Here is a 57671-nt window from a genome sequence, read left to right on the forward strand (position 1 = left end):
AATCAATCCGGTGATCCCCGCTTTTTTGTTTTGATTATTCTTTTCTGGTTTTATTTTGTCATCCATTTATTAGTGCCTCCCTTTTTATTATGATCTCTCTTCGATATGTTTCATTTTATTGATGAAATGTGTCAGCTATATATCTAAAGTCATGAAAAAGAAAAAGGACGCTGTTCCCTTATTACAGGAAAGCGTCCTTTTTTGTATTTATACATGTATCACTGATTTATATTTCTAACTTCTAGAAATTTTCTTAACTGCAGTTGATGGAAGTACCTCTTTTCAAAAATAAGCATAAACATTTACATCAATGTATTCATCCTTCATTGCAGGCTTCATTAATGGTGAAGGGCGTTTTCCATGATATTGCGACTTCGCCACGGGGTATCATTCTTATAGTTATCATATTCATGTGTATGTTCCTGTGATTTTAAAAAGAGATCATCCAATAATTCAACATGTCTTAGTAATTTATAATAAAAATTGTTGTTTTAGTAATATAAAACTTCTATTTTATGACACTTTATACATTTCTCATAATACGAATTGCCTTCAAAATGGTGATGACAGTTTTGCTGGATTTCTTTTAAGCGGTTTTCCAAAAAAGCAAGATAGGCTTTAGACTGTTTCATTTCCTCTTCAATTTCTTGGACCTTTGACAACATGCCCACCTCCTAAAACGTTACTGATAAATAGTGCCCCCAGACTTCTTAAATTCTTCCGCTTTTTCTTTCATCCCTTTTTCAATATCTTCCTTCGTAAAAAGCTCATTTTCCTCAGCATAATTACGAATATCTTGAGAAATTCTCATACTGCAGAATTTTGGTCCGCACATCGAACAGAAGTGGGCTGTTTTAGCACCTTCTGCTGGTAACGTTTCATCATGATATTCTAAAGCCCGTTCCGGATCTAAAGATAAATTAAACTGATCTCTCCACCGGAATTCAAAGCGCGCTTTTGATAGAGCATCATCTCTTTTATGAGCGCCTGGATGGCCTTTTGCTAAATCAGCAGCATGGGCAGCTATTTTATAGGTAATAACCCCTTCCCGAACGTCATCTCTATTTGGGAGGCCTAAATGTTCTTTTGGTGTAACGTAGCAGAGCATCGCTGTCCCGTACCAGCCAATCATGGCAGCTCCAATCGCAGAAGTAATGTGATCATAACCAGGTGCTATGTCTGTTGTCAGCGGTCCAAGTGTATAAAACGGGGCTTCTTCACATGTTTCCAGCTGTTTGTCCATGTTTTCTTTAATGAGGTGCATCGGTACGTGCCCTGGGCCTTCCACCATTACCTGTACATCATGCTCCCACGCTATTTTTGTCAGCTCACCTAATGTATCCAGCTCCGCAAATTGTGCTTCATCATTTGCATCGGCAATTGACCCCGGGCGCAAGCCATCTCCTAAAGAAAAAGCAATGTCATACGTTTTCATTATTTCACAGATTTCCTCAAAGTGAGTATATAGAAAGCTTTCTTTATGGTGATATAAACACCACTGCGCCATAATCGAGCCGCCCCGGGAGACAATTCCTGTCAGGCGTTTTGCTGTTAATGGTACATAACGCAGAAGGACACCTGCATGAATGGTGAAATAATCCACGCCTTGTTCTGCTTGTTCAATCAATGTGTCACGATAAACCTCCCAAGTGAGATCTTCGGCAACTCCATTTACTTTTTCTAATGCTTGATAAATAGGAACGGTGCCAACAGGAACAGCGGAGTTTCGAATAATCCACTCCCGCGTTTTATGAATATTTTTACCTGTTGATAAATCCATAATATTATCAGCACCCCAGCGTGTTGCCCATGTCATTTTCTCCACCTCTTCTTCAATCGAAGAGGAAACAGCAGAATTTCCAATATTCGCATTAATCTTAACATGGAAATTCCGGCCTATAATCATTGGTTCTGTCTCTGGGTGATTTATATTGGCAGGTATAATCGCACGGCCCTTTGCTACTTCATCGCGTACAAAGGCAGGATCCATATTTTCTCTTATAGCGATAAATTCCATTTCAGGCGTAATGATTCCTTGTTTTGCATAATGGAGCTGTGTTACATTACCTCCTTGTTTTGCACGTATCGGTTTTCGTTTTAAATTAGGAAACACTTGATGATTAGTACGGGGATCATTTTCATCATTATATCCATTATCTTCAGGCTTCATGTTTCTACCTTCATATTCTTCCACATCCGCTCGTTCATGAATCCATTTACTGCGGATGGCAGGAAGACCTTTTGAAATATCAACCGAATATTCAGCGTCCGTATAAGGCCCGCTCGTATCATAGACACGTAGTGGCGGATTATCTTCTTCTCCGAAGCTGCCGGTTGTAGGACTTAGTTCAATTTCACGCATAGGAACCTGAATATCGGATCTTGATCCTTCGACATAAATTTTTTTGCTGCCTGAGAAGCTAGACATGATAGAAATGTTTTTTTCATTTAATGAGGATGTGGACATAAAAAAATCTCTCCTTTTCAATCTGATAATCATTGATAAAGGACGAGACCTAGAACATAGCCTGGCGCTGAAAAAGTGAAGTACATAAAAAAGCCGGATCCATAAAAAGATGGACCCGGCTTTGTATGTAGAAGTAAATTCATCAGTGATGATTTTCTAACTTCCCTACGCTGGTATGATCCAGATCAGGTCCAAAGGGTCAAGAAACTTTCACGCGTTTCTTTCTCAGCCCAGCTTATTGGACTCCCCTAGTTAATTGATTTATTCTATTTGATTTCAGTATAAATAAATATACGGGATAAGTAAACACTTATCTTGAAAAATAAAACTTTTTTACTTTTGGACTTCATTATATATAGGTATCTAATACCGATTAGGCTTGATATAACCTTTCATAAAAATATGGCGGACACTCTTTCTAGATCCTTGCATAAGCTAAAATAAATACTTTAGGGGAGAAGGTGGAAAAATGGGGTATTATCCTCCTCCTTACCACGGACCGCCGCGTCCTCCATATTATCATCCCCCGAAAAAGCATAAGAAAAAACACCGAAAGCAGCCGTTCTGGTGGAAAAAATGGAAGCTTGCTTGTTCGCAGATTCTCATTCCTTTAATATGTTTTCAATTATTTCGAACGTTGATTTTTCCGACCAGTTTTGATGTTGTGTTATTAATTATCCTTGTCAGTTTAACTGTTTATTGCTGTTTTACTTGTTAGCAGGACTACAAATCAATCTTTCGAAAAACTTAATTTACTACGCTTAAACGAAAGCTTCATATTTCGCATAAAAGCATAACGTTTAGACCCGTCCTTTAGCAAAGTTAAACTTTCCTAAAGTGTAAACAAAAAAGCTCCACTTTGGTCCGTTTTGCCTAGTGGAGCTCCTTTTTATTCTTCTTTATCTTCGGATAAATCAGGCCAAGTATCGAGATCTTGTTTTATTTTTTCTAACATCCAAATTCGTTCTTCTAATTGGAAAGTTAAGGTATGTTCATCTGCGAGAGTACGGTGGCTTGCTCTTAATAAAAATGGGTACATGCTCGTTTCATCTAGCAGCTGACTTTTTAGAAGCGCCTCATCCCCAGCTTTGAATGGGAAATGGTGATCGTACGTTTTTATCCACGGATAAGCCTGAATAGGTTCCCACATTCTTTCTTTCATACAGGAGCGGTAAAGCCATGCGATGTCATGTAAAGGATGCCCATCTGCTGTGTGTTCGAGATTAATAAACCTGTAATTTCTTTTTTCATCTATGACGAGATGATCAGGCGAGGGTCTGCCATGACAACGTACCATTCGAAGCCTCTCATTTTCTGCAGCTGTCCTTTCCCATTTATCGTACCAGTACAAGGAATCTTTATGCAGATTATATAAAAACGGAAAATGTATAAGAAACGCTAGTTCAAATGGAGAATAATAGCGCTTTTTTTCTATACTATCCGCCATAGCTTCTAGTTTAAGCAGCTTTTGGTCCCGTTCTTTTTTAAAAAGTTCTCCTTGTTCTTTCCAAACATTTTCTGGAATGGTTTCTTTGTATTCAGTGGAACGATGAAAAATCGCCAAAGCCTTAAAAAATTCTGTTTCATGCTGCAGTCCTCGGCATTCTGACCCCCATGGCGTCAAGTAATACATCATTTCATTTTCATTGCTGCACCATTCACCATAGTTGGTTCGAAGTACTGGCACCACTGTTTTCATTTGTTGTTTTTCAAAGAAACGGAGCGTCTGTAGAAAACGCTCCGCCTGTTGATTGTTTAATTGGGTTTCTTTCAACGCAAATGTGCCTTCTTCCGCTTCTACTTTTGCTATTTTATCAAATGTTTGCACACGAATTGGATGGATAGGATAACGTTGAAGAATATATTCGATATTACCCTTCATTTTTATTACTTCCTGCAGCGGATGCCGGAATATATAAAATTTGCCCTTCTTCTAAATGCTCATTGTCCAGGCGATTGTAACGGACAAGATGGCTGATTGTAATATCATAGCGTTCAGCAATGGTATCTAGTGATTCGTTTTCTTGTATGATGCACATTTTCACTCGTGAAAATTCTTCTTCTCCTTTCGTCATGACTTTTGTTAAATACAAGGCATTGTCATCGCGGTCCGACATCGATGGACTTGTTGATTCTTCCTCGCTGCTGTCTTCCTGTTCTGTTTGTACTGTATCCACTTCTTCTATATCCTCAGCGCTTGGCTCTATTGTTTGAACGTTCTCTGATTCCGTTTCATCACGACTGTGAAAAGAGGTAACAATAGGGGAGCTGCTTTCCTGTTGTTCTTTTGCTTCCACAGATTGGTTATCTATTTGATCCTCTTCTTGTTCATTATCTTCTTGTTCATTATCTGATATTTCGTTGTTCCTATCCTCTATAATTTCTTCTTCTGTTTCTGTTGAAAATTCTTCGTTCTCTTTTTCTTCATCTGATTTTAAACCTTCTCCCTCGTTAAACGCCTCTTCTTCTGTTTCTTCTGTCACATTTTCATGAGACGTTTGAAAATAAGAAGAAAAAGTGCGGTCATATGGACGTGGAAAATCTGGTGGTGCAGCTTCTTCTGGCTGATATTTTGCCTCTATATCCCACCGAGGCATAGGCTCTGGCGCGGTGAGCGGTTCACTTTGTTCTTCTTCACGTGCTGTTTCTTCATTTTTCATACCCGTAATACTTACATCAGCTGTTAGTTGAATACAATCAGGTTCTGGTAAATCATAATCAAATCCATCTATTTGCACATAAATATCATCAAGGTTATGAATCCGATTTAATGGTATGGTTACATCCACCGGAAAAAAGTGTTTAATTTCACCAATACCATCATCTCTTTGGTCATCTTCTTCTACATATTGAGGAGAAGGATTATCATCTGTTGGTTCCTCATTTCTCTCTTCTTCAAGTGGACGATATTCCCCTTTTAAATGAAGTCCCCCTTTAATTGCAACATAATCCATTTTTTCTTCAATCCGAATATCCGGTTCAAGTCCCAGCGACAGCAATTCCTTCATTTTCTGTCCTTTATCGAGCCACACTGATTCTTCTAAATTAAAAGTAAGTGCTGATGAACGTTCAGCTCCCATGAATGGCCCTCCTTTATATATGTTTTAAGTACTTCCTAGATTGCATATCTTCAGATGATAGTTCGTGAACAAAGAATCGCTCAACGGACAATGGAACACTTTATTCATTGTTGTCCTTTTCTGTGCTAATACTATTTCAATGTATGCATCACCAGCCGCATCTATGATGCGAAAATTATTTTACTAATCGTTGCCAGTTTTTCATCGTATTGATAAGATATATGAGTGCCTCAATAATGGATAAGGAGGGAACTCTATGGCTAGCAAGAACAACTCATCCTCGTCTTCAGCAGGAAAACAAACCCTCCCGGTGAATCCTCCATTTTTTTATGGATGGATTATTGTACTTATTGGCGGCTTAGGAGCGTTTTTCTCCGGTCCGGGGCAGACCTTTACATTTTCTGTTTTCATAGATGCCTATATTAAAGATTTTTCGGCCTCAAGAACTGTCATATCAAGCATATATTCAGCAGCAACATTATGTGCTGGCTTTACCTTATTTTTAATTGGAAGATTAATTGATAAAAAAGGGCAGCGTTTTATAGCTGCCGCTGTTGGAACCATGCTGGGGATAGCTTGCTTTTGGAATAGTATGCTGCTTGGTCCGATTATGATGTTTATTGGGTTTTATATGCTTCGTCTATTCGGGCAAGGTTCCATGACATTAGTACCGAATACTCTCGTGCCTCAATGGTTTGATAAACAACGCGGACGGGCGCTCAGCTTTATGACGCTTGGCATCCTTATTAGTGCTGCTGCTCTTCCTCCTGTTAATTTGTATTTAATTGAAACATGGGGCTGGCGCTTTGCATGGCAATTTTGGGGAGTACTATTACTGATTCTATTTGTGCCGCTCGCTATTATTTTCATACGTAATAAACCAGAGGATGTAGGACTGCTTCCAGATAATGCTGGTAAAGGGGTGGAGCAAGCAGAAGCAGCCGCGGCTTCTGCCAAAAAAAGAAAAGCCTCTTCATGGTCAATAAAAGAGGCCGTTCGATCTAGACAGTTTTGGTTTGCTCTGCTTTGCGCAGCCGTTCCAGCATTAATCAACACGGGAATTATGATACATCTGTTTTCTATTCTTGGAGAAAAAGGAATAGACCGGACGGTTATCGCCTTTTTATTAAGTCTTATGCCGATAGCAGGATTTATTTTCACACTTGCAGCAGGGTTCATTGTGGAAAAACTGCCTGTGCATCACTTATATGCCGTTAGCTTTCTGTTAAACGCAGGCACCCTTGTTCTTTTAATTTATGCTCAACAGATTTGGTTGATTGTTATTTACATTATTCTTTGGGGTATTTTCGACGGCACGACAAAAATATGCAACAATATTATTTGGCCGAATTATTTCGGATTGGAAAATTTAGGGAAGCTCAAAAGTATGGCCACTACCACCGTTGTTATTGGATCAGCACTTGGACCGCTGCCGTTTGGAATGGCATTTGATCACTTTGGAAGATACAATGAAATCTTGTGGATTATGATGATTCTCCCTCTTGCAGCTAGTGTGCTGGCCCTATTGTCACCGCCGCCGGTTAAAAAGGAATAAAAACAAAAAGCCTGAATGGAACTGTCCCAACCTCATGGGGCAGTTTTTTGTGTAAAAAAGGAAAGAATTATCGTTTAACGTGACAAGAAAAGGATTCACACATCTAAACATTAATAACGGGGAGACCGGTTCTGGCTGTCCTGTTTTTCCTCGTTTTAAAAAGATGATATCCGTGATTGCAGGCAAGTAACAGCTTGATGAGGTTAGACTAACGTTTACAGGACTCCAATTCCAAAATGTACTTCCTCATTCACCGCAATGTAAATCTCCACTGTCTATGTTCATTCAATTGTGAAACCAGTTATGAAGAAGCCATTAGAAATCCTATATTTCAGTTTTGGTTTAAGCAGCAAACGCAAAAAAACTGCCAGAATTCTATTCTGACAGCTTCATTATGGCCTGGCAGCGTCCTACTTTCACAAAGGGTTGCCCCTTCATTATCATCGGCGCTGAAGAGCTTAACTTCCGTGTTCGGCATGGGAACGGGTGGAACCTCTTCGCTATCGTCACCAGACTTTGGATGGAATCGTTTGATCATCGTCTTAGGAGACAACATCTCAACGATCCTTTTCTTGATAGGGAATTGCTCCCTCAAAACTGCATAACGAAATACATGAGCCGCTCTACGAGGCGCTTACCTTTGTTTTGGATAAGCCCTCGACCGATTAGTATCTGTCAGCTCCACGTGTCACCACGCTTCCACCTCAGACCTATCAACCTTGTCATCTGCAAGGGGTCTTACTAGCTTGGCGCTATGGGAAATCTCATCTTGAGGGGGGCTTCATGCTTAGATGCTTTCAGCACTTATCCCGTCCACACGTAGCTACCCAGCCATGCTCCTGGCGGAACAACTGGTACACCAGCGGTGTGTCCATCCCGGTCCTCTCGTACTAAGGACAGCTCCTCTCAAATTTCCTGCGCCCGCGACGGATAGGGACCGAACTGTCTCACGACGTTCTGAACCCAGCTCGCGTGCCGCTTTAATGGGCGAACAGCCCAACCCTTGGGACCTACTTCAGCCCCAGGATGCGACGAGCCGACATCGAGGTGCCAAACCTCCCCGTCGATGTGGACTCTTGGGGGAGATAAGCCTGTTATCCCCAGGGTAGCTTTTATCCGTTGAGCGACGGCCCTTCCATACGGTACCGCCGGATCACTAAGCCCGACTTTCGTCCCTGCTCGACTTGTAGGTCTCGCAGTCAAGCTCCCTTTTGCCTTTGCACTCTGCGAATGATTTCCAACCATTCTGAGGGAACCTTTGGGCGCCTCCGTTACTGTTTGGGAGGCGACCGCCCCAGTCAAACTGCCTACCTGACACTGTCCCTGGACCGGGTTACGGTCCGAGGTTAGAATTTCCGTACAGCGAGGGTAGTATCCCACCGACGCCTTCACCGAACCTGGCGGTCCGGTTTCCAAGGCTCCTACCTATCCTGTACAAGCTGTACCAAAATCCAATATCAAGCTGCAGTAAAGCTCCATGGGGTCTTTCCGTCCTGTCGCGGGTAACCTGCATCTTCACAGGTATTATAATTTCACCGGGTCTCTCGTTGAGACAGTGCCCAAGTCGTTGCACCTTTCGTGCGGGTCGGAACTTACCCGACAAGGAATTTCGCTACCTTAGGACCGTTATAGTTACGGCCGCCGTTTACTGGGGCTTCAATTCGGAGCTTCTCCCAAAAGGGATAACCCCTCCTCTTAACCTTCCAGCACCGGGCAGGTGTCAGCCCCTATACTTCGCCTTGCGGCTTCGCAGAGACCTGTGTTTTTGATAAACAGTCGCTTGGGCCTATTCACTGCGGCTCTCCAAGGCTATTCACCCTAGAGAGCACCCCTTCTCCCGAAGTTACGGGGTCATTTTGCCGAGTTCCTTAACGAGAGTTCTCCCGAGCGTCTTAGAATTCTCATCCCACCTACCTGTGTCGGTTTGCGGTACGGGCACCTCTTCCCTTGCTAGAGGCTTTTCTTGGCAGTGTAGGATCAGGAACTTCGGTACTATTATTTCCCTCGCCATCACCGCTTCGCCTAATGATGAACGGATTTGCCTGTTCATCGGCCTTACGGTTTGGACGCGCTATTCCAGCAGCGCGCTTACCCTACCTTCCTGCGTCCCCCCGTCACTCAAACGGGAAGGAGGTGGTACAGGAATTTCAACCTGTTTTCCATCGCCTACGCCTTTCGGCCTCGGCTTAGGGCCCGACTAACCCTGAGCGGACGAACCTTCCTCAGGAAACCTTGGGTTTTCGACGGAAGGGATTCTCACCCTTCTTTTCGTTACTCATACCGGCATTCTCACTTCAAAGCGCTCCACCGGTCCTCACGATCCGGCTTCTCCGCCCTTTGAACGCTCCCCTACCACGCACACCCGATGGTGTGCATCCACAGCTTCGGTGATACGTTTAGCCCCGGTACATTTTCGGCGCAGAGTCACTCGACTAGTGAGCTATTACGCACTCTTTCAATGATGGCTGCTTCTAAGCCAACATCCTAGTTGTCTAAGCAACTCCACATCCTTTTCCACTTAACGTATACTTAGGGACCTTAGCTGGTGGTCTGGGCTGTTTCCCTCTCGACTACGGATCTTAGCACTCGCAGTCTGACTCCCGGATAACAAGTCGCTGGCATTCGGAGTTTGACTGAATTCGGTAATCCTGTAGGGACCCCTAGTCCAATCAGTGCTCTACCTCCAGGACTCTTTTATCCGAGGCTAGCCCTAAAGCTATTTCGGGGAGAACCAGCTATCTCCGAGTTCGATTGGCATTTCACCACTACCCACACCTCATCCCCGCAATTTTCAACTTGCGTGGGTTCGGGCCTCCAGCAGGTGTTACCCTGCCTTCACCCTGGACATGGGTAGATCACACGGTTTCGGGTCTGCGACCGCATACTGTACGCCCTGTTCAGACTCGCTTTCGCTTCGGCTCCGCGTCTTCCGCTTAACCTTGCATACGATCGCAACTCGCCGGTTCATTATACAAAAGGCACGCCGTCACCCATAAACGGGCTTCGACTACTTGTAGGCACACGGTTTCAGGATCTCTTTCACTCCCCTTCCGGGGTGCTTTTCACCTTTCCCTCACGGTACTGGTTCGCTATCGGTCACTAGGGAGTATTTAGCCTTGGGAGATGGTCCTCCCGGATTCCGGCGGGGTTTCCCGTGCCCCGCCGTACTCAGGATCCACTCCGGAGGAAACAGCGTTTCGACTACCGGGCTCTTACCGTGTCTCGCGGGCCGTTCCAGGCCGCTTCGCCTACGCTGTTTCTTGGTAACTCCGATGGAGTGTCCTACAACCCCAGGGTGCAAGCACCCTGGTTTGGGCTGATTCCGTTTCGCTCGCCGCTACTCAGGAAATCGCATTTGCTTTCTCTTCCTCCGGGTACTAAGATGTTTCAGTTCCCCGGGTCTGCCTTCTCACACCCTATAGATTCAGGTGCGGATACCATCCCATTATGGATGGTGGGTTTCCCCATTCGGATATCCCCGGATCAAAGCTTACTTACAGCTCCACGGGGCGTTTCGCCGTTCGTCGCGTCCTTCTTCGGCTCCTAGTGCCAAGGCATTCACCGTGCGCCCTTTCTAGCTTAACCTTACAAAGGTAGTTGTATCATTCTAAAACACGCCTCGAAAGTCTCACAATCATGGTCATGTACTGACCACCTTGATGAAACTCCGGTGTATTCTTTGGCTCTTGCATTCGTTATCCAGTTTTCAAGGAACAACGGACAGGATGTCCTGCCTTCGGCGTTGTCACAGGACGTGACGTACTTAGCCGAAGATCATTCATTGAGAGTTCTCCTCTCAAAATTGAATGAAAGTCACAGCGTCCGCTCCCTGGATCATGAGATCCAGCGGAGCTCGACTCGGAAAATACTCCGTAGAAAGGAGGTGATCCATCCCCACCTTCCGGTAGGGATACCTTGTTACGACTTCACCCCAATCACCTGCCCCACCTTCGGCGGCTGGCTCCCATAGGGTTACCTCACCGACTTCGGGTGTTGCAAGCTCTCGTGGTGTGACGGGCGGTGTGTACAAGGCCCGGGAACGTATTCACCGCGGCATGCTGATCCGCGATTACTAGCGATTCCGGCTTCATGCAGGCGAGTTGCAGCCTGCAATCCGAACTGAGAATGGCTTTTTGAGATTCGCTTCACCTCGCGGCTTCGCGTCCCTCTGTACCATCCATTGTAGCACGTGTGTAGCCCAGGTCATAAGGGGCATGATGATTTGACGTCATCCCCACCTTCCTCCGGTTTGTCACCGGCAGTCACCCTAGAGTGCCCAACTGAATGCTGGCAACTAAGGTTAAGGGTTGCGCTCGTTGCGGGACTTAACCCAACATCTCACGACACGAGCTGACGACAACCATGCACCACCTGTCATTCTGTCCCCCGAAGGGGAACCTTCCATCTCTGGAAGTGGCAGAAGATGTCAAGACCTGGTAAGGTTCTTCGCGTTGCGTCGAATTAAACCACATGCTCCACCGCTTGTGCGGGCCCCCGTCAATTCCTTTGAGTTTCAACCTTGCGGTCGTACTCCCCAGGCGGAGTGCTTAATGCGTTTGCTGCGGCACTAAGGGCGTCGAAACCCCTAACACCTAGCACTCAACGTTTACGGCGTGGACTACCAGGGTATCTAATCCTGTTCGCTCCCCACGCTTTCGCGCCTCAGCGTCAGTTACAGGCCAGAGAGCCGCCTTCGCCACTGGTGTTCCTCCACATCTCTACGCATTTCACCGCTACACGTGGAATTCCGCTCTCCTCTCCTGTACTCAAGTTCCCCAGTTTCCAATGACCCTCCACGGTTGAGCCGTGGGCTTTCACATCAGACTTAGGAAACCGCCTGCGCGCCCTTTACGCCCAATAATTCCGGACAACGCTTGCCCCCTACGTATTACCGCGGCTGCTGGCACGTAGTTAGCCGGGGCTTTCTGATCGGGTACCGTCAAGGTACCGGCCTATTCGACCGGTACTTGTTCTTCCCAGATAACAGAGCTTTACGATCCGAAAACCTTCTTCACTCACGCGGCGTTGCACCGTCAGGCTTTCGCCCATTGCGGATGATTCCCTACTGCTGCCTCCCGTAGGAGTCTGGGCCGTGTCTCAGTCCCAGTGTGGCCGATCACCCTCTCAGGTCGGCTACGCATCGTTGCCTTGGTAAGCTCTTACCTCACCAACTAGCTAATGCGCCGCGGGCCCATCTTGCAGTGTAAGGAACAAGTCCCTACTTTTACAATCAAATCATGCGATTTGGCTGATCATCCGGTATTAGCCCCGGTTTCCCGGGGTTATCCCAGTCTGCAAGGCAGGTTGCCCACGTGTTACTCACCCGTCCGCCGCTCGTTCCACATGCGTCACCCCGAAGGGATCTGCCTGCTTCCCGCGCTCGACTTGCATGTATTAGGCACGCCGCCAGCGTTCGTCCTGAGCCAGGATCAAACTCTCCAATAAATTGGTTCGTCTGATACAAGCTGTATCTTACATAACAATTAAAGAAATTAACAGACGCTTGACTTTCATTCAATTTCCAAAGGACAACTTCGCCGCCTCGTTTAAAGCGACAATAATAATCATACCAAGCAGATTAAATAAAGTCAATAGATTTTTTAATCTTTTTTTAAAAGAAAAATTGATGCTTCCTTAACCGAAAAGAAGAAATCGTTTCTCTGTTTAAGGTGTATTATTCATTCTATACATTTCTATTAGTCTATGCAACCCCTAAAAGCGAAGAAATATTTCATATTCAATAATCGGTTAGTTATGTCATAAGTACGCCCCAATACTTTTCATTAGTCTTTGAGCCCTTAAATCAGACGGCCAAAACCTTTTCTGAATTCCTCCTCCACTGTGATCGCAGCTCCACACGCTTCGCAATGATTTTAAACGATTGCTTCAAGAGGCAGAAATGGAGTCTAGTATGGAGCACATTGACAACAGACCGATAGAATCCTTTTAAAGTACTATTAATTGCGAGACCCATTATTTACGTAAGTGCAAAACATTTAATGAGGCTAAAACAGACTATCGATGATTATATACACTTCAAAATGGCAAATAGCAACAAAAACAATTAAACGGCCTTACCCCTATGGAATACAGGGACAAAGCCATTTAGACTAACGTTCAAATTTATTTTATTTTCGAAAAAGCATTTTCTGCTGCTTCTACTGTCTTTGAAATGTCCTCTTCTGTATGAGCAGTAGAAAGGAACATACCTTCAAATTGAGAAGGCGGCAATGAAATTCCTTGCTGCATCATTTCTCTAAAGTATTTTCCAAATAAATCGAGATCCGAGGATTTAGCTGTATCAAAATCTACTACTTTTTCATTTGTAAAGAAAAAACCAATCATAGAACCTGCTCTGTTTATATGATAAGGGATGTCATGTTTAGAAGCCGCTTCACCTAGCCCGTCTGCGAGCTGTTTTCCTAAATTATCAAAAGTGTCGTAGTGTTCTGGAGTCATTTGATTTAGTGTTTCAAATCCAGCTGTCATAGCGAGTGGATTTCCTGATAAAGTACCCGCTTGATAAATCGGACCGCTCGGAGCAATTTGTTCCATGATTTCTCTTCTGCCGCCGTAAGCGCCGACTGGAAGCCCTCCGCCGATTACTTTTCCAAGACACGTTAAATCAGGGATTACTCCGAATACTCCTTGAGCACAATTATACCCCGTACGAAAACCAGTCATCACTTCATCAAAAATAAGCAGACTGCCGTTTTGTTCTGTTATTTGACGAACGTTTTGGAGAAAACCTTCTTCCGGTGTTACCACACCCATATTACCTGCAACAGGTTCCATAATAACAGCTGCAATTTCTTCTCCGTACTTCTCAAAAGCAAGTTTCAAACTATCAAGGTCATTATACGGCACCGTTAATGTATTTTGCGCAATCGATCCTGGCACACCCGGGCTGTCCGGGAGTCCCAATGTTGCTACACCTGAGCCTGCTTTAATAAGTAAAGAATCACCGTGACCATGGTAGCAGCCTTCCATTTTTATAATTTTGTCCCTTCCGGTAAATCCACGTGCTAAACGGAGCGCACTCATGGTTGCCTCGGTTCCGGAGTTTACCATACGAATCACTTCTACAGACGGAACACGATCAATGACAAGCTCAGCCAATTTCGTTTCCATCTCATGGGAAGTGCCAAAACTGGTTCCTTTTTCAGTTACTTTTTTTAATTGTTCCACAACATGATCATCCGCATGTCCACGAATAAGGGGACCCCAGGAAAGAACATAATCAATATATTCATTTTCATCTAAATCTTTTATTTTAGATCCTTTACCTTCCGTCATGTAGACAGGGGCGTGATCTACAGATTTATACGCTCTTACCGGACTGTTTACACCGCCAGGCATTAATGGCTCAGCTTTATTATAAGCAGCCTGGGATTTTTCGAACGATCTCATCAAAAGCACTCCTTTTTAAAACAAACATTAATCACTTTATGTCCATTTATAGAATATCAAATGTGCAGCGTGTTTGTCCTGTAGTTAATCTAAACTCTCCTTCAGAAAACTGAGGAGTTATTATCTATTAATGGTCTTCGACTATCCATTTGGCAGCATCTAAGGCAAAGTAAGTGACGATTAAGTCTGCGCCAGCTCGCTTCATACTAGTTAGTTTTTCCATAACTACTTCCTTCTCATCAATCCAGCCATTTTGAGCTGCAGCTTTTATCATGGCATATTCACCAGAAACGTTGTAAGCAACAACGGGAAGACCAGTTTCATTTTTCACTTCTCGAACGATATCAAGGTAGGACAAAGCTGGTTTTACGATTAAAAAGTCTGCTCCTTCGCTTACGTCCGATTTTGCTTCTCTCAGTGCTTCTAAACGGTTCGGAGGGTCCATTTGATAGGTTTTTCGGTCGCCGAAAGAAGGAGAACTGTGCGCTGCGTCCCGGAATGGACCATAAAAGGCGGACGCATATTTTACCGCATAGGACATAACAGGAATGTCGCTGAACCCTGCCTCATCTAGTCCTTTCCGAATAGCAGCGGTAAATCCATCCATCATATTAGAAGGAGCAATAACATCTGCTCCAGCTTTTGCTTGTGATACAGCTGTTTTCGTTAATAGTTCAAGCGATGAATCATTTAATATAATACCATTGTCAATAACGCCGCAATGTCCATGGTCGGTATACTGACAAAGACACGTATCGGCAATCACCGTGAGGCTGGGATTTTCTTCTTTAATCTGCCGAATCGCTCTTTGAACGATACCGTTCTCTGTGTAAGCTTCTGTACCGCAATCATCTTTATGAGCAGGTACACCGAAAACAATAACGGAAAGAATACCGCGGGCTTCCAACTTATCCATTTCTTCTTTTAAATAATCTAAAGAGACTTGGTGGACCCCCGGCATGGACGGTACTTCATTTTTTACATTTTCTCCTTCTACCACAAAAATCGGATAAATCAAATCTTCTTTACGGAGAACGCTTTCTCTTACCATCGCACGAAGACCAGAAGACCGGCGCAGCCGTCGGTGTCTGTTAAACTCGATTTCGTTCATATTTGTTTCCTCCTCATTGTAAAGCAGCTTCTATGTCATATGGTTCTCTGTTCTATAAATCAGCTGTCGCATCAAGCACAGCAGCTCTCTTTTAAATACAAATCAGCATTTATCCATTGATAACAGAGCATGCAGCATTCCTTTTATTGTATAAGGTTCAGCTGTTCTTATTCTCATAAAACCTTGATTACTCGCTTCCTTTTCAGTGACAGGACCGATACAGATGACCGGGATGCTTTTCCACAAAGAATCTTCGAGCCCGCTAAGAAAATCGCAGAAGGTTTTCACCGCTGAAGGGCTGGTAAACGTCAAGACATCTAAACGTTTTTCTTGAATCAATTGGCGTAATATTTGTTTATTTTCATATACAGGCGCACTCGTATATAACGGCATCTCTGTAACAAGAGCACCTGCTTCTCTTAAGACAGAAGGGATAACATTTCTAGCTCGAGAACTTTTTGGCCATAAAATATGATCTCCAACATTCGTTTTATTTCTGAGCTGTTCAGCTAACTCTTCAGCATAAAAATGATCCGGGATCAAGTCAATTTGCCAGCCAGCTTCCTCAAGAGCTTTTGCTGTTTTTTGCCCCACTGCTGCAATATGTGCGTTATGTATTAAGGCTGCTTCGCTTTCTTTAAGGGCTTCTTGAAAAAAACGTACAGCATTAGCGCTAGTAAAAACAATCCAATCAAAAGAGAGCTCTTCCAATTTTCTCAGCTGCTTGTTCCATTGCTCTTGTTCGCGCAAGGTATGAATTAAGGGAAGAACTCTAGCCGTCCCCCCCTTTTCTTCGATTAACCGTGCGAAACCTGATGCTTGCCGGGCAGGTCTTGTTACTAAGATGGTGTACCCGGTAAGCTGCCGACTCATTGGTTATCCAGCTCTCTTTTCACTTTATCTAAAATTTCTTTCGCTCCTTGTTCTAAAAGAAGATGAGCCGCATCCCGGCCGACTTGTTCAGGGTCAGCTCCGCGTCTTGTTTCCTTTAAAATCACTTTTCCATCAGGCGAACCGACAAGAGCAGTTAATTCTACCTCACCATCTTCCTCTAATGTAGCATAACCGCCGATTGGCACCTGGCAGCCGCCTTCTACTGCTTGCAAAAAGGCCCGTTCCGCTGTCACTCTTTTTCTTACCGCTTCATCGTTTAAATGAGCAAGCAAATCTAATACTTCTTTATCATCATTTCTGCACTCAAGCCCTAAAGCACCTTGACCGACTGCAGGAATGCACACGTCTGGTTCAAGATACTCTGTTACGAGGTCTCCGCCCCAGCCCATTCTCTCTAAACCGGCCGAAGCCAAAATGATCGCATCAAAATTTTCTTCACGCAGTTTACGGAGCCTTGTTTCAATATTACCACGTATCCATTGCACATTAAGATCCGGCCGGTGGGCAAGGAGCTGGGCAGAACGGCGCAAACTGCTCGTTCCAACAACAGAGCCTTCCGGAAGGTCTTCTAAACGTATATGGTCATTTGCAATGAAAGCGTCCCGCGGATCGACACGGTTTGTTATCGCCCCAATTGTAAAACCGTCCTGCAGCTCACCAGGCATATCTTTCATACTGTGTACGGCAATATCAATTTCTTTATCTTCCATGGCCTGTTCAATTTCTTTAACAAACAAGCCTTTTCCTCCCACTTTAGAAAGAGTGACATCAAGAATTTTATCACCCTTAGTGACAATCTTTTTTATTTCGTAATTGTAGGGAAGATCTAACTTTTTCAATTCGCTGATAACCCATTCTGTCTGCTTCATCGCCAAGTTGCTTTTTCTTGTTCCTAATACAATGGTGCGCATCGTTTACCTCCAAAACGTTTATACGGTATTAAAAATACCAGAAGTGAAAATCTGTTAGTTCCCCTGACAAAAAGTAATTAATTAACACTAATAAAAACCCTGCCAGGTTTAACAATGTCATATTGTAACCTCTGCGTTGTCTGACGGCCCATAGATATAGGTAAATACTGTATACGATCAATACAGACGCCGAACCGAGTACTTTTGCGTCCAGCCAGGGCAGCTCATGAAGCTGAATGGATGCCCACACTAATCCTAAAATTAACCCGAGCAGCATACATGGAACCCCAAACAATGTCATAAAAAAAGACAGTCTTTCCATTTTAGGCAAATTCTCAAGCCTTAATAACTTTTTACCCCATTGTTTCCTTTTTAATAACTGATGCTGAAGGGTATACATTGCTGCAAAAACAAAAGCCATCGTAAAGGCGGCATATGACAATAGAATCAGTGTAATGTGAACGACTAATAATTCTGATATCAGCAAGTCATTCAACTCAGTTGGCACGTCTCCATCCGGCGTGAACAGACTGAAAGCCATCATCACAAATCCGACTACGTTAGTGAAAAATACGAGAAAATCCATACGGAAAAATCGGTTAATGACTAACGATAAGGTGATTAGCAGCCAGGCATAAAAAAACAGCCCTTCAAATGGAGTAATCACGGGCAGTCTGTCATATTCCAGCGCCCGGATGAAGAAAAAGATCGTTTGCAGCACCCAGACAATAGAAAGCAACCAGAAGGCGATACGGTTCACCTTCCGGTTGTTCTGCATAAAGTCAATAAAATATCCTAATACGCTAAGGCTGTATAACACAATGGTTACAACATAGATAACACCGGCTGCAGCAACCATATGTTAAAACTCCTCTCTTAGGAGCGGACTTTTACGTCTTTTCCATAGGCGTAAGGGAGGAATGAATGTTTTTTTTGTCTCGTCCATTCGGACTCTGCTTCCTCTACTTTTGCCTGTTGTTCTTCCGCTTCCTTCGCCAATTCCACTTCTTCTTCTAGTGCAAATATTTCTGTAAACAAAGCAAGCGTTTCATCTGCGTCCGGCTCAGCGGCAATTTCTTTTGCTCTTGTAATCGGATCACGAAGCATTTGATTAATGATGCTTTTTGTGTGTTTGCGCAGTACCTTTTTCTCCCGCTCACTCAAATCAGGAAGCTTGCGTTCAATGCTTTGCATCGTTTCCGATTGAATATTTAACGCTTTTGTCCGCAGGGCAGAAATAACAGGAACAACTCCAAGCGTATGCACCCATTCTTTGAACCGGCCCAATTCCGCCTGAATCATTTCTTCTATCTTTTCTGCTTCTTGTTTGCGCTCTTCTAAATTAGCAGCAACAATCCCTTGTAAATCATCAATATCATACAAGAAAATGTTGTCCAGACTGTCGATCGCCGGATCAAGATCTCTTGGAACTGCTATATCGACCATAAAGAGCGGCCGTCCTTTTCGTTTTTTCAACACTTTCTCTACCATGTTCTTGTTAATAACATAGTCCCCTGAACCTGTGGAAGAGATAATGATATCAGCTTTTGCGATGCTTGTCTGAAGATGATCCATACTTTCTGCTTTGCCAAGGAACTTTTCAGCAAGTTCAGCCGCTTTTGCATACGTACGGTTTAACACAGTTATCTCTGCTGCGCCGTTTGAATGAAGATGCTTTGCCGTCAGCTCACTCATCTTCCCAGCGCCAAGGACCATGACATGCTTGTCCTTAAAATCTCCAAGAATTTTCTTCCCAAGCTCTACCGCTGCATAACTGACGGATACAGCATTATCATTAATTTCTGTTTCATGGTGAGCTTTTTTCGCAAAAGTGACCGCCTGTTTAAATAATTCATTAAAGACAGTTCCTGTAGAGTCTTCCTGCTGGGCTAAAAGAAAGCTGTCTTTCACCTGGCCAAGAATTTGTGTTTCCCCTAACACCATTGAATCAAGACCAGTTACAACCCGAAACAAATGCTGTACCGCAGCATCATTTTCACGAATGTTTAAATAAGAGCTGAAATCATCGACTGGCAAATCAAACCATTGTGATAAAAACTTTTTTATAAAATGGCGGCCGGTATGCAGCTGATCAGCAACGGCATAAATTTCTGTACGATTACAAGTAGAAACAATTGTGCATTCTAAAATGCTTTTCATACCGCGAAGCTGGTGAAGCGCATCCGGAAGGGTATCGTCCTGAAACGCCAATTGTTCTCTTATTTCCACAGGGGTTGTTTTATAATCTAGTCCAGCTGCTAATATGTGCATGATGTGTCACCCCCTACTAAAATTCCTTTTAAAAAGCGGATGCGCTCTTCACAGCTGCCCGAAGCTGGCGGAACGCCGCTTGTGAACCCCAAATACTTCATTGTCATTCTATCTTTTAAAAGTTTACTTAATATAGTTATACCATTTTTTATTATAACATGCACATCAACTGCTTCCAAAAATAAATGTGAACAGTCGCTGACATCTATGATAAGATAAGTAATCGAAAAAAACGTTTGCTGATGGAGGCCCCTTCATGAAAAAACAAAGTATATTTTACGGCATCCTTCTTGCTGGCATAGGACTTCTTATGATAATTCATATATGGAATTTTTCCGTGCCGGCCCAATGGCTGAAATGGCCGACAATCCTCTTGATTGCCGGGTTGGCATTCACAGCTGAGGCGTTAAGTTCTCGTGCCTCGCTTTCTTTTTTACCTGGAATCTTATTATTACTGCTTGGTGCTCATTTACACCTTGTCAGCCTATCATCCTATTGGCCTGACCATCCTGGCATGTATGGAGCGATTATAGGCATTGCTATTTTAATGGATTATTTAAAAACAAGGTCTTCTGGATGGTTTAGCGGTTTATTATTATTAGCAGTAAGCGGGGTGTACTTTTTTGAAGAGGAACTTCACCGTTTCCTTGACAGTACTCTTTTGGCCCCTGCTTTGCGATTTGCTCCGTTCGTTTTATTAGGAGTCGGCCTTTATTTGGCTCTGTTAAAAAAAAGATAATTATTTCGATGTCTTACCTTCACATTAGGTAAGGTGCAGTATTTCTTTCCATGCTTCGTCTTTGCCTTGCCCTGTTTCAGAGGAAAATAAAATAATTTTATCCTCTTTTTCCATTTGCAGCGTTTCTTTTACTTGTTTAAGATGTTTTGGGCGTTTATTTTTTGATACCTTATCAGCTTTTGTAGCGATAACAATAACCGGAAGCTCAAAATACTTCAAATACTCATACATTTGGATATCCTCTGCGCTTGGCTTATGCCTTATGTCTACTATCTGTACGATACCGCACAGTTCTTCTCGTTCGGAAAGGTATGTTTCAATCATCTTTCCCCAAGATGCTCGTTCCGCTTTTGAGACTTTTGCATAGCCATACCCTGGAACATCAACAAAAATGAGATCATCGTTAATATTATAGAAATTGAGTGTCCGTGTTTTTCCTGGTTTGGAAGACGTATGTGCTAAGTTTTTTCTCGTTAAGAGCGTATTAATAAAAGTAGATTTTCCTACATTAGACCGACCTGCCAGTGCAATTTCCGGCAGGCGGTTATTTGGATATTGTTCTGATTTTACGGCGCTGATAATCAGCTCCGCTTTATTGACCTTCATGTTCCTCCCCCAATGCATGTTTTAGTACCTCATCGAGATGTGAGACAGTGATATACATAAGGTCCTCCCTTACACTTTCTGGAATATCTTCTAAGTCTTTTTCGTTTTCTTTTGGAATAATGACTTTTTTAAGCCCCGCTCTATGAGCACTCATGCTTTTTTCTTTTAAGCCGCCGATTGGAAGAACCCTTCCGCGAAGTGTAATCTCTCCAGTCATACCTACTTCTTTTTTTACTTTTCGTCCAGTAAGCGCGGATATGAGAGCTGTAGCCATTGTTATCCCAGCAGACGGACCATCCTTTGGGGTAGCCCCTTCTGGAACATGAATGTGAATATCATATTTTTCATAGAAGTCCGGTTCAATTTTTAAATCATCCACCCGGGAGCGAATGTAACTAAATGCTGCCTGAGCAGACTCTTTCATAACATCACCGAGTTTACCTGTTAGCGTTAACTCGCCTTTCCCTTTTGCAAGCGATACTTCAATCGATAATGTATTTCCGCCGCCTGTTGTATAAGCAAGACCAGTCGCAGCGCCGATTTGATCAACATCTTCTGCCTGCCCGTACCTGAATTTAGGCTTACCTAGCATTTCTTCTATCGTGTTAGGAGTGACAATGACTCTTTTTCTTTCCCCTGAAACAATTTTTTTTGCAGCTTTCCGGCAGACCGTTGCTATTTCTCGTTCTAAACTCCGCACACCGGCTTCTCTTGTGTAATAACGGATAAGCTTAAGAAGTGCATCATCTTTTACTTGAATTTTCCCTTTAGTCAAACCGTGTTCTTTAATTTGTTTTGGGAGCAGGTACCCTTTTGCAATACCTTGCTTTTCAATTTCTGTATAACCAGCAATTGAAATAATTTCCATGCGGTCTAACAGTGGTTCTGGAATAGCAGAAACATTATTTGCCGTCGTAATAAACATTACTTTAGAAAGATCATAAGTTTCTTCAATATAATGATCACTGAAAGCATTATTTTGTTCAGGATCTAAAACTTCAAGCATCGCAGACGATGGATCCCCGCGGAAATCACTTGCCATTTTATCAATTTCATCTAGTAAAAATACTGGATTAATTGAGCCCGCTTTTTTCATTGCTTGAATAATTCGTCCTGGCATCGCTCCTACATACGTGCGACGATGGCCGCGAATTTCTGCCTCATCTCTTACCCCGCCTAGTGAAATCCGCACAAACTTTCTTTCTAAAGCTCGGGCAACTGAACGGGCAAGGGATGTTTTTCCTACCCCTGGCGGACCTGATAAGCACAAAATCGGTCCTTTCAGAGATTGTGTCAGCTCTTGTACGGCTAAATATTCAAGTACTCTCTCTTTTACTTTATCTAATCCGTAATGGTCTTCATCTAAAATTTCTTGTGCATTATTAATGTCAAGACGATCAGTTGTTTCTTCTGTCCATGGCAGCTGCGTAAGCCACTCAATATAATTTCGAATGACAGAGCTTTCTGCTGAAGTGGAAGGCATTTTTTCATAGCGGTCTAATTCTTTGTATGCTTTTTCTTCCACATTTTCAGGCATCGTTGCTTCTTCTATTTTTTCCCGTAATTCTTCGACTTCACCCGTTTTTCCTTCTTTATCTCCGAGCTCTTTTTGAATAGCTTTCATCTGCTCACGAAGATAATATTCTTTTTGGGTTTTTTCCATTGATTTTTTTACGCGCTGTCCAATTTTTTGTTCGAGACCGAGCACTTCTTTTTCATTATTTAAAATTTCTAAAATGCGCATGAGACGATCTCGTACATTGACGGTCTCAAGCAGTGTTTGCTTTTCTGAGACTTTCAGCGGCAGGTGGGAAGAAACAATATCAGCAAGACGTCCTGGTTGAGCTATGTCTTGTACGGATTGCAGCGTTTCATTTGAAACTTTTTTTGATATGTTTACATATTGCTCAAATTGTTCAATGACATTTCTCATTAACGCTTGTTCTTCAGAATCATTACCGTTTTCTTCTTCATTTAAGACAGCCATTTCTATTTCAAAGTAATCTTTTTGGTCTAAGAAACGTTTGATTTTAGCTCGTTCAAGTCCTTCAACTAGCACACGTATTGTACCATTCGGGAGTTTAAGCATTTGCTTTACTTTTGCTAACGTTCCAATATGATACATATCTTCTTCATCTGGTTCATCTACGGATAAATCGATTTGGCTGGTTAGGAAAATTTCACTGTCATCTACCATTGACTGTTCAAGCGCCTGTACTGATTTCTCCCGGCCCACATCAAGATGCAGCACCATCGTAGGAAAAACAAGTAAGCCTCGCAAAGGAAGCAACGGTATGTTTCGAGTATTTTGTTCACTCACCAGACAACACCCCCAATAATCTGTTTTTAGTATACCTGCTGCAACAGGATAGTCATACATATCGTTCCTTCTATGTATCCATTTTCTTGTGAAAAAAAGCCCGCTTTTATATAGCATTTCGTGAAGCGGGCTTTACCTTTATATTTTTTTAACACCCGAGAGACAAGAACTTAGTAATAATTCTATCCTATTGATCATCTGTTTGTCTAATGACTGGCTTGCAGCAGACAAGCGCAAACTGTCTGATATAGAAAAGCTCGGCTTGCCGCCGAGTAGTTATGGCGGAAGTCGTAGTTTTACTTATACTTTGTTCCTTTAACTTAAACTTTCCTAAAGTATAAAATAAAGATAGATCAATTCTAAGATAATCCAGCTGGTGATACTGGTGCCTCGTGAAGTGGAAGCACAGAATCTTTCCACTCTTCTTTTTCATCGGCAGTTAGTGCTTCTTTTAACAGTTCTTCCATTCTTTTTAATGGGTGAACCGTAACGCCTTCATACTTATGAAAAATTTTTTGGTCATTTTCTTTCGGGATAAAAATGCGGGTTGCACCTGCTTTAACAGCAGCCTCTACTTTTGCAGCTACTCCACCTACTGGTTTAATATCGCCATGTATTCCAAGCTCTCCGGTCACTGCTACTTTTTCATTAACGTTAAACCGTTTGATAGCCGAATATATTGCAAGAGCCATCGCAGCTCCAGCAGACGGGCCATCTATTGGTATGCCGCCAGGAAAGTTTACGTGAATGTCATAATCTTTCACCGGTAAATGAAGAGATTGAAGGACCGTTACAACATTTTCGACAGAGCTTTTAGCAAGGCTTTTTCTTTTCATGGAATAAGAAGGACTGCCGTGGTTTTCTTCTTCAACTATTCCCGTAACGGTTACCTCTCCTTTTCCTTTCACTTTCTTAGCTGTTGCCTCAATTTCAAGCAGTATACCGTTTCCAGCACCAGTAACAGCTAAACCGTTTACAACACCAACTTCTGGCTCTTCTCTCACTTGTTTTTCTAGACGCGGGCTCAGACGGCTGGCCGCAACGACCCATTCTATCACTTCTTTATTTATTTCTTTTTTATTTTCTTCTGCTGCTACACCTGCTGCTATTTGTACGGTATTTACTGCTTCTCTTCCGTTGTGAGCATACTCCGATACAAGATTTGCCGCTTCTTCGGTAAGCACTATTTTACTCTTTTTGGCAGCGTGTTTGGCAATTGTTTTAATTTCCTCCACATCAAGGCCGCGAAAATAAATTTCCATACAGCGGGAACGTAAGGCTGCCGGAAGCTCTTCAGGTCTTCTTGTCGTAGCTCCGACAAGACGAAAATCTGCTGGCAGGCCGTTTTGAAAAATATCATGAATGTGAACTGGTATTTGTCTATTCTCTTCACTATAGTATGCGCTGTCAAGAAATACTTTTCTATCTTCAAGTACTTTCAGTAATTTATTTAATTGAATCGAATGAAGTTCCCCAATTTCATCGATAAAAAGCATACCCCCGTGCGCTTTTGTAACAGCACCTTGTTTTGGCTGAGGAATGCCTGCCTGTCCCATTGCTCCTGCCCCTTGGTAAATTGGGTCATGAACGGATCCTATCAGCGGATCTGCAATTCCTCTGTCATCAAAACGAGAAGTTGCTCCATCCATCTCCACAAAAGCTGCTTCCTTTTTGAAAGGAGAAAGGGGATTACGCTTAGCACTTTCTAATACTAAACGCGCAGCTGCCGTTTTTCCTATACCAGGCGGACCGTATATAAGAACATGTTGTGGATTTTCACCGCAAAGAGCAGCTTTTAATGCCTTAACTCCTTCTTTTTGGCCGATGACTTCTTTTAATTCCGAAGGGCGCACTTTTTCAGAAAGCGGCTCTGATAAAGATACGGAGCGCAAACGCCTTAGCTGCTCCATCTCTTTTTTTGACTCTCTGTCAACCGTTACTTTTTGTGATCGTTGGTTTTTTAATAAATTCCAAAAATACATTCCAATGATAACACCGAAAACAAGCTGTATGAGCAGCGCAATCGTTGTAAAATTCATTGGATATTCCCCCTTTCCATCCGTCTATGTGATCTTTAGTATGGTTGATCTGCTTTAAAAACATACGACTTCTAAACGAGAGATTTCGCCGAGTTTTTTATTCCCGGTAACTATGGATTTTACTCAGCTTCCCAATCTGCAAAAAAAAAAGTCCAAGACCCCCGAGCAGGGTCATGGACTTTAACGTGTTTTTACTCATTCTTTCGATTGTTTTTCTGCAGTACCTTTAATCCGCTTTGCATATCAGAAGCAAGAATATAGTTGCGGTCTACAAAGACTCCCCATACATCAGCCCATTCGGATTGATATTGCCCAATTTGTTCAGGATTAGATGGATCCGTTATATCCACCGCATACACGCCGCCTGCATAGTGGGACAAATACAAAGTATTGCCGCGTACTTTCGGATCGTGCACCGTATTTGCGAATGTTACACCGTCTTCAATATTATCAACAAGATCCGTTTTAAATTCACTCAATAGTTTTGGATCCGTCTCATCTTTTATATCAAATATACGAGTATAGCCGTAAGATTCTTCGTAGCCTTCTTTTGTAGGGTTGTACACTTCTCTTGTTTCGATAAGAATGTTCCCGCCTTTGGCTGTCGCACTTGAGTGCGCCGAACCTTGCTGATCAGAAGCATATTCTGTCCGGCTTAAAAACTCTGGATTTTCTGGATCTGATATATCAAGAATGATTGTACCTAAATCCCAAAAAGAAAGGTAGGCAAGTGTTCCTTGTTCATTTGTCATAGTACTGTGGTTAAAAACCGGACGCGTTTTGCCGTCTGGTGCTTCCCAATGGTAGCCGTTAAAGTCTTCAGATACATCCTCTAATTCTCTAGGATCGAATTCATAGATAGTTTCTGGATTAGCAGGATCAGAAACATCTACCATTTGAAAATCCTTCGATTCTCCATGGGTGAAGTAATCTGTATATGGATTAGCGGCTAAAACGAGCGGTCTTCCATTTTGCACTGTTAAATACAACTCATGTGTCCCTATCGTTCGTTTATCTACTTCCCAAAAACCTAATCTTTCCGGCTCATGAGGATTTGTAACATCATAAAGCAAGAATCCTCCTTGACTGTCTTCATTACCAGGGTCCACCTGCTGGACACTCACAACAGCTAAATCCCCATTAAAATGTTTTGTATTGACTGTTTTTACGATGACTTTCTCCTGCCAGGTCCCAGGAATTTCATCGGCAAATGAAGATACTTTTTCAGGATTAGAAGGATCTTTTAAATCATACACATGTACTCCTCCATTTGCGTTATTGCCAGTCAAATGGGTACCTGCATATGCAAAACCTTTGTAGGCATATACATCAGCCATCGTCGTTTTATAACCATCTTCATGATCCTCAAGTTCCACTGCCGCCACTTCTTTAAGATGCTTTACATTTTTTGTCCCCTCTAATACAGGCCCATCAAATTCATAGTCCAGCTCCTCATAATTAACCCCTTTTTCTACGCTGTCCCCCAGTTTGTCGTGAGCTTGTCCAACACCAGCAGGCAGAAGCAGAGATGCAATGACGGCACCAGTCAGCAAATAACGAAACCAGCTCCTTTTCATGCTTTCACCCCTTCCATATAATTATAATTATGTTATCAAATAATTCTGAAAAAATCATTAGTCTTTCGAATAGTTTTTTAAAGCGAATATAAAGAAAAGTAAGATAGACACAGTGAAATACAAAATGCGTAAAAAGTTGCTATATTACAATAAATATTAGAAAAACTCGACTTACCGCCAAATCCAAATGGCGGAAGTCGTAGTTATGCTTATACTTTGATACTTTAACAAAGTAAAACTCACCTAAAGTATAAAATGAAACCTTTATCTCCACCGTATTCTATTAAAACTTACTACCCAAACCGTAAGTATTATTTTTTATTGAACGAACTGCGTTTAACACCTTGTTCCTTAAAGAAAAACTTAGCTTGCCGCCCATGAATAAACTAGGTAAAGAACTTCTGCTAAAAACGCACAGGACGTGCTAACGCCGCCAATGCCGTCGGATTTGATGTTTTTGGCGTCAAGTGTGCAGCGTAGAAGTCACCACGCCACATGGAGCGGCAGCGGCGAGATTAATACGTCTTGTACGTTGGAAGCTTTAGTCTTTACTTACACTTTAATGAATTTATTTTCATTCGCTCGGTAGTGTATCGTGAGGTGCGCTGGTTTTAATGTACAAAAAAACGCCCCGGCTAATGGTTAGCCAGGACGGTATACAGCATGGAAGCTATGCACTTTCACTTTCTTTTGTATCTGCTTGATCTAATGAAATTTCTTTTCCATCTTTTGTTTTCAGAACAGGTGACGTTCCATCTGTCACACTTTCTGCTGTAATCGTACAAGTAGTGATGTTATCCTTTGAAGGAAGATCATACATCACATCAAGCATAATTCCTTCAATAATGGAACGGAGGCCGCGCGCTCCGGTTTTACGTTCGATTGCTTTTTGAGAAATTTCTTTTAAAGCGTCTTCTGTAAATTCTAGTTCTACCTCATCAATTTCAAGCAGCTTTTGATATTGCTTCACGAGAGCGTTTTTAGGCTGAGTTAAAATCTCTACTAATGCTTTTTCATCCAGCTGAGAAAGGCTTGAAATAACAGGCAGACGTCCGATAAATTCTGGGATCAAACCATAACGCAGAAGATCCTCCGGCAGTATTTTGCTCATGTATTCATCTTTATCCAAATCAGATTTTTCGGTATCCGATCCAAATCCAATGACTTTTTTACCGAGACGCTGTTTAACAATTTGATCGATGCCGTCAAACGCCCCTCCGCAAATAAACAAGACATTACTAGTATCGATTTGGATGAATTCTTGATGAGGATGCTTGCGTCCGCCTTGTGGAGGAACGCTTGCTGTTGTTCCTTCTAAAATCTTTAAGAGAGCTTGCTGCACCCCTTCGCCGGAAACATCGCGAGTGATGGATGGGTTCTCAGATTTTCTGGCTACTTTATCAATTTCATCAATGTAGATAATTCCTTTTTCTGCTTTTTCTACATCATAGTCAGCAGCCTGTATGAGTTTAAGAAGAATATTTTCAACGTCTTCCCCTACATACCCGGCTTCAGTTAATGAAGTAGCATCTGCAATCGCAAAAGGTACATTTAGAATCCGAGCAAGTGTCTGAGCCAAAAGGGTTTTCCCGCTTCCTGTAGGCCCAATCAAGCAGATATTACTTTTTGCGAGTTCTACATCTTCTGGTTTAGTGGCTGAATTAACACGCTTATAATGATTATATACAGCAACGGCTAGAGACTTTTTTGCCCGCTCCTGGCCGATAACATAATCATCTAGAATTTCGTTAATTTCATAAGGCTTCGGAATTTCCTCAAATTCTACCTCTTCTTCTGTACCTAGTTCTTCTTCAACAATTTCCGTACAAAGTTCAATACACTCATCACATATATAAACTCCAGGACCAGCCACTAGTTTCCGTACTTGATCCTGTGTTTTTCCACAAAAAGAACATTTCAGTTGTCCTTTTTCTTCATTAAACTTAAACATGGTCTTCACCCCTTACTTATATATTGTACACGAACGAATGATATTCAGTACACCAAAACAACTTTTCTTTTATCTTTGAATCAGAAACGCCGTGCACATCTTATTAGACTTCTGATAATCAGGTTATGGTTTGCATTGTATCATACAAAAACACCCGACATGAAATAATACGATAAACTGCAAGGAATATCCTGCATCTAAAGGTAACCAAACTTTAAATATTAGCCTTCCCTTCCTTTTAAAAACAATCCTTTAGCGTATGAACTAATTTTAAAGCTATGTATACAGCTGGAAATTTGCCCTTAGGATCCTTGGACTATGTTCTGCTACCTACTATACCCTTTTTTCTTCCTATATAAAAGAGAAAAACATTTTATTAACAAAGTTAATTCTCACCTGATGTTTTGCTGATATGAATATGCTGATTATAAATTTGGGCCTGCCGCTTTGTATACTGCTCCTGTGGCAGCATCCTTAATATACTTGTATGTAGAGAGCCGGTAACCGATTAGATTATATAGTTCCCAAGCCGTGTAAAAACAAGCCCTAAAAGTCATTTCGGCTTTTAGGGCTTGTTTACATTGACATTATTCTTCGCTTTCCTCAGCTTCTTTTTTTGGTACGGTTTTACTTTCTTCTACAAGCATATCAATCGCTTTTTGAATGCGAAGGTCACCCTTTAGTGCATCCGTACCGCCTTGCATAGCCAGAAGACTGCGAATTTCTTCCTTATCACGCTGATACGTTTCAGCCATTTTTTCTAGTTCTTTTTCCGCATCTTCATCGGTTGCTTCTATGTTTTCAGCATCAGCAATTGCTTCTAATGTAAGATTCATCTTCACACGCTTTTCTGCTTCAGGTTTAAATTGTTCTTTCATGCCTTCTTCGTCAGTACCAGCTACTTGATAGTACATATCAAGAGACATACCTTGTGCTTGCAAACGCTGATCAAATTCTTGCATCATGCGGTCCATTTCTGTTGAGATCATAGCATCTGGAATGTCAATAGAAGCATTTTCAGAAGCTTTTTCTACTACAGTGTCTCGTTCATGATGCTCTTTTGCATGTTCTTTGTCATGCTTAAGCTTTTCTTCTTGTTTTTTCTTAAGATCATCAACTGTTTCTACATCTTCATCGACATCTTTTGCAAATTCATCATCCAATTCAGGAAGTTCCTTACGTTTGATGTCATGAACTTTTACTTTAAACGTAGCTTCTTTGCCAGCTAAGTCTTCAGAATGATATTCTTCCGGGAATGTTACCGTAACATCTTTTTCTTCGCCCGCTTTTGTACCCACAAGCTGCTCTTCAAAACCTGGAATAAATTGACCAGAACCGATTTCGAGTGAATAGTTTTCAGCTTGTCCGCCTTCAAAAGCTTCTCCGTCAACGAACCCTTCAAAGTCTAAAACGACAGTGTCGCCGTCTTGTACTTCTCCGTCTTCTACAACGACAAGCTCTGCTTGCTTTTCTTGAAGTTGTTTTAATTCTTCTTCTACCTCTTCATCGCTTACTGATGTATCGTATTCTTCTACTTCAAGTCCTTTATATTCGCCAAGCTGTACTTCAGGCTTCACGGTAACGGTCGCTTTAAATACAAAGTTTTCCCCTTTGTTTACTTGTTCGACATCAATTTCCGGGCGGTCTACCGGATCAATTCCCGCTTCTTCTACTGCTTGGGCATAAGCCTCAGGAAGAATAATATCAATAGCGTCTTGATAGAGTGCTTCTACTCCAAAGCGTTGTTCAAATATTTTACGTGGTACTTTACCTTTACGAAAACCAGGTACATTTACCTGCTTTCTTACTTTTTGAAATGCTTGGTCCAACGCGTTGTCGAATTTATCAGATTCTACATCGACAGTTAATACGCCCTGGTTGCCTTCTTGCTTTTCCCAATTGGCGCTCATTTATCTTTTCCCTCCAAGTATCATAGGTAATATCCGTTTTTACAACCATTACATTATAACATATCGCATACTCATTTCAATGGAAAATGGGTACAGAAAATGCTGTAAGGGTCTCTTCGACCTAAATGTCAGATAGTTTTGATTTTAATTTTTCATATTCTTCCCGCACTTGAAAAAAACTGTTCTCCGCTATTCCATATTGAATGGATAGAGACGAGACGTCCATTTTTTCACCCGATTGATCTGCAGCTTCAAAATGCAGAACAGCTGCTAGAGATTCAATCTGTACAGACGGGGGAAACGGGTAAAAATACAACAGTATTTCCCGCAGTAAGTGATGGGCATTTTTCAATAAAACTGGATCTTTATGTCCCAATGTTTCTTCAAGTAATTGGGAAGATTTTATGTACGACGTACTTTCTTCAATCGGACGAAGAGCAGCAGGAGAGAACTCTCCTTTACGATCTAACTTTTCTACCCACACGTTTTTATTAACGTTCCAATCTTTCAATAAGAATAACAAAAAGCTTTGCATAAGAGGAGAGTAGTGTTGATCAGCAAGCAGCTTTTCTACAATTGGCATCGCTTCTCCCGGTCCCAGGCTTCTCATTTCTCCGAGCGCAGCCAGTTTTTGCTCTGATGTTCCATTTCGCAAACGATTTTCCCATTCCTCTAAAACATAAGGAGGAATGTCATTTCCGCCATCTTCTTGTTTGTTATCAACTTGCTCTATCTCTGTTTTAGCCATATGCCGTGAAAGCTCTAGCAGCTCAAAAAGCTGTTCTGCCATACGGGCAGGAAATTGATCTTCTGCTTGTACAGCCTCTAATATGGTAACTACTTTATCATATTCTCCTAGCTGGGCAAGAATGGAGACATAAACTTGAAGTACTTCAAAATAATCTCCTGAGGCTTTTTGCATCATTTTTTCCGCCCACTTTTTTCCTTCTAATAGCTGGCCAGTATCTGCATATGCTAGCAGCAGCCCATATGAAGCATCTTCATGGTCGGGATTATGCATTAAAGCTTCTATAAACTGTTGAAGCGCTTTCTGTTTATCTCCTTCTTTTAACTTCTTTAACCCTTCGTTTACCAGTCTGTCTGCTGATCCAGGAAAAGGGACGATATTGTTATTGGCGCCTTCCCTCTTCATCCCATGTCCTCCTTATTCCAGTACGACAAACTGCTTTTGTTAGAAAAACCCGGCTTAGCGCCGTGTAAAGATAGCCGCCTATAGAAAAGCGTCTAGCTAGCCTGAAAGGTCGGTGATAAATACTTAGCTATCCTTGTCCTTCCCTTTCTAAATGACTCTTTGATCTGAACACATCCCTTGGCAATTGGCGGCATCTAATACTCCTGGACGTTGAACCGTAGTTTTACTTATACAGTTTACTAATTAAATGTATATTTTTCTAACAGTGTAAATAAGAAGACGACCCATTACAGGCCGTCTTCCTGTTTTATACATTCATCTTCTCTTCGTACTGGCCAATCTTGTCTTCATACTGGAGCGTAAGGCTGATCTCATCCCAACCTTTTAATAGCATTTCTTTCCAGTATGGATCAATTTCGAAGCTTGCTTCAAAACCGTTCTCGTCTGTAATATTTTGGTTTTGAAGATCGACGGTTACTTCATATACTTCATCTTTCCCATTTTCCATCAATTTATAAACCTGTTCTTCGTCCAATCTAATAGGAAGAATGCCATTTTTAAAGCAGTTATTATAAAAGATATCTGCAAAGCTCGGAGCAATTATTACACGAAACCCATAATCCTGAAGCGCCCATGGAGCATGTTCCCTAGAAGAGCCGCATCCAAAATTATGATCTGCTATTAAAATAGAGGCATCTTTTGCATGAGACTGATTTAATTCAAAATCAGGGTTATCCTTGCCATTTGCAAGAAAACGCCAGTCAAAAAAAAGAAACTGTCCAAAGCCTGTACGCTCTACTCGTTTTAAAAACTGTTTTGGTATAATCTGGTCTGTATCTACATTCACACGAGGTACAACGCCTGTATTACCAGTGTGTTTGATTATTGGTTCCATACTCATCACCTTCTTTATATTGATCAGGGCAATAGCTTCAACCCCGCCACTTGATTCCCCTGGTGAAAGAACACTGCTGAAAGCGCGAACCTCCAGCACAAGTTGGACCATCAGGGCAAAGCAAGGGCATTTCCGCTTTTTTATTTAACAGCCGGCTCATTTAAGTTTCGGATATCAACGAATTTACCGTTTACTGCTGCAGCAGCTGCCATAGCAGGGCTGACAAGGTGGGTTCTCGCACCTTTTCCTTGACGGCCTTCGAAGTTTCGGTTAGAAGTAGACGCACAGCGTTCACCTTCAGGAACAAAGTCAGGGTTCATGCTTAAGCACATGCTGCAGCCTGATTCGCGCCAATCAAAGCCCGCTTCGGTAAATATCTTATCAAGTCCTTCTTTTTCTGCTTGCAGCTTTACTTTTTGGGATCCCGGTACAACCATCGCCCGAATGCCGTCTGCTACTTTACGTCCTTCTGCTACTTTTGCAGCTGCACGCAAGTCACTGATCCGCGCATTGGTACAGGAACCGATGAACACATGTTGAATAGAAATATCTGTGATTTTTGTTCCTGGTTCTAAATCCATATATTCTAATGATTGTTCGATTGCTTTTCGATCAGCACTAGAGTTTGCATCGGTTGGAGAAGGAACCACACCTTTGACTCCTACACCTTGTGAAGGATTAGTGCCCCAAGTAACCATCGGTTCAATCTCACTGCTGTCAATCTCTACAACAGCGTCGTATTTAGCACCTTCATCTGTAGCAAGCTCCTGCCATTCTTTCACTTTTTGAGTGAATGCTTCTCCTGAAGGAACTTTTTCACGTCCTTCTAGATAATCAAACGTTACTTGGTCCGGGCTGATAAGACCTGCTCTTGCACCAGCTTCGATCGACATATTACAGATAGTCATTCTTTCTTCCATTGTAAGTCCGCTAATGGCCTCACCTGTATATTCGAGTACGTGACCTGTACCAAAATCAACACCATATTTAGCGATAATAGCAAGAATAATATCTTTAGCAGTTACTCCTGGTGCCAAGCGACCATTTACGCGAACTTCCATTGTTTTTGGTTTAGACTGCCACAATGTTTGGGTAGCTAGTGCATGTTCTACTTCACTTGTACCAATACCAAATGCAAGCGCACCAAACGCTCCGTGTGTAGAAGTGTGACTGTCTCCGCAGACTATTGTTTTACCTGGTTGTGTTAAACCAAGTTCAGGGCCGATAATGTGTACAATCCCATTATCCGGACTGTCCAAATCTGCTACTTCAATGCCAAACTCTTTACAATTGGCAGATAAAGTTTCCATTTGTTTTTTGGCAATTGCATCGGTAATAGATGCACGATTTTCTGTAGGGACGTTATGGTCCATCGTTGCGAAAGTTAAATCCGGGCGGCGAACTTTTCTCCCGCTGAGACGAAGACCTTCAAACGCCTGTGGAGAAGTAACTTCGTGAACCATTTGCAAATCAACATACAATAAGTCAGGTTTACCAGGTTCTGAAAGAACGGTATGATTCTCCCAAATTTTTTCGATAATTGTTTTTGGTTGTGTCATCTTTCTTCCCTCGCTTTACGTTAAACTGTTCTTATTTCAAAGCTTCTAAGACTTTTTCTAACATGTCATCTGTTGAAAGGATTGTTTCTCCTTCTTTGGCAATGTCACCTGTACGGTGGCCATCTGTTAATACAGTAGAAACAGCACGGTCGATTGCTGCTGCTTCTTCATGCATTCCAAAGGAATATTTTAGCATCATTGCACTCGAAGCTATAGCAGCTAATGGATTGGCTTTTCCTTCTCCAGCAATATCTGGAGCTGAACCGTGGACGGGCTCATATAACCCAGGAACTTCACTTCCAATACTCGCAGATGGAAGCATACCTAAAGAACCAGTCAGCATAGAAGCTTCATCACTTAAAATATCACCAAACATGTTTTCGGTAACAATAACATCAAACTGCTTTGGATCACGGATCAACTGCATGGCCGCATTGTCCACGAGCACATGATCAAGTTCTACTTCCGGATAGTCTTCGCTTATTTCTTCAGCTGTTTCTCTCCATAATCTGCTTGATTCCAGTACGTTTGCTTTGTCTACTGAGGTCAATTTTTTACGACGGACCTTTGCTAATTCAAACGCTTGTCTGACGATTCTTTCAATTTCTGACTTTTTGTACTGCAAAGTATCAACCGCGGCTTCTTCTCCGTCAACTTCACGGCGCTCCTGCGGTTCACCGAAATAAAGACCTCCTGTCAGTTCACGTACAATCATAAGGTCTACGTTGTCTACTACTTCTTTTCGTAGAGTAGAAGAATCTGTTAAACTTTTATGTCCGGTAACAGGACGAAGGTTTGCAAACAAATTTAATGCTTTTCTAATACCGAGCAAACCTTTTTCCGGGCGTTCACTGCCTGGAAGGTTATCCCACTTCGGACCGCCTACTGCACCGAGCAAAACGCCATCACTTTTTAAACATGTATCAATTGTAGCCTGGGGAAGCGGTGTGCCGTTTTTATCGATAGATGTTCCCCCAATGTCTGCAAATTGATATTCAAATTGATGTCCGTACAATTCCCCTGTTTTATCAAGTACAGCAGTGGCAGCATTTACAACTTCTAGACCGATTCCATCGCCAGGAAGTACTGTAATTGTTTTATTCATTTATTTCCTCTCCCTTGTGCAATCCCGTGAGTGATTTTAATGCAAAATAACTATACATGAATTTTTTCTGTTTTTGGGCGCGGCCATTTTTTACGATTCAGCACCCGATTGACGGAATTAATGTAAGCTCTTGCCGAAGCCTCTAATACATCGTTTGCAGTACCGCGGCCAGATGCTTCTTCGCCTTCATACTCAATTTGTACATAAACTTCTGCTAAAGCATCCCGCCCACCTGTAATCGATTGAATTCTATAGTCTTTTAGCTTCACTTCTCCGCCTATAATACGTTCAATCGTGTTATAAACTGCTTCTACACTACCGGAACCTGTTGCTGCTTCTTGGATGGTTTCTCCTTCAGGGTTCTGCATAGTTACTGCTGCCGTAGGAATGTTATTAGTGCCGTAATTCACTTGAAGTGCTTGTACTTCGTAGTATTTAACTGCTTCCCCTGCTTTTTCTTCTGTCATTAAAGCGAAAATGTCTTCATCGGTAATTTCTTTCTTTTTATCCGCAAGACTTTTGAAAGCTTTAAACACTTTGTTTAATTCCTCTTCTGTTGCGTTGTAACCAAGTGATTCAATTTTTTCTTTAAAAGCATGACGTCCAGAAAGTTTGCCAAGAACCATACGATTCGCGCTTACTCCTACTAAATCTGGCGTAATAATTTCATAAGTTGATGATTCTTTTAATACACCATCTTGGTGAATACCAGACTCATGAGCGAACGCGTTGTCCCCGACAACTGCTTTATTATTTGGAACTACCATTCCTGTTAACTTGCTGACAAGACTGCTGGTTCGTTTAATTTCATTTAATGTCAAACCGGTTTCCGCTTTATAAAAATCATTTCGTATCTTTAACGCGACAGCAATTTCTTCAAGTGAAGCATTTCCAGCCCGCTCGCCAATACCGTTTATCGTACACTCTACTTGGCCAGCTCCCGCTTCAACGGCTGCTAAAGAGTTTGAGACGGCCATTCCTAGATCGTCGTGGCAGTGGGTGGAGAGAATTGCTTTGTCAATGTTTGGCACCGTTTCACGCAAATACGTGAACATATGACGGATTTCTTCTTGAGTAATATAACCGACAGTGTCTGGCAGATTAATTACTTCTGCCCCTGCATCAATAACTTTTTCGATTATTCTGGCTAAAAAGTCAATATCTGAGCGGCAAGCATCTTCTGCTGACCATTGTACACGAGGGAACCGCTGCTTAGCATATTTCACAGAATCTACAGCATTTTCAATGACTTGGTCTGGTGTCATGCGAAGTTTATGAGTCATGTGGATCGGGGAAGTAGCGATAAACACGTGCAGTCTTGGCTCCTCCCCGCCTTTTAACGCTTCCCACGCCGCATCGATTTCTTTTTTTACTGAGCGGGAAAGCCCAGTTACAGAGCTCCCTTTCACTGTATCGGCGATTGCTTTTACCGATTGGAAATCTCCTTCTGAAGCAGCCGGGAAACCGGCCTCGATGATATCAACACCGAGACGGTCCAGCTGAGCAGCAATTTGAAGCTTTTCTTCAAAATTCAAATTCACACCAGGAGATTGTTCTCCGTCACGAAGCGTCGTGTCAAAAACGTTAATTTTTCGCACTACCCACCACTCCTTTTGATTTGCCTTTAACAAACGGCATCATTTCACGCAATTCACGGCCAACTTCTTCAATCAAATGATTATTTTCACGGTCATTTGTAGCGTTAAATTCTGGACGGTTTGCTTGGTTTTCAAGAATCCAGCCTTTTGCAAAACGGCCTGTTTGAATATCAGTAAGAATATCACGCATGGCGTCTTTTGTATCCTCTGTAATTACACGAGGACCAGCTTGGAAGTCACCCCATTGTGCTGTATCAGAAATGGAGTAGCGCATACCTTCAAGGCCGCCTTCATACATTAAGTCAACAATCAGCTTTAATTCGTGCAAGCACTCAAAGTAAGCAACTTCTGGCTGATATCCTGCTTCAACTAATGTTTCAAAGCCAGCTTTAACGAGTGCAGAAGTACCGCCGCAAAGTACAGCTTGCTCACCAAACAAATCTGTTTCTGTTTCTTCTTGGAAAGTTGTTTCCATAATTCCTGCACGGCCAGCTCCAATCTGTTTTGCATATGCAAGAGCAACATCTTTTGTTTGACCGCTTGCGTCTTGGTAAACTGCGATAAGTGCAGGTACACCAGCACCATCTTCAAAGGTGCGTCGAACGATATGCCCCGGCCCTTTTGGAGCTACCATGAATACATCCACATCGGATGGAGGAACGATTTGATTAAAATGAATGTTAAAGCCGTGAGCGAATACTAACGCTTTCCCTTCGGTTAATTCAGGTTCAATCTCATTTTTATAAATGGTCGGCTGATACTCATCCGGGAGCAAGATCATAATAACGTCTGCTTTTGCTGATGCTTCTCTAACAGTTAAAACTTCAAAGCCGTCTTCTTCTGCTTTTGTCCAAGATTTACCTTTACGCAGACCAATTACTACGTTCACACCGCTTTCTCTTAGGTTTTGAGCGTGTGCGTGTCCTTGAGACCCATAGCCTACAACCGCTACTGTTTTTTCTTGTAAAACTCCTTCGTTTACGTCTCCGTTATAAAATACTTTTGCCATGATTCATCTCTCTCCTTTAATGTAATTAATTTTTTAATTGATAATAGAATATTTGGGGCTTTCAAAAACACTTTTCTTTGTTCCCCGTTTAAAGGCGGTAATACCTGTACGGGCTAGTTCTTTTATCCCGTATGGTTTCAGAAGGTCAATCAATGCTTCAACCTTTTGCTGATCACCAGTGACCTGCAGAGTCACACTTTCTCTGCCGACATCAACAATTGAGGCTCGGAAAGGTTCTGCGAGTGCAGATATTTCTCCGCGATGCTGCGGAGCAGCCACCACTTTAATAAGAGCAAGCTCTCTTGCAACAATCGCATCATCGGTAATATCCCGCACTTTTAATACATCTACTTGCTTATTTAACTGTTTAATAACTTGATCTAAGCCGCGCTGATCATCGACGTTAACTACAAATGTCATACGTGAAACAGATGGGTTTTCAGTCATTCCAACCGTAATACTCTCAATATTAAAGTGCCTGCGGGCAAACAGGCCGGTTATTCTGTTCATAACCCCGGATGTGTTGTTTACTGTCGCTATTATTGTTCGCTTCACGGCTTAACTCCCTCCATTTCATGATGACCTTTACCAGGAGCAATCATCGGATAAACATTTTCATCTTTATGAACACGACAGTCCATCAAAACAGGACCTTCGTAGTTTAATGCTTCTTTTAATGCTCCTTGCATTTCATTTGGATCTTCAATCTTCCAACCCTTAATATTGTAAGCTTCAGCCATTTTCACGAAATCCGGCTGAATCGGGAAGAGAGAGTTGGAATAGCGTTCTTCATAGAACAATTGCTGCCATTGCCGCACCATGCCAAGAGAGGCGTTATTGACAAGAATAATTTTCACAGGAAGATTTAATTCTTGCAAAATCGACATTTCTTGTGCTGTCATTTGAAATCCTGCATCTCCAAGAACAGCTACGACCTGTTTATCCGGCTCAGCAAATTGTGCCCCAATGGCAGATGGAAATCCAAATCCCATTGTGCCGAGACCTCCGGAAGTAACCCAGCAGTTCGGTTTGTCAAATTTATAGTATTGAGCTGCCCACATCTGATGCTGCCCTACATCGGTGGTAACTACGGCTTCTCCCTTGGTTTCTTCGTAAATCATTTCGATAAGCCGCTGCGGCTTTAAAGAATTTCCTTCTTCCTTATACCAAAGCGGATTTTCTTGTTTCCATTCATTAAGCTGTTCTTTCCATTGTGTACAATCACATGGCGTTCCCTTTGCTTCGAAAAGCATACGGAGGGCTTCTTTTGCATCCCCTACGACCGGAATTGATGTTTCGATATTTTTTCCAATCTCTGCCGGGTCAATATCAATATGAGCTATTTTAGCCCTAGGCGCAAAGTGTTTGAGGTTTCCTGTTACACGGTCATCAAATCTTGCTCCTATGCTTATTAAAAGATCTGTTTCATGCAGAGCCATGTTTGATGTGTAGGTTCCATGCATTCCAGCCATTCCTAAAGAGAGCTCATGGTTTCCAGGGAACGCTCCCAGTCCCAGCAAAGTGCTTGAAACCGGGATTTTCTGCTGCTCCACATAGTCAAGCAATTCTTTGGCAGCGCCTGAATGAAGTACACCTGCTCCGGCTAATATTACAGGCTTATCAGCTTTAGTGACAGCTTCAACTAATTTTTTAATTTGATGTTTATTCGGTGTTACTGTCGGTTGATAACCTGGGAGGTCTACATCTTGGTCATAGTTAAAAAAGCCGCTTGCCGTGGAAACATCCTTTGGCAAATCAATCAAAACTGGCCCCGGTCGTCCTGTCGTTGCAATATGAAAAGCTTCTTTTATGATCCTAGGAAGCTCTTCTACATCACGAACTTGGAAGTTATGTTTTGTAATCGGCATCGTAACACCAACTACATCCGCTTCCTGAAAGGCATCGGTGCCAATCACTGAAGTTGCAACCTGGCCAGTAATGACGACCATTGGCAAGGAATCTATCATAGCATCAGCAATACCTGTTACTACATTGGTTGCCCCAGGCCCAGAAGTTACTACACAAACTCCTGGTTTGCCAGATACTCTGGCATATCCTTCCGCTGCATGAATGGCGCCTTGTTCATGGCGCGCTAGGATATGGCGGATTCCGGTTCGATAAATTTCATCGTAGGTAGGAAGAATGGCTCCCCCTGGATAACCAAAGATGACATCCACTTTTTCCCTTGCCAATGCTTGTATGAGCATACTTGATCCTGTCATTTCTTGATTTTCCGTTTTCAATTCGCGTCCATCCGCCTTTTTTAACTTTGGACTCATCTCTGCTTCCTCCTTATTACCGGTTAAGGCTTTTCTATTTCTTTAATGTTAGAAAAAGTCGGCTTCGCCAGTACGTCCTGTACGTTGAATGCCGTAGTATTACTTATACTGTTAACCACTTCATTATTTAAATGCTTAACAGTGTAAAAAAAAAAATCTTCCCACCCATTTCGATCAGGGATCACCTGACCGAAGGGGTGAAAAGATTTGCTTTTCACGGTACCACCCTTCTTCACGGCTAAACAGCCGCCTCGACAACAGAGTTCTTTCTCTGTCTGTTTTGATAACGGGTGGGGATTGTACATCTGCACCCGGCTTCTGCTAATAGAAGGTTCGTTCACAAAAGCACTCAGAGGTGAGTTCACTTCCGGTAGTATCACCGCATCTCAGCTTTCACGGCTCTCTGTTGATACCTAAAACCGAAAATTACTTTTCCTCTTCTTCGTGTTTCTTATCATAACAAATAATTTAAAATATTTCACGTTTTTTTATGAATTTTCACCCTACTTCAACCTCCGAGGCTGAGGGGTAAACTTTCACACCGTCCTCTACAACTTTCTGTCGAAAAGCATCAAGCAGACGTTGTGTTTCTTGTCCTGGCTTCCCATCACCAATGAGACGGCCATCTACTTTCACAACTGCAATGACCTCTGCCGCTGTTCCTGTTAAGAAGACTTCATCCGCTGTATAAACATCATGGCGAGTAAACGGTTCTTCTTTTAATGCATATCCCAATTCTTCAGCAAGTTCAATAATAGCCTGACGGGTAATACCCTCTAAAGCTCCAATATATCCAGGAGGTGTATAGAGAACTCCCTCACGAAGGATAAAAATATTGTCAGCTGATCCTTCAGCTACATATCCTTCGTTATTCAGCATAAGGGCCTCACTAACACCCGCAAGACTAGCTTCTAGCTTTACTAATATATTATTAAGATAATTTAATGATTTCACTTTTGGACTCAATACATCCGGTCTGTTTCGTCTTGTAGCTACCGTTACAATTTCGAGCCCATGTTCATATAGCTCCTTAGGATAAATGGCTAGTTCCTCTGCTATCACGATCAGCTGGGGTGCGTTACAGGAAGCAGGGTCAAGTCCGAGATTGCCTACTCCGCGAGAAACAACTAAACGAATATATGCATCGTTTAATTCGTTTTTTCTTAGCGTTTCAATTATGATCTCGGTTATTTTGTCCATGGTATAAGGTATTTCAAGCATGATGGACTTGGCTGAATTGTAAAGACGTACAAGATGCTCTTCTAACTTATAAACATTTCCGTTATAGACACGAATGCCTTCAAATACACCATCCCCATATAAAAAACCATGGTCGTATACGGAAATTTTTGCATCTTCTTTCTTTACAAATTCCCCATTTAAATATATCCATTGCTCACCCACTTCTAATCACCCCTGATGTACTCGGTAAAATAAATTACTATTTTAGATGCCCCATTATCAACTGTATTTTGTCAGGGAGGCAAATGTGTTTTTGTTAGCGACAAAAAAACGTATTTGACGATTATAATACGCCGTTTGTCTTTTCTGGTCAACCACTTTTTAAAAATTATTAGACGATTCAAATTAATAAATATTTAATGTATGCGTTTACACACAAATACAATCGGGTATAGAGGAGTTTAAAACTTTTTAAAAATACTTCGGTGAAGAGCTCCGTTCACAGGTAATATTTGTGTAAGCTGGTTGAAAAAAGTTCATTGATAATGGAAAGGATTACTATTAAAGGAGGATGTTCATATGTGTGGAAGGTATACGCTGGTCGTTAACTTACATAAAATACAAAATCATTTCCAGGTGAATCATGCGGCAATAAAGGAGTATGAGCCAAACTATAATATAGCACCTTCTCAAAACATTTTAGCCATCGTTAATGATGGACAATCTAATCGTCTCGGTCCATTAAAATGGGGATTGATCCCGTTTTGGGCCAAAAATAAAAAAATTGGATATAAAATGATTAACGCAAGAAAAGAAACGCTGCATGAGAAAAGCAGTTTTAAGCACGCACTTAAAAAGCGGCGCTGCATCATACCAGCGGATGGTTTTTACGAATGGAAAACAGAGAACGGAAAGAAACAGCCCTATCGTATTTATTTAAAAAACGAAGAAGTATTTGGATTTGCTGGTTTATGGGAAAAATGGAAAAATAAGAATGGGGGGAATGTTTTTTCGTGCACCATTATCACTGCGAAAGCAAATGATTTTATGAGAGATATTCATGAACGAATGCCAGTCATTCTTACTAAAAACAATGAAAAAGAATGGCTCAATCCTGATAAACAAGATCCATTTGATGCAGCTCAGCTGTTAACTCCCGTCGACTCCTCCTTTATGGCAACATATAAAGTATCAGCCGAAGTAAACAATCCTAAGAACAATCATGAAGGATTAATCCGTCCTTTATAATTTGCTAAACGGTGCTTCATATTATCTAGTGTTGGTAAAAAGAAAATTCGAATGGCGTTTTAGCATCTGAATAAATTAGGGTATTAGAAAAACTTGGCTTTTCGGCGAGTCCTTATGGCGGAGCAACAGTTTTACTTATACTTTAATCCTTTAATAAAAGTAAAAAATAAAAAAGGACATCCCTAAGATGAAATACTCAAAGAGACATCCTTTGCTTATGTAAGATATGGCGTCCCAGGAGAGATTCGAACTCCCGACCAACGGCTTAGCTTACCACTTTAGCTTTCACTACCAACATGCGTTGTTTGTGGTCTGGACTATATCTTCACCATTTCAGGTGCGACACGTATAGTCTCTACGGAACCTCACGATAATCAGCTTGCTGCCTGAATATTCTTTGGGGCTTTTACCATCAAGAAGCTTTTTTTCAAAAGTCGGCTTGATCCTTCAAAACCCCTAAATCTCCATTTTGAGATCGTAAGTTTCCTCGGTATTGCCATCAGCATAATCTGTTAAGGTTTTACCGATACAGTGTCGTCCACTCTACAAGTTGTTTTTTCCTTATAGAGGCTCCTATTGTTGAAGGCCGTTGCTCTATCCTACTGAGCTACTGGGACATATTTAATTTTATACTGTTTTTCAGCGACACATATTATAATATTACATTATTACTCTTAAGTCAACCACTTATTTTAAATAAAATTATGTTACCCACATCACCATATCCAGCTAGGAAAATCCTAGCCAGCAAGGTCTTCTCTAATAGGCTGCGAAGGTTTTGCGAAGCTCATTTATTTCCTCACCGCTTGACCGGTCAAAAAACTGTATTTCTGCTCCTCCATTTTTATCAAAAGCAGCCATCGCATATGTTTGTTCCGGACGAATTCTAGGAAGTAATAAGCTGCCTGGATTTACAAATATGACGCCGTTTTCTTCAAACGCTGCAGCTATGTGGCTGTGTCCAAAACAAGCAAGCCGAGCAGCTTTTTCTTCTGCTCGATAAGAAAGAGGGACGTGTGTCATTTTCACATTGTACAGATGACCATGTGTAACATAGACGCGGACGCCATTGATATCTTCGGCTCGGTCTTCAGGAAATTCGCCGGGAATGTCACAATTCCCTTCGACGACATACGTATTCTGCAGCAGCGGAGAAGACTGTTGTAATTCCGAATCTCCACAGTGAATGACAGCGTCCACTTCTTCTTGGTGCCTTGCAATAACTTCTTCTAATTCTTTTTCGCTTCCATGGCTGTCACTAATAATCAAGCATTTCATTATAGAAAGACTCTCCTTATCCTTTAACTAAAAATATGGCTCCATTCATTTTGAAGCTGCTGCAGAGCATGAAAACGGTGGCTGATTTTATTTTTTTCCTCAGGAGAAAGTTCAGCCATCGTTGCTTGTTTTTCTGGGACATAAAAAATAGGGTCATATCCAAAACCTGCTTGGCCTGTTTTTGAAAAAGCTATCCGGCCTTCACACGTGCCCCGGAATATATGAGTTTTTTCAGGCATTGCCACTGCAATCACACATACAAACCTTGCTGACCTTTTTTCTTCTGGGATGCCTGTAAGCTCTTCTAACACCTTTTCGATGTTTTTATCATCATCTTTATCAGGACCTGCGTAACGGGCTGAGTATATTCCAGGTCGGCCTTGTAAGGCATCTATTTCAAGACCAGAATCATCTGCAATAGCTGCTGTATCCAGCTCTTTATAAACCGCTTCTGCTTTTAAGGCAGCATTTTCTTCAAACGTTGTGCCGGTTTCAGCAATATCTTGAAAAGGGATGTCTAACAGAGACTTTATTTTGATTTCAGGCCCTAATATATTCCGAAATTCTTTAACTTTTCCCTGGTTCTTTGAAGCAACAATCATTGTCTGCATTATTTAGCTTCCTTTTCTTCCGTGTTTCTTCCTATTTTTTCCGCTGTATCTCCTAGCACAGCTTTCTGAATGAGAAAAAGCTCCTTCATCCCTTTTTCTCCGATATCTAACAGGTGATTCAGCTGTTCTCTAGAATAGGATGCTTCTTCTCCAGTGCCTTGCAGCTCTACAAATTTTCCATTTCCTGTCATCACAATATTCATATCAACTTCTGCCGAAGCATCTTCTGTATAGCATAAGTCTAGCAATTCTCTTTGCTCAGGGTCAACTCCGACCGACACGGCTGCAAGAAAATCAGTAATCGGCAGCGTTTTTATTTTCTCGTCATTCTTATATTGCTGCAGTGCCATTGTCATAGCAACAAATGCTCCAGTTATAGAGGCTGTCCGCGTCCCTCCATCTGCTTGAATAACGTCACAGTCTACCCAGATCGTCCGCTCTCCAATTTTCGTTAAATCTACGACAGATCGCAGTGAACGGCCAATAAGACGTTGTATTTCCATTGTTCGTCCGCTAAGCTTTCCTTTCGCCGCTTCTCTAATATTGCGTTGTTCTGTTGCCCTTGGAAGCATGGAATACTCAGCAGCTATCCAGCCCTTTTTACTGCCGCGCATAAAAGGCGGCACTCTGTCTTCTATGCTGGCTGTACAAATTACTTTTGTTTCTCCAACAGTAATAAGTACTGATCCTTCGGGATGCTTTAAAAATTCCGTATCAATTGTTACCGGGCGTAATTCATCCAATTCTCTTCCATCTGCTCGTGTCATTTATATATCCTCCTAATAGAAAAACTTGGCTTGCCGCCGAATCCTATGGAAATTACTTGATCCTTTAGCAAAGTTAAATTTTTCTAAAGTATAAAAAGAAGGCAGCGGAGCCGCCTTATGGAAACGCTATTGATTATAGCAAATTTTTCTCATCTCTGCTAAGAATGATTTGCGTTTACCGATGCAGGCCGGCTTACGGGTTCATTCAGCGTTTCGCCTGAGACCTGAATAACTTCTTCTGCTCCTTCTACGTTTAACTCTACCTTCTCTACACCTGCTACTTCAGTAGCCGAAAGAGTTATGGCATGAAGAGCTTCATCTGATATGGCAGTACCTTCTTGCTCGGTTAAAAGACTTTCATTAAAGAAAAGAGAGGCTGTATCTCCGTTAATAGAGGGAGTATCTTCTAGAGAAGCTCCTTCTCTAATAACCCCATGAAGTGAACTGGCCGAAGAAGGTCCTTTTATTAATTCTTCCATTGTTACATCTAACTTTTCAGACTCCTCAAAGCTTTCTACCCTTCGTGTGACAGGAACATAATAGGAACTGTCCCCTGTTTGTGATAGAAAATAAACTGTAACACTATCGCTATTTGTCATGTCTGCCACACTTCCGCTTTCAAGATTAATGCCGTTTTCCCTGCTGTATGCATCTCCGATTGGAGTATTTTCTGCTGGCATTGTCTCCTGCTCATATCCATTGATTTGAAATTTTACCTGGTCTACGTTCTCAAACTGCGTTAAAGTCCAAGTAACAGCCTGCAGAATAGCTTGTTCATTTTTTGGATCATAATCTCTGAACTCAGGAGAAAAGTCAGCAATCGCCGTTCCATCTTCCTTTAAATTCACATCCACTTCGGTACCTGGAGGAAGAACAGCTTGAAACCCATTTGGAATCATTGATGTTAACGGACCGTCCTGAACTAGATATTCTAGTGATTGTTTTAATGTTCCTTCTTGAACCGGAAGTTCAAAGGTATGCGGAACAACCATTCCTTCTTCATTAATCAAATACAGCTCCCGCTCCGTCGTTTCATCTGTACCTTCTTCATCAGCTTCCTTTTGATCTTCGCTGTCCTCAGCTTGCTCTTCTTCTTTATTCGCTTCCGTTTCATCTGCTGGTTCCATCTCTTCAAATTCTTGCCATTCTACTTCTTCCGTTTCTTCAGGAGGCTCATCCTTATTTGTGGCCTCATTATTGCCAAAACCGCATCCTTGCAAGAAAAAGGGTACGGTCAGGAATACCGCTGTCCCTATGAACCATTTTGTTTTCATCTTAGATTCCCTCCCAGAGCAGTTTGTACTATCATTTATACGAGCCATGGAAGGAAATAGACCTTAGATTATATCAAAATTGTTTATAGGTACTATTTTTTTAATTTTTAGTTTATGTTTCTCGCTTCCCAGCACTATATTATATCACTTGCCCCAAATGAATCGATTGTACATTAGCTGCTTTTCCATCAAGCCATCGGTTTGCGACATTTCTAAAACGCTCTCTTGATCCTGTCGTGTAAAACGTGTGGTTTGGTATACTTTTTGTAGACAGCATTCCTTTATAATGGAGGATAGTACTGACTTCTCTTGCTGTCTCATCCCCTGAAGAGATTAAAGAAATATGTTTCCCTACTGCTTTTTGAATCACATCATTTAGCAGAGGATAGTGTGTGCAGCCTAAAATTAAAGTATCAAAAGATTTTTTATGAAGCGGCTTTAAAGTCTGTGCCACAATATTAAGTGCTTCTTCTCCCTCACAAAGTCCTTGCTCCACTAACGGGACAAATGGAGGGCATGCTAGACAGTCTACCGTTACATTTTCATTAATAGTATGAAGTGCTTTTATATAGGCACCACTTGCAATAGTACCTTCTGTTCCAATAACTGCTACATGGTCATTGGAAGTTATCTTTAATGCAGTGATAGCTCCCGGCTGTACAACCCCTACTACCGGAATGGAAAGCCATTCTCTTACTTCCTCTAACACAACAGCTGTGGCAGTATTACAAGCAATCACCAGCATTTTTATGTTTTCTTCTAAAAGGCGGTCAATCATTTCCCATGTGAACTGTTTTACCTCAGACACCGGTCTCGGTCCATATGGGCAGCGCGCCGTATCGCCTATATAAATCATTTCTTCTTTTGGGAGCTGGCGTGCAATTTCTCTAGCTACCGTTAATCCACCTACACCTGAGTCAATAATACCTATTGGTCGATTCACAAAGTGTCCCTCAATTTCATCTATAATTTCTTGGTGTTAAACGTTTTGTTCTTCTTTTGTCATTTTATTGTGCAGCACCATCATACTTTGTTCAATTGTTTTTATTTCTTCTTCAGAGAAACTGCTTAAAACTTTTTCTAAATAGTTTTGCCTTTCCTTCACTACTTCCTGTATGATACTTTCTCCTTTTTCAAGGAGATGAATTTGTACTACTCTCCGGTCTTTTTCATCTTTTATTCTTTCTACTAATTCATTTTTTTCCATTCTGTCAACTAAATCTGTTGTTGTACTGCAGGCAAGATACAATTTATTAGACAATTCACCAATTGTCATGTCTCCATCCTCCTGCAGCCATTGTAATGCTACAAACTGTGGCGGGGTGATCGGAAATTTATTTAAAATTTCCCGTCCTTTTTGTTTCACAATATAAGAAACATGTCTTAAAGATTTTTCAACCCCCGCTACCTGAGTTTGATCTGTCATGATTTTCCTCCCTGTTGTCCTTCATGCCTCTATTTTCTCTTTTTTTCCGCCCCATTGCAAGGCACCTGCAAAGAAACGTCACAAGTTCTTCAAAATGTCTTTTACAATTATTTTATGGGTTTACTTGATCGTCCGCTACCACCTATCCAAATTTAGGCTCTCATATAAACTTTCTTTCTTTTGCATAATGTTAGAAAGACTCGACTTGCCGCCGATTCTTTCTGGCAAAGCCGTAGTTTTACTTTTTAAGAAGTTAAACTTTCTTAAAGTATAAAAAAACTGCCGGCCAAGATTTACTCAACACGGCAGAACACATTTTCATATGTTAGGAAACGATAAACCCTTTTCTATTTACCAATTCAGCTACTTCATTTTCAGTTGATAGTTGAATTGCTTCTTCTGCTAATGTTTCCGTTTCTTTTTTAGACAGATGGCGGATTTGACTTCTGGCTGGAAGTACAGAAGTAGCGCTCATACTGAACTCGTCCAGCCCCAAACCGAGAAGAAGCGGTACAGCTGTTTCTTCTCCTGCCATTTCTCCACACATACCTGCCCATTTTCCTTCTTTATGGGCGGCATCAATAACATTTTTAACGAGTCTTAAAATGGCTGGATGATACGGCTGATAAAGATGAGCCACTTTTTCACTCATACGGTCCGCAGCTAAAGTATATTGGATCAAATCATTTGTACCAATGCTGAAAAAGTCTACTTCTTTTGCAAAAATATCAGCAGCCACAGCAGTAGATGGAATTTCGACCATAATACCAACTTCTACTTCGTCAGAAACAGTGTGTCCCTCTTTAAGAAGCTCTTGTTTTACATCTTCTAAAATAGCTTTTGCTTCTCTAACTTCTTCTACCGTTGCTACCATCGGGAACATAATTTTTAACGTACCGAAGGCGCTTGCGCGAAGCAGTGCACGAAGCTGCGTACGGAACATGTCCGTTTCTTCTAAACAGAGACGGATAGCGCGGAACCCTAAAAATGGATTAAGTTCTTTCGGAAGATCTAAATACGGAAGTTCCTTGTCTCCGCCGATATCAAGTGTACGGATAACAACAGGTTTTCCTTCCATGCGCTCTAATACTTCTTTATAAGCTTCGAACTGCTCCTCTTCTTTTGGAAGCTCATTTCGTCCCATATAAAGAAACTCCGTACGGTACAGACCGATACCTTCTGCACCATTTGAGAGCACACCATCCATATCATCTGGTGTTCCAATATTGGCAGCAAGCTCTACTCTATGATCATCTGTAGTAACAGACGGTTCATTTACAAGCTTAGCCCACTCTTCTTTTTGGCGGAGATAGTCATTTAACTTTTCCTTGTATGTTTCGATGACACTTTCCTCAGGATTGATAAGTACATTACCTTCCATGCCATCAACGATAATAGTATCTCCCGTAGAAATGGAAGCAGTAGCTTCTTTTGTACCAACAACCGCTGGAATTTCCATGGAACGAGCCATGATCGCTGAATGAGAAGTTCGTCCTCCGATATCAGCGGCAAAACCAAGCACGTAATCTAAATTCAATTGAGCAGTGTCTGAAGGCGTTAGATCCTCGGCAATTACAACGGTTTCATCTTGAATTGAAGCTAAGCTTGTGTTTTCAATTCCTAGAAGATGCAATAACACCCGCTGTGAAACGTCACGAATATCTGCAGCACGTTCTTTCATGTATTCGTTATCCATGCCTTCAAACATCGTAACGTACATGTCAGCCATTTCTTTCATGGCGTATTCAGCATTCAGCTGTTCTTCTTTAATTTTAGCTGTAACACCGTCTAATATTTCCGGGTCCTCTAATACGAGAAGATGAGCGGAAAAAATCTCTGCTTGCTCTTCTCCCATTTCCTTCAGCGTTTTTTCTTTAATCAATTTCAGTTCATTTTTTGCATTTTTTACCGCTTCATTAAAACGGTTGACTTCTGCCTCAACATCATCTACCGATTTTTTTTCAATGTCCATGTCAGGCTGCTCAAGGACAAAAGCTTTTGCGATCGCAATTCCCTTTGAAGCGGCGATCCCCTTCAAATTGTTTGTCATTACTCTCCAAGCCCTTCTTTTACTACTTCATCTACAGCTTGTATCGCTTCTTCTTCGTCGCCGCCTTCCGCTGTAATAGTAACTTCTGCACCTTTACCTACACCAAGGGACATAACACCCATAATGGATTTCAAATTAACGGATTTCCCATTGTATTCCAGTGTGAGTTCTGAAGAAAATTGACCTGCTTTATTTACCAATTGAGTAGCTGGACGAGCGTGAATTCCTGTATCATTTGTGATTGTAAAAGTTTTTTGCTGCATGTTCATTACCCCTTTTCCAATATTTATATCGCTTTCATAAAGATACTAAGTAATGATACGCTGGGTCAAGAGAACGTTATTCTTACGTTTCCACTTTCCCTATTGTTTTAACCTTAAAAAAATAAATAAGACAAGACTAGTGTACGGACAGGCGAGACAGATTCTGCAAAGCATCAGCTTCCTGCCGGAACCTTTTGGCGATGGCCGCTCGTTATATTTTTACTGTTTACAGCGTTTTAAACAGTATAAAAAAAGCATGAGCAAATGCAAAAAAGCAGGGAAAAAATACGGAATAGAAAGTAGTTTTTTCCTCTTTATGCATTTACTCATGCCTGATCGTGTCAGTAACACGTAAATGTTCATTATTTTCATTTTTATAGTTAAAACAAAACAGCGCACATATTTACGAAAATTATTATAGCATTTTCTAGCTGAAGCAGCAAGCTTATTTTTTTATTCTTTATTCCGATGAAAAAACCGGCCTTTCTAAAAATGAAAAGCCGGGTAAAAACATTAAATAGTAAGTTCTCCCATCCTGATCAATTCAATCACAGCTTGAGAACGCCCCTTTACTCCCAGCTTTTGCATAGTATTTGATATATGGTTACGAACTGTTTTTTCACTAATAAATAACTGGGCAGCAATTTCTTTCGTGGTTTTATCTTGGACAAGCAATTCAAAGACTTCCCGTTCCCGTTTAGTAAGCAAGGTACGGTGGCCTCTGTCCATCTCCCTCAATGGCTTCACCCTTTCTTGACAAGGCTGTCCCCGTCCTTTACCTTCCGGCGAAAGGGGCGGAGTATGGAAAGAATATAGTCAGCATATTTTATGCTGTCTTAAGACACTCTGTTACGGGCATCTGTTGCTATAGCAGGAAAAAATTACGTTATTCTTTATTTTTTTATTTTTATACAAAAAAACTGCCCCGCAAAAGGCACATTTTGCGGGGCAGCGAGAAAGTTGTTTTACATTTTGTCGCTTCCAAAGAAATTCTTGAATGATTGCAAAGCAGTGTCACGGTTTAAAGCTGCAATCGAAGTTGTAAGGGGAATACCTTTCGGACAGGATTGCACACAGTTCTGCGAATTACCGCAGTTAGCGAGCCCGCCATCGCCCATTAAACTTTCCAGACGTTCTGCTTTATTCATTTCGCCTGTTGGGTGAGAGTTAAAGAGACGCACTTGCGACAATGGTGCTGGACCGATAAAGTCGGAATTGTCGTTAACATTAGGGCAGGCTTCTAAACAAACACCACAGGTCATGCACTTAGATAGTTCATAAGCCCATTGACGTTTATTTTCTGCCATTCGAGGTCCAGGCCCGAGATCATACGTACCATCAATCGGAATCCATGCTTTTACTTTTTTCAACGAATCAAACATTCTGCTCCGATCAACCATTAGGTCTCTGATTACTGGGAATGTCTTCATTGGTTCGAGACGGATAGGGTGTTCTAGCTGGTCTACCAGCGCCGTACAAGATTGGCGCGGCTTTCCGTTAATCACCATAGAACATGCTCCGCAAACTTCTTCAAGGCAGTTCATATCCCAAATAACTGGAGCTGTTTCTTTTCCATTAGCATCGACCGGATTACGGCGGATTTCCATTAAGGCAGAAATGACATTCATATTCGGACGATGAGAAAGTTCAAATTCCTGAACGTAAGGTTCACTGTCTGGACTTTCCTGACGTGTAATTATAAAACGGATTTTTTTATCTTCGCTCATTTGTTACCAGCTCCTTGCTTGGACCCTTCTTTACCTTTTGAGTAATCTCGTTTACGCGGTTTAATCAATGATACGTCAACATCCTCATATTCGAAGTCCGGTCCATTTTTTGCAGGATTATATTTTGCTTTGGTTGTTTTCAAAAATTCTTCGTCATTACGCTCCGGAAATTCCGGTTTATAGTGAGCACCGCGGCTCTCATTACGATGGTAAGCACCAAGTGTGATCACTCGAGCGAGATTAAGCATGCCTTTGAGCTGACGGGTGAAAGAAGCAGCCTGGTTGCTCCATTTTGATGTATCGGTCATATTAATATTTTCCCAGCGTTCCATAAGTTCTTGAATCTTTTCATCTGTTTTCAAAAGTTTTTCGTTATCACGAACTACTGTTACGTTATCGGTCATCCATTCGCCGAGTTCTCTATGAAGGACATATGCATTCTCCGTGCCTTCCATTTTCATAATATTATCGAACGTTTCTTGTTCTTTCTTCTTCTCATTATCATAAAGGGAAGAAGAAAGATCTTCAGCTGACTTTTCTAAACCGCTCATATATTCCACAGCTTTCGGACCAGCAACCATACCGCCGTAAATCGCAGAAACGAGCGAGTTAGCCCCGAGTCTGTTACCACCGTGCTGGGAGTAATCACATTCTCCAGCCGCAAACAGACCAGGAATATTTGTCATTTGATCATAGTCTATCCACATACCGCCCATGGAATAGTGAACAGCAGGGAAAATTTTCATTGGTACTTTACGAGGATCATCGCCCATAAATTTCTCATAAATCTCCATAATTCCGCCAAGCTTAACGTCAAGCTCTTTTGGATCTTTATGAGATAAATCCAAGTACACCATGTTTTCACCGTTGATACCAAGTTTTTGCTCTACACATACGTCAAAGATTTCACGTGTTGCAATATCACGAGGTACCAAATTACCGTAAGCCGGATATTTTTCCTCAAGGAAGTACCAAGGTTTACCGTCTTTATATGTCCATACGCGTCCGCCTTCTCCACGTGCTGATTCACTCATAAGACGGAGCTTATCGTCTCCTGGAATCGCTGTTGGATGAATTTGAATAAATTCACCGTTGGCATAATATACACCCTGCTCATAGAGCTTTGATGCAGCAAAACCTGTGTTTATAACAGAGTTTGTTGATTTTCCAAAAATGATTCCAGGTCCGCCTGTCGCCATAATAACAGCGTCTGCACGGAACGTATCAATCTCCATCGAACGAAGATTTTGAGCAGAAATCCCGCGGCAGCGTCCTTCTTCATCTAAAACAGCTGATGTGAATTCCCAGCCTTCATATTTACTTACAAGTCCAGCTACTTCATACCGGCGTACTTGTTCATCTAGTGCATAAAGAAGCTGCTGACCTGTTGTTGCACCTGCAAAAGCTGTCCGGTGATGCTGCGTTCCGCCAAAACGACGGAAATCCAAGAGACCCTCTGCTGTACGGTTAAACATAACGCCCATACGGTCCATTAAGTGAATAATACCTGGAGCAGCTTCTGTCATAGCTTTAACTGGCGGCTGATTAGCCAGGAAATCACCGCCGTACACCGTATCATCAAAGTGTTCCCAAGGAGAATCGCCTTCCCCTTTTGTATTTACCGCTCCGTTAATGCCGCCCTGGGCACAAACAGAGTGGGACCGTTTTACCGGGACGACAGAGAAAAGGTCTACCTGCTTGCCTGCCTCTGCTGCTTTTATCGTCGCCATAAGCCCTGCCAGGCCTCCGCCGACTACGATAATTTTACCATTGCTCATGTAAGACCCACTCCTTAAATATTGGCTAAATCAGGATTGATGAAAGCAAGCAATGCTCCCATCCCTACTAAAGACAGTGCTATAAAAATAGCTACCGTTGCATAAGTGGCAATTTGCTGTGAACGTGGACTAACTGTAATACCCCACGACACAAGAAAAGACCAAAGACCGTTAGAAAAGTGGAAAGTTGCAGATAACACCCCAATAATATAAAAAATCAACATGAAATTACTGCTTAGTATATCTGCCATCATATCATAATTTACCGTTGCCCCCATAGCGGCCTGGACACGTGTTTCCCAAACGTGCCACGCTATAAAAATAACTAAGTAAACTCCTGTAATTCTTTGAACCAAAAACATCCAGTTACGAAAGTATCCATACCTCTTTGTATTGCTTTTCCCTTGAAAAACAATATACAGTCCATAAATAGCATGAAACAAAATAGGAAGATAGATTACAACTATTTCTAGAAAAAGCCGGAACGGCAAAGTTTCCATAAAGTGAGCAGCTTCATTAAATGCTTCTGCTCCGCGAGTTGCAAAAAAGTTTACCGTTAAGTGCTGGACTAGATAAATCCCAATAGGAATAACACCCAGCAGGGAATGGAGCCTGCGATTCATAAATTCACGGTTTTCAGCCATGCTAATGTTCCTCCCAAAAGTTTTTTTCCTCATTTTTCTCCTTTGTAATTATTTGTCTAACCCTCGTTCGATGAAACGACCTCCCGTTTTCCAAAGGTTTGGTTTTCGTTTCCGTAAAATCATTCCATTAGAAAAACTTGGCTTGCCACTAAGCCCAAATGGCGGAAACCTTAGTTTTTACTTATACTTTATTCCCATAGCAGTAAAGTGAAATTTTCTTAAAGTACAAGCAAACAGCTGTTTAAACAATAGACTGTTTTTTTAAACGTTCAGCATATGTATCGGAAAACACACCTTGCCTTTGGAATTAATGTTTCTTCGCTCTTTCTGTATACAGAAAGAATATGAAAAAAAGAAAAGTGAATAAGACTGATTAGTCTGACGAATCAGCACTGTTCCCCTTTCTTTTCATAAATCCGACAAATTTATTGTACTCCCAGTTTCCTGGCTAGTCAAGAAAACGGATACATCTTTTTCAGACCAAAAAGCCGGTCTCCTATGCATAAATCATAAGAAACCAGCTTCCTTAATTTTTTGTATTATTATCCTATAATCATGCGCTCCGTCGGATATTTATAATGAGATTTTGTTTCTTTTTTCTTAACAGAAAACAAGAAAACTAAAATCCCAACACGACCGATAAACATTAATACCATTAATAATATGTGACTGCTGTGTGATAGATCAGGAGTCACACCAGTCGATAAACCGCACGTACCAAAAGCAGAGCTCGCTTCAAATATAATGTCAATTAATTCTACATTTTTATTTCCTTGTTCAAATGCACTAATCAGTGTAACGGCTGCAAATAATCCAAACAGAAAAAATGATAGGACCATAAACGCTTTTTGCTTATCCTCTGGATGAATTTCGCGTCCAAAGACTTTCACATCACTTTTCCCTAAAGCAAAACTCCGAATGGCAAGAAACATCACAGCTAGCGTCGTGGTTCGAATTCCTCCGCCTACACTTGAAGGGCTCGCCCCGATAATCATTAAAGAGGAAATAAACAACATTGTCGGCATTGTATAATCTGCAATGTCCATCGTTGATAAACCAGCACTTCTTGCAGTTGCCGAGTTAAAAATAGTATAAAAAAACTGCTGATGCCAAGCCATTTCTTCATAAAACATGTCTTTTTCTAATATCCATATCCCAAGTGCACCAAAAATAAATACTAAAAAATAAGTCGTAACGGTTACTTTTGTAAATAAGCTGAATTTAAAATGATTTCCTTTTGTCATAAAATACTCTCTTACTTCCATCAAAACCGGGAAACCAATGGCACCAGCGAAAATAAGGAGCAGAACGATAAATTGAACGTAATAATCGTTGGCAAATGGAATTAATGACTGTCCTGTAACATCAAACCCAGCATTAGTAAAGGCGCTTAATGCGCCAAAAGCACCTTGATAATAAGCTTGTGCCGGCGTATCAAAATACTGGAGATAGTAAGTCCCCAATATAAGAGCACCTATTGTTTCTATAGCCAATGCAAGCAATATAATCCCTCGCATTAGTTTAACCATACCAGAAAACTGATATTGATTTTGGTCTACCATAATTAAAAGACGCTTAGATAAATTAATCTTTCTCCCAAACAACATCCACACAAAAGTACCAAGAGACATAATCCCAATTCCGCCCAGCTGCATGGCAAGGGCCAGGAAAAACACACCTGTATAGCTTAATGTTTCAGATACATTGATTACCGTTAAACCGGTAACGCTCACTGCTGATACAGATGTAAATAACGCTTCCATATAATTCAAGTTTACTCCGCTTTGCTGAGAGAACGGAAGCCAAAGAAGGAAGCTGATCAAAAACATAGATAGTATGTAAGAAACAATGATCATCCTAAAAGGTGTCATAAAATGTTCTAAGCCCTTTTTCATATCGCTTACCTCCGAAAGAATTCGGGCTTTAGTATATCATTTCTAATATCCGGAAGCTATAGAGATTTTTAATTTTAAACGGTATAATACTAGTGGGGAAAGGACGGTTAGAATGGAAGAAAACGCAAATAACTATGCTAGTTTCAGCTATACCCTGCTTCGAAATACGCTGATTCCTGAACTGTTAGGAAAAGAAGAAGCGGACATAATGTATTGGGGCGGTAAAACAATAGCAAGAAAATACCGTGCCGAAGATTTACAGGATATTGTGTCTTTTTTTAATCAAGCTGGATGGGGAGAGCTTAAAATAGCAAAAGAAAAAAGAAGAGAATATCATTTTGATTTCATACTTCCTCCAACAACTGAACATCAATCCATAGACCGGCACCTTGAGGCGGGATTTCTTGCAGAACAAATCGAAAATTTAAAAGGAAAGACAGCAGAAACATACATAATAGAAAAACGAAACCATATTACGTTTGAAGTGCATTGGGACCGCTGATAATTAGGGCAAAACCTGGCTTGCTGCCGAATCTGATCAGGTAAAAAAAGAAAAAGCATCCACTTTGCTGTGTTCCACCACAAAGCGGATGCTTTATTCGGTTTCATGCAGCCTTCGTAATAGCTCTCTTGATACTTGGTCAGGCAAGGAAACCTTTCGAAAATCTTCTAACGATGCTTCTTTTATTTTTTTCATTGACCCGAAATGTTTAAGCAAAAGTCGTTTTCGTTTTTCGCCTATTCCTGGTACTTCATCAAGTACAGAGGTAAACATATTCTTCTTTCTAGTCTGCCGGTGAAATGTAATGGCAAAACGATGGACCTCATCTTGAATGCGCTGCAGCAAGTAAAAGGCATGGCTGTTACGTTTTAAAGGCACTACTTGTGCTGGCTCTCCCATGATCAGTTCCGAGGTTTTGTGTTTTTCATCTTTGGCCATACCAGCAACTGGTACTGTTACTCCTAACTCGTCTTCTAACACGCTTTTTGCCGCACTTAACTGCCCTTTACCGCCATCAACCAAAATTAAATCAGGTAACGGAGCATCTTCCTTGAGAAGCCGTACATAACGTCTGCGTACTACTTCCT

General features: G+C 41.6%; 46 protein-coding genes, 3 rRNA genes, 1 riboswitch and 1 other annotated feature (2 of these 51 running past the window's edge). Of the genes, 5 read left to right on the forward strand and 44 right to left on the reverse strand.

Annotated features, from left to right (window positions below; translation table 11 throughout):
* The 3 genes from CEF16_RS09860 to thiC form a co-directional block, all read right to left on the reverse strand.
* On the reverse strand, positions 1–66 hold the 5' end (the start) of the coding sequence (locus CEF16_RS09860; RefSeq protein ID WP_091587872.1) for a S1C family serine protease. 1125 nt of this gene lie to the left of the window's left edge; the window shows 66 of its 1191 coding nt (coding positions 1–66); its start codon is at positions 64–66; its stop codon lies off the left edge, out of view.
* A 425-nt stretch (positions 67–491) separates the two neighbouring features.
* On the reverse strand, positions 492–665 hold the full coding sequence (locus tag CEF16_RS09865; RefSeq protein WP_091587873.1) for a serine protease: 174 nt from the start codon (positions 663–665) through the stop codon (positions 492–494).
* A 17-nt stretch (positions 666–682) separates the two neighbouring features.
* Positions 683–2467: a phosphomethylpyrimidine synthase ThiC gene (gene thiC / locus CEF16_RS09870; RefSeq protein ID WP_091587874.1), complete on the reverse strand. Its 1785-nt coding sequence runs from the start codon at positions 2465–2467 to the stop codon at positions 683–685.
* Positions 2468–2612: 145 nt separating this feature from the next.
* Positions 2613–2727: riboswitch (TPP riboswitch) on the reverse strand.
* Positions 2728–2936: 209 nt separating this feature from the next.
* Between thiC and CEF16_RS09875 the strand changes: the two genes are divergently transcribed.
* On the forward strand, positions 2937–3185 hold the full coding sequence (locus CEF16_RS09875) for a hypothetical protein (protein WP_102776561.1): 249 nt from the start codon (positions 2937–2939) through the stop codon (positions 3183–3185).
* 171 nt (positions 3186–3356) lie between these two features.
* Here the strand turns inward: CEF16_RS09875 and CEF16_RS09880 are convergent, their stop codons facing one another.
* Positions 3357–4349 (reverse strand): phosphotransferase, encoded by a 993-nt coding sequence (locus CEF16_RS09880; RefSeq protein ID WP_091587876.1) that lies wholly within the window; start codon positions 4347–4349, stop codon positions 3357–3359.
* Positions 4339–5547: a stage VI sporulation protein D gene (spoVID, locus tag CEF16_RS09885; protein WP_091587877.1), complete on the reverse strand. Its 1209-nt coding sequence runs from the start codon at positions 5545–5547 to the stop codon at positions 4339–4341. Before spoVID ends, CEF16_RS09880 begins: the two co-directional genes overlap by 11 nt.
* Before the next feature lie 256 nt (positions 5548–5803).
* Here spoVID and CEF16_RS09890 point away from each other — a divergent pair, with 256 nt between their 5' ends.
* Positions 5804–7102, forward strand: a complete 1299-nt coding sequence (locus tag CEF16_RS09890) for an MFS transporter (RefSeq protein ID WP_091587879.1) — start codon at positions 5804–5806, stop codon at positions 7100–7102.
* A 397-nt stretch (positions 7103–7499) separates the two neighbouring features.
* On the opposite strand, the gene rrf is transcribed toward CEF16_RS09890, so the two are convergent.
* From rrf to hemA, 9 genes are all read right to left on the reverse strand, one after another.
* Positions 7500–7616 (reverse strand): 5S ribosomal RNA (gene rrf / locus CEF16_RS09895).
* A 131-nt stretch (positions 7617–7747) separates the two neighbouring features.
* Positions 7748–10687 (reverse strand): 23S ribosomal RNA (locus CEF16_RS09900).
* 291 nt (positions 10688–10978) lie between these two features.
* A 16S ribosomal RNA gene (locus tag CEF16_RS09905) occupies positions 10979–12547 on the reverse strand.
* The 16S, 23S and 5S rRNA genes sit together here, the layout of an rRNA operon.
* A 678-nt stretch (positions 12548–13225) precedes the next feature.
* Positions 13226–14512, reverse strand: a complete 1287-nt coding sequence (gene hemL, locus CEF16_RS09910; RefSeq protein ID WP_091582034.1) for a glutamate-1-semialdehyde 2,1-aminomutase — start codon at positions 14510–14512, stop codon at positions 13226–13228.
* Between the two features lie 127 nt (positions 14513–14639).
* Positions 14640–15623 (reverse strand): porphobilinogen synthase, encoded by a 984-nt coding sequence (gene hemB, locus CEF16_RS09915; protein WP_091582031.1) that lies wholly within the window; start codon positions 15621–15623, stop codon positions 14640–14642.
* Between the two features lie 102 nt (positions 15624–15725).
* Complete coding sequence (locus tag CEF16_RS09920) at positions 15726–16496, reverse strand: uroporphyrinogen-III synthase (RefSeq protein ID WP_091582029.1); 771 nt, start codon at positions 16494–16496, stop codon at positions 15726–15728.
* A complete protein-coding gene (hemC, locus tag CEF16_RS09925) occupies positions 16493–17428 on the reverse strand; it encodes a hydroxymethylbilane synthase (RefSeq protein WP_091582026.1) in 936 nt (311 codons plus the stop codon). The genes CEF16_RS09920 and hemC overlap by 4 nt, the downstream gene beginning before the upstream one ends.
* Before the next feature lie 28 nt (positions 17429–17456).
* Complete coding sequence (locus tag CEF16_RS09930) at positions 17457–18287, reverse strand: cytochrome C assembly family protein (protein ID WP_091582023.1); 831 nt, start codon at positions 18285–18287, stop codon at positions 17457–17459.
* Positions 18288–18304: 17 nt separating this feature from the next.
* The gene (hemA, locus tag CEF16_RS09935) at positions 18305–19699 is read right to left on the reverse strand and encodes a glutamyl-tRNA reductase (RefSeq protein ID WP_091582019.1); all 1395 of its coding nucleotides are present in this window, start codon (positions 19697–19699) and stop codon (positions 18305–18307) included.
* A gap of 256 nt (positions 19700–19955) precedes the next feature.
* Between hemA and CEF16_RS09940 the strand changes: the two genes are divergently transcribed.
* Positions 19956–20438, forward strand: coding sequence for a hypothetical protein (locus CEF16_RS09940; protein WP_091582016.1), 483 nt, complete (start codon positions 19956–19958; stop codon positions 20436–20438).
* Between the two features lie 24 nt (positions 20439–20462).
* Here CEF16_RS09940 and yihA read toward each other — a convergent pair whose 3' ends face one another.
* The 16 genes from yihA to ilvE all read right to left on the reverse strand — a co-directional run bounded on the left by yihA (position 20463) and on the right by ilvE (position 41843).
* Positions 20463–21044, reverse strand: coding sequence for a ribosome biogenesis GTP-binding protein YihA/YsxC (gene yihA / locus CEF16_RS09945; protein WP_091582013.1), 582 nt, complete (start codon positions 21042–21044; stop codon positions 20463–20465).
* Positions 21031–23424 (reverse strand): endopeptidase La, encoded by a 2394-nt coding sequence (lon, locus tag CEF16_RS09950; RefSeq protein WP_091582010.1) that lies wholly within the window; start codon positions 23422–23424, stop codon positions 21031–21033. Before lon ends, yihA begins: the two co-directional genes overlap by 14 nt.
* 299 nt (positions 23425–23723) lie before the next feature.
* Positions 23724–25403 (reverse strand): ATP-dependent protease LonB, encoded by a 1680-nt coding sequence (lonB, locus tag CEF16_RS09955; RefSeq protein WP_091582007.1) that lies wholly within the window; start codon positions 25401–25403, stop codon positions 23724–23726.
* Between the two features lie 191 nt (positions 25404–25594).
* Positions 25595–26980 carry an LVIVD repeat-containing protein gene (locus CEF16_RS09960; protein ID WP_091582004.1) on the reverse strand — a complete coding sequence of 462 codons (1386 nt, stop codon included), beginning with the start codon at positions 26978–26980 and terminating at the stop codon, positions 25595–25597.
* 670 nt (positions 26981–27650) lie between these two features.
* Positions 27651–28931, reverse strand: coding sequence for an ATP-dependent protease ATP-binding subunit ClpX (gene clpX / locus CEF16_RS09965; RefSeq protein WP_091582002.1), 1281 nt, complete (start codon positions 28929–28931; stop codon positions 27651–27653).
* A 587-nt stretch (positions 28932–29518) separates the two neighbouring features.
* On the reverse strand, positions 29519–30841 hold the full coding sequence (gene tig, locus CEF16_RS09970) for a trigger factor (protein ID WP_091581999.1): 1323 nt from the start codon (positions 30839–30841) through the stop codon (positions 29519–29521).
* Positions 30842–30962: 121 nt separating this feature from the next.
* A complete protein-coding gene (locus CEF16_RS09975; RefSeq protein WP_091581997.1) occupies positions 30963–31994 on the reverse strand; it encodes a tetratricopeptide repeat protein in 1032 nt (343 codons plus the stop codon).
* 307 nt (positions 31995–32301) lie between these two features.
* A complete protein-coding gene (gene leuD, locus CEF16_RS09980; protein WP_091581994.1) occupies positions 32302–32889 on the reverse strand; it encodes a 3-isopropylmalate dehydratase small subunit in 588 nt (195 codons plus the stop codon).
* 140 nt (positions 32890–33029) lie between these two features.
* Complete coding sequence (gene leuC, locus CEF16_RS09985) at positions 33030–34448, reverse strand: 3-isopropylmalate dehydratase large subunit (protein WP_091581992.1); 1419 nt, start codon at positions 34446–34448, stop codon at positions 33030–33032.
* A 31-nt stretch (positions 34449–34479) separates the two neighbouring features.
* The gene (gene leuB / locus CEF16_RS09990) at positions 34480–35553 is read right to left on the reverse strand and encodes a 3-isopropylmalate dehydrogenase (RefSeq protein WP_091581989.1); all 1074 of its coding nucleotides are present in this window, start codon (positions 35551–35553) and stop codon (positions 34480–34482) included.
* 50 nt (positions 35554–35603) lie between these two features.
* Positions 35604–37151: a 2-isopropylmalate synthase gene (locus CEF16_RS09995; protein WP_245917826.1), complete on the reverse strand. Its 1548-nt coding sequence runs from the start codon at positions 37149–37151 to the stop codon at positions 35604–35606.
* Positions 37138–38160 carry a ketol-acid reductoisomerase gene (gene ilvC, locus CEF16_RS10000; protein WP_091581983.1) on the reverse strand — a complete coding sequence of 341 codons (1023 nt, stop codon included), beginning with the start codon at positions 38158–38160 and terminating at the stop codon, positions 37138–37140. The genes CEF16_RS09995 and ilvC overlap by 14 nt, the downstream gene beginning before the upstream one ends.
* Positions 38161–38193: 33 nt before the next feature.
* A complete protein-coding gene (gene ilvN / locus CEF16_RS10005) occupies positions 38194–38715 on the reverse strand; it encodes an acetolactate synthase small subunit (protein ID WP_091581980.1) in 522 nt (173 codons plus the stop codon).
* Entirely contained in the window at positions 38712–40439 is a 1728-nt protein-coding gene (ilvB, locus tag CEF16_RS10010; protein ID WP_091581977.1) for an acetolactate synthase large subunit, read from the reverse strand. The genes ilvN and ilvB overlap by 4 nt, the downstream gene beginning before the upstream one ends.
* 23 nt (positions 40440–40462) lie before the next feature.
* A complete protein-coding gene (locus CEF16_RS10015) occupies positions 40463–40657 on the reverse strand; it encodes a hypothetical protein (protein WP_139185904.1) in 195 nt (64 codons plus the stop codon).
* Positions 40630–40891 (reverse strand) — a binding site (T-box leader). It overlaps the preceding gene by 28 nt.
* A gap of 46 nt (positions 40892–40937) precedes the next feature.
* On the reverse strand, positions 40938–41843 hold the full coding sequence (gene ilvE, locus CEF16_RS10020) for a branched-chain-amino-acid transaminase (protein ID WP_091581970.1): 906 nt from the start codon (positions 41841–41843) through the stop codon (positions 40938–40940).
* Positions 41844–42200: 357 nt separating this feature from the next.
* Between ilvE and CEF16_RS10025 the strand changes: the two genes are divergently transcribed.
* Positions 42201–42869 carry an SOS response-associated peptidase gene (locus CEF16_RS10025; protein ID WP_091581967.1) on the forward strand — a complete coding sequence of 223 codons (669 nt, stop codon included), beginning with the start codon at positions 42201–42203 and terminating at the stop codon, positions 42867–42869.
* Between the two features lie 759 nt (positions 42870–43628).
* On the opposite strand, the gene CEF16_RS10030 is transcribed toward CEF16_RS10025, so the two are convergent.
* The 13 genes from CEF16_RS10030 to CEF16_RS10095 all read right to left on the reverse strand — a co-directional run bounded on the left by CEF16_RS10030 (position 43629) and on the right by CEF16_RS10095 (position 56582).
* Entirely contained in the window at positions 43629–44147 is a 519-nt protein-coding gene (locus CEF16_RS10030) for a metallophosphoesterase family protein (RefSeq protein ID WP_091581965.1), read from the reverse strand.
* A 23-nt stretch (positions 44148–44170) separates the two neighbouring features.
* Positions 44171–44758 (reverse strand): XTP/dITP diphosphatase, encoded by a 588-nt coding sequence (locus CEF16_RS10035; protein ID WP_091581962.1) that lies wholly within the window; start codon positions 44756–44758, stop codon positions 44171–44173.
* A complete protein-coding gene (rph, locus tag CEF16_RS10040; protein ID WP_091581959.1) occupies positions 44758–45525 on the reverse strand; it encodes a ribonuclease PH in 768 nt (255 codons plus the stop codon). The genes CEF16_RS10035 and rph overlap by 1 nt, the downstream gene beginning before the upstream one ends.
* A gap of 158 nt (positions 45526–45683) precedes the next feature.
* Positions 45684–46799 carry a GerMN domain-containing protein gene (locus tag CEF16_RS10045; protein ID WP_091581957.1) on the reverse strand — a complete coding sequence of 372 codons (1116 nt, stop codon included), beginning with the start codon at positions 46797–46799 and terminating at the stop codon, positions 45684–45686.
* A gap of 139 nt (positions 46800–46938) precedes the next feature.
* Positions 46939–47742, reverse strand: a complete 804-nt coding sequence (gene racE, locus CEF16_RS10050) for a glutamate racemase (protein WP_091581954.1) — start codon at positions 47740–47742, stop codon at positions 46939–46941.
* A 36-nt stretch (positions 47743–47778) separates the two neighbouring features.
* Positions 47779–48225, reverse strand: a complete 447-nt coding sequence (locus tag CEF16_RS10055; protein WP_091581951.1) for a MarR family winged helix-turn-helix transcriptional regulator — start codon at positions 48223–48225, stop codon at positions 47779–47781.
* A gap of 325 nt (positions 48226–48550) precedes the next feature.
* Positions 48551–50275, reverse strand: a complete 1725-nt coding sequence (gene ptsP / locus CEF16_RS10060) for a phosphoenolpyruvate--protein phosphotransferase (protein WP_091581949.1) — start codon at positions 50273–50275, stop codon at positions 48551–48553.
* A complete protein-coding gene (locus CEF16_RS10065) occupies positions 50275–50538 on the reverse strand; it encodes a phosphocarrier protein HPr (RefSeq protein ID WP_091581947.1) in 264 nt (87 codons plus the stop codon). The genes ptsP and CEF16_RS10065 overlap by 1 nt, the downstream gene beginning before the upstream one ends.
* 513 nt (positions 50539–51051) lie before the next feature.
* On the reverse strand, positions 51052–51267 hold the full coding sequence (locus CEF16_RS10070) for a helix-turn-helix domain-containing protein (protein WP_370514452.1): 216 nt from the start codon (positions 51265–51267) through the stop codon (positions 51052–51054).
* A gap of 236 nt (positions 51268–51503) precedes the next feature.
* Positions 51504–52265 carry a succinate dehydrogenase iron-sulfur subunit gene (gene sdhB / locus CEF16_RS10080; protein WP_091581939.1) on the reverse strand — a complete coding sequence of 254 codons (762 nt, stop codon included), beginning with the start codon at positions 52263–52265 and terminating at the stop codon, positions 51504–51506.
* Positions 52262–54043: a succinate dehydrogenase flavoprotein subunit gene (gene sdhA, locus CEF16_RS10085; RefSeq protein WP_091581938.1), complete on the reverse strand. Its 1782-nt coding sequence runs from the start codon at positions 54041–54043 to the stop codon at positions 52262–52264. The genes sdhB and sdhA overlap by 4 nt, the downstream gene beginning before the upstream one ends.
* A gap of 14 nt (positions 54044–54057) precedes the next feature.
* Positions 54058–54687, reverse strand: a complete 630-nt coding sequence (locus tag CEF16_RS10090; RefSeq protein ID WP_091581935.1) for a succinate dehydrogenase cytochrome b558 subunit — start codon at positions 54685–54687, stop codon at positions 54058–54060.
* A gap of 542 nt (positions 54688–55229) precedes the next feature.
* Entirely contained in the window at positions 55230–56582 is a 1353-nt protein-coding gene (locus CEF16_RS10095; RefSeq protein WP_091581932.1) for a TrkH family potassium uptake protein, read from the reverse strand.
* Between the two features lie 112 nt (positions 56583–56694).
* Between CEF16_RS10095 and CEF16_RS10100 the strand changes: the two genes are divergently transcribed.
* Positions 56695–57084 carry a DUF2507 domain-containing protein gene (locus CEF16_RS10100; protein WP_091581930.1) on the forward strand — a complete coding sequence of 130 codons (390 nt, stop codon included), beginning with the start codon at positions 56695–56697 and terminating at the stop codon, positions 57082–57084.
* A gap of 93 nt (positions 57085–57177) precedes the next feature.
* On the opposite strand, the gene uvrC is transcribed toward CEF16_RS10100, so the two are convergent.
* A protein-coding gene (uvrC, locus tag CEF16_RS10105; RefSeq protein WP_245917985.1) for an excinuclease ABC subunit UvrC crosses the window boundary here: on the reverse strand, positions 57178–57671 show its end. 1225 nt of this gene lie beyond the right edge of the window; only the last 494 of its 1719 coding nucleotides appear in the window; its start codon lies beyond the right edge, outside the window; its stop codon occupies positions 57178–57180.

This window comes from Alteribacillus bidgolensis, from assembly GCF_002886255.1.
In the GTDB taxonomy this organism is placed as follows: domain Bacteria; phylum Bacillota; class Bacilli; order Bacillales; family Marinococcaceae; genus Alteribacillus; species Alteribacillus bidgolensis.

What these genes read in the sequence shown, in the direction of transcription:
- CEF16_RS09865 (WP_091587873.1), bottom strand. Translation starts at nt 665, where the DNA reads ATGTTGTCAAAGGTCCAAGAAATTGAAGAGGAAATGAAACAGTCTAAA.
- thiC (WP_091587874.1), bottom strand. Translation starts at nt 2,467, where the DNA reads ATGTCCACATCCTCATTAAATGAAAAAAACATTTCTATCATGTCTAGC.
- CEF16_RS09875 (WP_102776561.1), top strand. Translation starts at nt 2,937, where the DNA reads ATGGGGTATTATCCTCCTCCTTACCACGGACCGCCGCGTCCTCCATAT.
- CEF16_RS09880 (WP_091587876.1), bottom strand. Translation starts at nt 4,349, where the DNA reads ATGAAGGGTAATATCGAATATATTCTTCAACGTTATCCTATCCATCCA.
- spoVID (WP_091587877.1), bottom strand. Translation starts at nt 5,547, where the DNA reads ATGGGAGCTGAACGTTCATCAGCACTTACTTTTAATTTAGAAGAATCA.
- CEF16_RS09890 (WP_091587879.1), top strand. Translation starts at nt 5,804, where the DNA reads ATGGCTAGCAAGAACAACTCATCCTCGTCTTCAGCAGGAAAACAAACC.
- hemL (WP_091582034.1), bottom strand. Translation starts at nt 14,512, where the DNA reads ATGAGATCGTTCGAAAAATCCCAGGCTGCTTATAATAAAGCTGAGCCA.
- hemB (WP_091582031.1), bottom strand. Translation starts at nt 15,623, where the DNA reads ATGAACGAAATCGAGTTTAACAGACACCGACGGCTGCGCCGGTCTTCT.
- CEF16_RS09920 (WP_091582029.1), bottom strand. Translation starts at nt 16,496, where the DNA reads ATGAGTCGGCAGCTTACCGGGTACACCATCTTAGTAACAAGACCTGCC.
- hemC (WP_091582026.1), bottom strand. Translation starts at nt 17,428, where the DNA reads ATGCGCACCATTGTATTAGGAACAAGAAAAAGCAACTTGGCGATGAAG.
- CEF16_RS09930 (WP_091582023.1), bottom strand. Translation starts at nt 18,287, where the DNA reads ATGGTTGCTGCAGCCGGTGTTATCTATGTTGTAACCATTGTGTTATAC.
- hemA (WP_091582019.1), bottom strand. Translation starts at nt 19,699, where the DNA reads ATGCACATATTAGCAGCTGGACTAGATTATAAAACAACCCCTGTGGAA.
- CEF16_RS09940 (WP_091582016.1), top strand. Translation starts at nt 19,956, where the DNA reads ATGAAAAAACAAAGTATATTTTACGGCATCCTTCTTGCTGGCATAGGA.
- yihA (WP_091582013.1), bottom strand. Translation starts at nt 21,044, where the DNA reads ATGAAGGTCAATAAAGCGGAGCTGATTATCAGCGCCGTAAAATCAGAA.
- lon (WP_091582010.1), bottom strand. Translation starts at nt 23,424, where the DNA reads ATGTATGACTATCCTGTTGCAGCAGGTATACTAAAAACAGATTATTGG.
- lonB (WP_091582007.1), bottom strand. Translation starts at nt 25,403, where the DNA reads ATGAATTTTACAACGATTGCGCTGCTCATACAGCTTGTTTTCGGTGTT.
- CEF16_RS09960 (WP_091582004.1), bottom strand. Translation starts at nt 26,980, where the DNA reads ATGAAAAGGAGCTGGTTTCGTTATTTGCTGACTGGTGCCGTCATTGCA.
- clpX (WP_091582002.1), bottom strand. Translation starts at nt 28,931, where the DNA reads ATGTTTAAGTTTAATGAAGAAAAAGGACAACTGAAATGTTCTTTTTGT.
- tig (WP_091581999.1), bottom strand. Translation starts at nt 30,841, where the DNA reads ATGAGCGCCAATTGGGAAAAGCAAGAAGGCAACCAGGGCGTATTAACT.
- CEF16_RS09975 (WP_091581997.1), bottom strand. Translation starts at nt 31,994, where the DNA reads ATGAAGAGGGAAGGCGCCAATAACAATATCGTCCCTTTTCCTGGATCA.
- leuD (WP_091581994.1), bottom strand. Translation starts at nt 32,889, where the DNA reads ATGGAACCAATAATCAAACACACTGGTAATACAGGCGTTGTACCTCGT.
- leuC (WP_091581992.1), bottom strand. Translation starts at nt 34,448, where the DNA reads ATGACACAACCAAAAACAATTATCGAAAAAATTTGGGAGAATCATACC.
- leuB (WP_091581989.1), bottom strand. Translation starts at nt 35,553, where the DNA reads ATGAATAAAACAATTACAGTACTTCCTGGCGATGGAATCGGTCTAGAA.
- ilvC (WP_091581983.1), bottom strand. Translation starts at nt 38,160, where the DNA reads ATGGCAAAAGTATTTTATAACGGAGACGTAAACGAAGGAGTTTTACAA.
- ilvB (WP_091581977.1), bottom strand. Translation starts at nt 40,439, where the DNA reads ATGAGTCCAAAGTTAAAAAAGGCGGATGGACGCGAATTGAAAACGGAA.
- CEF16_RS10025 (WP_091581967.1), top strand. Translation starts at nt 42,201, where the DNA reads ATGTGTGGAAGGTATACGCTGGTCGTTAACTTACATAAAATACAAAAT.
- CEF16_RS10030 (WP_091581965.1), bottom strand. Translation starts at nt 44,147, where the DNA reads ATGAAATGCTTGATTATTAGTGACAGCCATGGAAGCGAAAAAGAATTA.
- CEF16_RS10035 (WP_091581962.1), bottom strand. Translation starts at nt 44,758, where the DNA reads ATGCAGACAATGATTGTTGCTTCAAAGAACCAGGGAAAAGTTAAAGAA.
- rph (WP_091581959.1), bottom strand. Translation starts at nt 45,525, where the DNA reads ATGACACGAGCAGATGGAAGAGAATTGGATGAATTACGCCCGGTAACA.
- CEF16_RS10045 (WP_091581957.1), bottom strand. Translation starts at nt 46,799, where the DNA reads ATGAAAACAAAATGGTTCATAGGGACAGCGGTATTCCTGACCGTACCC.
- CEF16_RS10055 (WP_091581951.1), bottom strand. Translation starts at nt 48,225, where the DNA reads ATGACAGATCAAACTCAGGTAGCGGGGGTTGAAAAATCTTTAAGACAT.
- ptsP (WP_091581949.1), bottom strand. Translation starts at nt 50,275, where the DNA reads ATGACAAACAATTTGAAGGGGATCGCCGCTTCAAAGGGAATTGCGATC.
- CEF16_RS10065 (WP_091581947.1), bottom strand. Translation starts at nt 50,538, where the DNA reads ATGCAGCAAAAAACTTTTACAATCACAAATGATACAGGAATTCACGCT.
- CEF16_RS10070 (WP_370514452.1), bottom strand. Translation starts at nt 51,267, where the DNA reads ATGGACAGAGGCCACCGTACCTTGCTTACTAAACGGGAACGGGAAGTC.
- sdhB (WP_091581939.1), bottom strand. Translation starts at nt 52,265, where the DNA reads ATGAGCGAAGATAAAAAAATCCGTTTTATAATTACACGTCAGGAAAGT.
- sdhA (WP_091581938.1), bottom strand. Translation starts at nt 54,043, where the DNA reads ATGAGCAATGGTAAAATTATCGTAGTCGGCGGAGGCCTGGCAGGGCTT.
- CEF16_RS10090 (WP_091581935.1), bottom strand. Translation starts at nt 54,687, where the DNA reads ATGGCTGAAAACCGTGAATTTATGAATCGCAGGCTCCATTCCCTGCTG.
- CEF16_RS10095 (WP_091581932.1), bottom strand. Translation starts at nt 56,582, where the DNA reads ATGAAAAAGGGCTTAGAACATTTTATGACACCTTTTAGGATGATCATT.
- CEF16_RS10100 (WP_091581930.1), top strand. Translation starts at nt 56,695, where the DNA reads ATGGAAGAAAACGCAAATAACTATGCTAGTTTCAGCTATACCCTGCTT.